This is a genomic window from Burkholderia sp. ABCPW 11 (genome assembly GCF_001523445.1).
Classification (GTDB): Bacteria; Pseudomonadota; Gammaproteobacteria; order Burkholderiales; family Burkholderiaceae; genus Burkholderia.
The window spans coordinates 57,672-115,342 of sequence record NZ_LOVM01000031.1; the positions used below are offsets into that span (position 1 = coordinate 57,672).

The 57,671-nt window shown below is 68.6% G+C and carries 46 protein-coding genes and 1 pseudogene (2 of these 47 cut by a window edge); 24 read left to right on the plus strand and 23 right to left on the minus strand.

Annotation, left to right across the window (positions count from 1 at the left end):
- A protein-coding gene (locus tag WS61_RS12160) for a dehydrogenase (protein WP_034206207.1) crosses the window boundary here: on the minus strand, positions 1-306 show its 5' end (the start). It extends 741 nt beyond the left edge of the window; the window shows 306 of its 1,047 coding nt (coding positions 1-306); the start codon lies at positions 304-306; the stop codon falls past the left edge of the window.
- A gap of 450 nt (positions 307-756) precedes the next feature.
- Here WS61_RS12160 and WS61_RS12165 point away from each other — a divergent pair, with 450 nt between their 5' ends.
- The gene (locus WS61_RS12165) at positions 757-1,932 is read left to right on the plus strand and encodes a polysaccharide biosynthesis/export family protein (protein WP_059500699.1); all 1,176 of its coding nucleotides are present in this window, start codon (positions 757-759) and stop codon (positions 1,930-1,932) included.
- A gap of 481 nt (positions 1,933-2,413) precedes the next feature.
- On the plus strand, positions 2,414-4,615 hold the full coding sequence (locus WS61_RS12170; RefSeq protein WP_059500872.1) for a glycoside hydrolase family 3 C-terminal domain-containing protein: 2,202 nt from the start codon (positions 2,414-2,416) through the stop codon (positions 4,613-4,615).
- Positions 4,616-4,696: 81 nt separating this feature from the next.
- Here WS61_RS12170 and WS61_RS35625 read toward each other — a convergent pair whose 3' ends face one another.
- Together WS61_RS35625 and WS61_RS12175 are read right to left on the minus strand one after the other, a co-directional pair.
- Positions 4,697-4,822: a hypothetical protein gene (locus tag WS61_RS35625; RefSeq protein ID WP_257127250.1), complete on the minus strand. Its 126-nt coding sequence runs from the start codon at positions 4,820-4,822 to the stop codon at positions 4,697-4,699.
- Positions 4,819-5,397 carry a DUF4865 family protein gene (locus tag WS61_RS12175; RefSeq protein ID WP_179949680.1) on the minus strand — a complete coding sequence of 193 codons (579 nt, stop codon included), beginning with the start codon at positions 5,395-5,397 and terminating at the stop codon, positions 4,819-4,821. Before WS61_RS12175 ends, WS61_RS35625 begins: the two co-directional genes overlap by 4 nt.
- A gap of 130 nt (positions 5,398-5,527) precedes the next feature.
- On the opposite strand from WS61_RS12175, the gene WS61_RS12180 reads away from it, so the two are divergent.
- Together WS61_RS12180 and WS61_RS12185 are read left to right on the plus strand one after the other, a co-directional pair.
- Entirely contained in the window at positions 5,528-6,385 is an 858-nt protein-coding gene (locus tag WS61_RS12180; RefSeq protein WP_059500701.1) for a LysR family transcriptional regulator, read from the plus strand.
- 545 nt (positions 6,386-6,930) lie between these two features.
- The gene (locus WS61_RS12185) at positions 6,931-7,518 is read left to right on the plus strand and encodes a YigZ family protein (RefSeq protein WP_059500702.1); all 588 of its coding nucleotides are present in this window, start codon (positions 6,931-6,933) and stop codon (positions 7,516-7,518) included.
- Between the two features lie 272 nt (positions 7,519-7,790).
- Here WS61_RS12185 and ppk2 read toward each other — a convergent pair whose 3' ends face one another.
- Positions 7,791-8,741: a polyphosphate kinase 2 gene (gene ppk2 / locus WS61_RS12190; RefSeq protein ID WP_059500703.1), complete on the minus strand. Its 951-nt coding sequence runs from the start codon at positions 8,739-8,741 to the stop codon at positions 7,791-7,793.
- Positions 8,742-9,063: 322 nt separating this feature from the next.
- Between ppk2 and WS61_RS33230 the strand changes: the two are divergent.
- Positions 9,064-9,256 (plus strand): annotated as a pseudogene (locus tag WS61_RS33230) (alpha/beta hydrolase); the annotation flags it as partial.
- Positions 9,257-9,344: 88 nt separating this feature from the next.
- Here the strand turns inward: WS61_RS33230 and ggt are convergent.
- Positions 9,345-11,066 (minus strand): gamma-glutamyltransferase, encoded by a 1,722-nt coding sequence (gene ggt, locus WS61_RS12195; protein WP_011547886.1) that lies wholly within the window; start codon positions 11,064-11,066, stop codon positions 9,345-9,347.
- Between the two features lie 402 nt (positions 11,067-11,468).
- On the opposite strand from ggt, the gene WS61_RS12200 reads away from it, so the two are divergent.
- From WS61_RS12200 to WS61_RS12210, 3 genes are all read left to right on the plus strand, one after another.
- Positions 11,469-11,993, plus strand: coding sequence for a metal-dependent hydrolase (locus WS61_RS12200; RefSeq protein WP_059500704.1), 525 nt, complete (start codon positions 11,469-11,471; stop codon positions 11,991-11,993).
- Positions 11,994-12,194: 201 nt separating this feature from the next.
- On the plus strand, positions 12,195-16,697 hold the full coding sequence (locus tag WS61_RS12205; RefSeq protein WP_059500705.1) for a DEAD/DEAH box helicase: 4,503 nt from the start codon (positions 12,195-12,197) through the stop codon (positions 16,695-16,697).
- Positions 16,698-16,835: 138 nt separating this feature from the next.
- The gene (locus WS61_RS12210) at positions 16,836-18,110 is read left to right on the plus strand and encodes an APC family permease (RefSeq protein WP_059500706.1); all 1,275 of its coding nucleotides are present in this window, start codon (positions 16,836-16,838) and stop codon (positions 18,108-18,110) included.
- A gap of 95 nt (positions 18,111-18,205) precedes the next feature.
- Here the strand turns inward: WS61_RS12210 and WS61_RS12215 are convergent, their stop codons facing one another.
- The 4 genes from WS61_RS12215 to WS61_RS12230 form a co-directional block, all read right to left on the minus strand.
- Positions 18,206-18,502, minus strand: a complete 297-nt coding sequence (locus WS61_RS12215; protein ID WP_012338300.1) for an XRE family transcriptional regulator — start codon at positions 18,500-18,502, stop codon at positions 18,206-18,208.
- 74 nt (positions 18,503-18,576) lie between these two features.
- Positions 18,577-18,936: a type II toxin-antitoxin system RelE/ParE family toxin gene (locus tag WS61_RS12220; protein ID WP_059500873.1), complete on the minus strand. Its 360-nt coding sequence runs from the start codon at positions 18,934-18,936 to the stop codon at positions 18,577-18,579.
- A gap of 130 nt (positions 18,937-19,066) precedes the next feature.
- Positions 19,067-20,053, minus strand: coding sequence for a pca operon transcription factor PcaQ (gene pcaQ, locus WS61_RS12225; RefSeq protein ID WP_059500707.1), 987 nt, complete (start codon positions 20,051-20,053; stop codon positions 19,067-19,069).
- Between the two features lie 77 nt (positions 20,054-20,130).
- On the minus strand, positions 20,131-20,868 hold the full coding sequence (locus tag WS61_RS12230; protein WP_059500708.1) for a helix-turn-helix domain-containing protein: 738 nt from the start codon (positions 20,866-20,868) through the stop codon (positions 20,131-20,133).
- Positions 20,869-20,988: 120 nt separating this feature from the next.
- Between WS61_RS12230 and WS61_RS12235 the strand changes: the two genes are divergently transcribed.
- From WS61_RS12235 to pcaG, 3 genes are all read left to right on the plus strand, one after another.
- Positions 20,989-21,555: a YiiX/YebB-like N1pC/P60 family cysteine hydrolase gene (locus tag WS61_RS12235; RefSeq protein WP_059500709.1), complete on the plus strand. Its 567-nt coding sequence runs from the start codon at positions 20,989-20,991 to the stop codon at positions 21,553-21,555.
- Positions 21,556-21,833: 278 nt separating this feature from the next.
- Positions 21,834-22,541, plus strand: coding sequence for a protocatechuate 3,4-dioxygenase subunit beta (gene pcaH / locus WS61_RS12240; protein ID WP_059500710.1), 708 nt, complete (start codon positions 21,834-21,836; stop codon positions 22,539-22,541).
- Between the two features lie 3 nt (positions 22,542-22,544).
- A complete protein-coding gene (pcaG, locus tag WS61_RS12245) occupies positions 22,545-23,138 on the plus strand; it encodes a protocatechuate 3,4-dioxygenase subunit alpha (RefSeq protein ID WP_059500711.1) in 594 nt (197 codons plus the stop codon).
- A 463-nt stretch (positions 23,139-23,601) separates the two neighbouring features.
- On the opposite strand, the gene WS61_RS12250 is transcribed toward pcaG, so the two are convergent.
- The 9 genes from WS61_RS12250 to WS61_RS12290 all read right to left on the minus strand — a co-directional run bounded on the left by WS61_RS12250 (position 23,602) and on the right by WS61_RS12290 (position 33,808).
- Positions 23,602-24,381, minus strand: a complete 780-nt coding sequence (locus tag WS61_RS12250; RefSeq protein WP_059500712.1) for a helix-turn-helix domain-containing protein — start codon at positions 24,379-24,381, stop codon at positions 23,602-23,604.
- Positions 24,382-24,478: 97 nt separating this feature from the next.
- Positions 24,479-25,306: a M55 family metallopeptidase gene (locus WS61_RS12255; RefSeq protein WP_059500713.1), complete on the minus strand. Its 828-nt coding sequence runs from the start codon at positions 25,304-25,306 to the stop codon at positions 24,479-24,481.
- The gene (locus WS61_RS12260) at positions 25,303-26,385 is read right to left on the minus strand and encodes a P1 family peptidase (protein ID WP_059500714.1); all 1,083 of its coding nucleotides are present in this window, start codon (positions 26,383-26,385) and stop codon (positions 25,303-25,305) included. The genes WS61_RS12255 and WS61_RS12260 overlap by 4 nt, the downstream gene beginning before the upstream one ends.
- Positions 26,385-27,278, minus strand: a complete 894-nt coding sequence (gene gsiD, locus WS61_RS12265) for a glutathione ABC transporter permease GsiD (protein ID WP_059500715.1) — start codon at positions 27,276-27,278, stop codon at positions 26,385-26,387. Before gsiD ends, WS61_RS12260 begins: the two co-directional genes overlap by 1 nt.
- Positions 27,279-27,285: 7 nt before the next feature.
- Entirely contained in the window at positions 27,286-28,206 is a 921-nt protein-coding gene (gene gsiC / locus WS61_RS12270; protein ID WP_059500716.1) for a glutathione ABC transporter permease GsiC, read from the minus strand.
- A gap of 67 nt (positions 28,207-28,273) precedes the next feature.
- Positions 28,274-29,836, minus strand: a complete 1,563-nt coding sequence (gene gsiB, locus WS61_RS12275) for a glutathione ABC transporter substrate-binding protein GsiB (RefSeq protein ID WP_059500717.1) — start codon at positions 29,834-29,836, stop codon at positions 28,274-28,276.
- 102 nt (positions 29,837-29,938) lie between these two features.
- Entirely contained in the window at positions 29,939-31,837 is a 1,899-nt protein-coding gene (locus tag WS61_RS12280; RefSeq protein ID WP_059500718.1) for a dipeptide ABC transporter ATP-binding protein, read from the minus strand.
- Positions 31,838-31,862: 25 nt separating this feature from the next.
- Entirely contained in the window at positions 31,863-32,867 is a 1,005-nt protein-coding gene (locus WS61_RS12285) for an isoaspartyl peptidase/L-asparaginase family protein (RefSeq protein ID WP_059500719.1), read from the minus strand.
- Positions 32,864-33,808 (minus strand): MurR/RpiR family transcriptional regulator, encoded by a 945-nt coding sequence (locus WS61_RS12290; RefSeq protein ID WP_059500720.1) that lies wholly within the window; start codon positions 33,806-33,808, stop codon positions 32,864-32,866. Before WS61_RS12290 ends, WS61_RS12285 begins: the two co-directional genes overlap by 4 nt.
- A gap of 469 nt (positions 33,809-34,277) precedes the next feature.
- Between WS61_RS12290 and WS61_RS12295 the strand changes: the two genes are divergently transcribed.
- From WS61_RS12295 to WS61_RS12315, 5 genes are all read left to right on the plus strand, one after another.
- Positions 34,278-35,549, plus strand: coding sequence for an MFS transporter (locus WS61_RS12295; RefSeq protein WP_059500721.1), 1,272 nt, complete (start codon positions 34,278-34,280; stop codon positions 35,547-35,549).
- Positions 35,550-35,576: 27 nt separating this feature from the next.
- Complete coding sequence (locus WS61_RS12300; protein WP_059500722.1) at positions 35,577-37,997, plus strand: glycoside hydrolase family 31 protein; 2,421 nt, start codon at positions 35,577-35,579, stop codon at positions 37,995-37,997.
- A gap of 126 nt (positions 37,998-38,123) precedes the next feature.
- Positions 38,124-39,311, plus strand: coding sequence for a porin (locus WS61_RS12305; RefSeq protein ID WP_059500723.1), 1,188 nt, complete (start codon positions 38,124-38,126; stop codon positions 39,309-39,311).
- 308 nt (positions 39,312-39,619) lie between these two features.
- Positions 39,620-41,641, plus strand: a complete 2,022-nt coding sequence (locus WS61_RS12310) for a BCCT family transporter (RefSeq protein WP_059500724.1) — start codon at positions 39,620-39,622, stop codon at positions 41,639-41,641.
- Entirely contained in the window at positions 41,638-41,949 is a 312-nt protein-coding gene (locus tag WS61_RS12315; protein WP_059500725.1) for a hypothetical protein, read from the plus strand. Before WS61_RS12310 ends, WS61_RS12315 begins: the two co-directional genes overlap by 4 nt.
- A 101-nt stretch (positions 41,950-42,050) precedes the next feature.
- Here WS61_RS12315 and WS61_RS12320 read toward each other — a convergent pair whose 3' ends face one another.
- A complete protein-coding gene (locus WS61_RS12320) occupies positions 42,051-42,899 on the minus strand; it encodes a class I SAM-dependent methyltransferase (protein ID WP_059500726.1) in 849 nt (282 codons plus the stop codon).
- 161 nt (positions 42,900-43,060) lie between these two features.
- Here WS61_RS12320 and WS61_RS12325 point away from each other — a divergent pair, with 161 nt between their 5' ends.
- The 3 genes from WS61_RS12325 (at position 43,061) to WS61_RS12335 (ending at position 46,281) form a co-directional block, all read left to right on the plus strand.
- Positions 43,061-44,524: a metallophosphoesterase gene (locus tag WS61_RS12325; protein ID WP_059500727.1), complete on the plus strand. Its 1,464-nt coding sequence runs from the start codon at positions 43,061-43,063 to the stop codon at positions 44,522-44,524.
- Positions 44,525-44,577: 53 nt separating this feature from the next.
- Positions 44,578-45,906, plus strand: coding sequence for a cytochrome-c peroxidase (locus WS61_RS12330; protein ID WP_059500874.1), 1,329 nt, complete (start codon positions 44,578-44,580; stop codon positions 45,904-45,906).
- A gap of 96 nt (positions 45,907-46,002) precedes the next feature.
- Complete coding sequence (locus tag WS61_RS12335) at positions 46,003-46,281, plus strand: hypothetical protein (protein ID WP_059500728.1); 279 nt, start codon at positions 46,003-46,005, stop codon at positions 46,279-46,281.
- Positions 46,282-46,351: 70 nt separating this feature from the next.
- On the opposite strand, the gene WS61_RS12340 is transcribed toward WS61_RS12335, so the two are convergent.
- The 4 genes from WS61_RS12340 to WS61_RS12355 form a co-directional block, all read right to left on the minus strand.
- Positions 46,352-47,620 carry an FAD/NAD(P)-binding oxidoreductase gene (locus WS61_RS12340; RefSeq protein ID WP_059500729.1) on the minus strand — a complete coding sequence of 423 codons (1,269 nt, stop codon included), beginning with the start codon at positions 47,618-47,620 and terminating at the stop codon, positions 46,352-46,354.
- The gene (locus tag WS61_RS12345; protein ID WP_059500875.1) at positions 47,617-47,850 is read right to left on the minus strand and encodes a 2Fe-2S iron-sulfur cluster-binding protein; all 234 of its coding nucleotides are present in this window, start codon (positions 47,848-47,850) and stop codon (positions 47,617-47,619) included. The genes WS61_RS12340 and WS61_RS12345 overlap by 4 nt, the downstream gene beginning before the upstream one ends.
- A 74-nt stretch (positions 47,851-47,924) precedes the next feature.
- Positions 47,925-49,052, minus strand: a complete 1,128-nt coding sequence (locus WS61_RS12350; protein ID WP_059500730.1) for an FAD-binding oxidoreductase — start codon at positions 49,050-49,052, stop codon at positions 47,925-47,927.
- Complete coding sequence (locus tag WS61_RS12355; RefSeq protein WP_059500731.1) at positions 49,049-49,981, minus strand: 4-hydroxyproline epimerase; 933 nt, start codon at positions 49,979-49,981, stop codon at positions 49,049-49,051. The genes WS61_RS12350 and WS61_RS12355 overlap by 4 nt, the downstream gene beginning before the upstream one ends.
- 251 nt (positions 49,982-50,232) lie before the next feature.
- On the opposite strand from WS61_RS12355, the gene WS61_RS12360 reads away from it, so the two are divergent.
- The 5 genes from WS61_RS12360 to ilvD all read left to right on the plus strand — a co-directional run.
- Positions 50,233-51,153, plus strand: coding sequence for a dihydrodipicolinate synthase family protein (locus tag WS61_RS12360; protein WP_059500732.1), 921 nt, complete (start codon positions 50,233-50,235; stop codon positions 51,151-51,153).
- Positions 51,154-51,379: 226 nt separating this feature from the next.
- Positions 51,380-53,005 (plus strand): APC family permease, encoded by a 1,626-nt coding sequence (locus tag WS61_RS12365; RefSeq protein ID WP_059500733.1) that lies wholly within the window; start codon positions 51,380-51,382, stop codon positions 53,003-53,005.
- A 72-nt stretch (positions 53,006-53,077) separates the two neighbouring features.
- Complete coding sequence (locus WS61_RS12370) at positions 53,078-54,670, plus strand: aldehyde dehydrogenase (NADP(+)) (RefSeq protein ID WP_059500734.1); 1,593 nt, start codon at positions 53,078-53,080, stop codon at positions 54,668-54,670.
- Positions 54,663-55,685 (plus strand): Ldh family oxidoreductase, encoded by a 1,023-nt coding sequence (locus tag WS61_RS12375; RefSeq protein WP_059500735.1) that lies wholly within the window; start codon positions 54,663-54,665, stop codon positions 55,683-55,685. Before WS61_RS12370 ends, WS61_RS12375 begins: the two co-directional genes overlap by 8 nt.
- A gap of 340 nt (positions 55,686-56,025) precedes the next feature.
- Positions 56,026-57,671, plus strand: partial view of a dihydroxy-acid dehydratase gene (gene ilvD, locus WS61_RS12380; protein WP_059500736.1) — the 5' portion only. It continues 214 nt past the right edge of the window; only the first 1,646 of its 1,860 coding nucleotides appear in the window; the start codon lies at positions 56,026-56,028; the stop codon falls past the right edge of the window.

The window sequence follows — 57,671 nt, forward strand, 5'->3', positions numbered from 1 at the left end:
GACGGCCAACGGATGACCGCCGTGGAAATCCCGCACGATCCGGTTGTAGACGCCCACATGCAGCCCGAGCCCCTTCTGCACGTCGAGCACCGGCGATACCGGGCCGATCCAGCGCGTATCCGTATCCGCCGCCACCAGTTCGACCTTCGCGTCGTCGCGCGGCGCGATCGACGCATACGCGAACTTCTCGATCGTGACATTGAGCGCCAGACCGCCGAACCGGTCCGAATAAGGCGGCACGTCGGTTCCGCCGCCGCCCAGACCCAACCGCAAAGGCGCCCTCGAACGGGCAATGAAGCGTGTCATGAAATCTCTCGCAGACAGTGAGTCGGACGCCGGCACGATGCCGTTCGCGCCTCCGCACATTCGGTCGGGAATGCACGACCATGTTCGTTGGCGCCACTATGCGATAGATGTCCGGCGCGCTGCGTGCGATGGCTTACATTAAGCCGCCACCGCTCGATCCAGGCGTTCAACCTGCGTTACGCTCTGTTCGCGAGCGGCACGGCGACGTGCGAACCTGCGTCGGAATCGCCGTCACGTCCCCGCCACGCATGACGACTTCCTGCCGTCATTGGCAATGTTTGACAATCGATGCCGGGAGCCGCCTCGCCGTGAACGACGCGCGGATCGCCGTGCGCCCGAATGCCGCTCGCGAGTGTCGTCACGATGTGCAGAACGAAGCGAAGGCGCGACAGGCACCCTCGATTCGATCCGGATAACGTAACAATCGATTCAACGATGCTGGACACAAAAATGAAAATCGCTCAACCGCTGGACTCCGTGGCGCCGGGCCACCCTCGCACCGTCATGCGCCGCATGTGCATGGCGTTCTCGTTCGCGACCATCGCGACGCTGTCCGCCTGCACGGTGCCGGGGCAGCACATGAATTCGACCGCGTTGCCGGTCACGACCGCCGACAACGGCGACGTCACCAGCGACATGCAGGTGCCGGTCAAGCAGATCGACCTGACGCAGATCGAGCAGATTCGCGCCGCACAGAAACGTGCGCCGGGCGCGACCATTGCGCCGAACCTGTTCGCGAAGGCGGACATGTACCGGATCGGCGCCGGCGACGTGCTGCAGATCACGGTGTGGGATCACCCCGAATTCGCGACGGCCGCCGGCCAGCCGGTGCAGAACACGAAGGCCGCGGACGCCGCGCCCGGCTTCGTCGTCGACGGCAACGGCAACGTGCAGTTTCCGTATATCCCGCGGCCGATCCACGCGGCCGGGAAAACCGTCGCGCAGCTCCAGCACGAGGTCAGGACCGAACTCGCCAAGGTGTTCGTGAAGCCGCAGGTCACGGTTCGCGTCGCGTCGTTCCGCGCCACGCAGGTCTACGTCGACGGCGAAGTGCGTAATCCCGGTGCACAGCCGATCAACGACATTCCGATGACGCTGATCGAAGCCGTCAGCCGCGCGGGCGGCTTTGCGCCGACCGCGGATCAGAGCCGCGTCACGCTCACCCGCAACGGCACGATCTATCCGCTGAACGTCGCGCAGATGATGAAGACGGGAAAAAACCCGGCGGACATCATGCTGAAGCCCGGCGACATGCTGCATGTGAGCGCGCGCGACGACAATCCCGTGTACGTGATGGGCGAAGTGGTCAGGCCGCAAGCCGTCGCGCCGCTGCGCGACGGTTCGCTCACGCTGAGCGAAGCGCTCACGCAGGCCGGTCAGCTCAACCAGCAAACGTCGAATGCCAAGCAGGTGTTCGTGCTGCGCAAGGCCGCCGACAGCGCACCCGTCATCTATCACCTCGACATGCAGTCGCCGGTGTCGATGCTGCTCGCGAACCAGTTCCCGCTCGCGTCGAAGGATGTCGTGTATGTCGACAACACCGGGCTCGTCCGCGCAAGCCGCGTGCTGAACCTGCTGCTGCCGGCGATCAGCGCGGGGTTGACCGGCGCACTCGTCACGAAGTAGCCAGGCCGGCCGCACGCGGGGAGCGGGTTCGCATGACACCTCCCCGCGTTCGATGCGCACGCAACGAATCGGCCGCCATCCCGACGCACTCCTCCGCAAAACCGCTTGCCTCCAAGTACTTCTTACTCGCCCCGCCTCCGCCGTCGGGAACGATGACCGCCTTTCCACCCCGCCGCGCGCCCCTACGAAATAAAGATCGCACGTATCGGTAGAAACACCGATGCTGTAGTCAAACTACATTCATACCATTTGTCGTTGCAGAGAATCGCTACATCCGATTCGACAGTGTCGGGCGGCCTACGCGTCGCCGCCCGCATTGACCGGTCGAGCCCAACCGGCCGTAACGATTCCCCGCCTGGCCTGGCATGCCGACGCGCAACCACCCTGCATCGCCAGCCGAATGCGTCCGGTGCGAATCCACCAGGCGCGCGCAGCTCCAGACATCATCCGAACAACCGGCAATACGATCATGGAGAGCAACATGCGGGACACCCTCTGGCCGGCCGTCGTGCTGGCAGCGACCCTCTGCACCACCGCCTACGCCGGCGACGCCGATTTCAATGCGCAGGGCGACGCCACCGACGCGTTCGCATCGGCCGCCGCGCAACGGCGCGCCGACCTGCTCGTGCGCAAGATGACGCTCGACGAGAAACTTCAATTCATTCATTCGCAATACGAAATGTCGAAGGTGCCGGGCGGCGGCGCCGGCTACATCCAGGGCGTGCCGCGACTCGGCATTCCCGATCTGAACATGGTCGATTCGGCGACCGGCTCCGGCAGCACGTCGCAGGCCAGCACGACGTTCCCGGCGACGATCGCGATCGCGGCGAGCTGGGATCGCCGGCTGTCGTACGACTTCGGCAAGCAGGTCGCGATCCAGTTGCGCGCGCAAGGATTCGGCATGGGCCTCGGCGGCGGCACCAACCTCGCGCGCGAGCCGCGCGGCGGCCGTCTGTTCGAGTATCTCGGCGAGGATCCGTTACTGGCCGGCGACCTGCTCGCCGAACGCACGCTCGCCACGCAGCGACAGAAGGTCATCGCCACGATCAAGCACTACGCGGGCAACGAGCAGGAGCACGGCCGGATGGGCGGCAATACGCAGATCGACGAACGCACGCTGCGCGAGCTGTATCTGTTGCCGTTCGAGATCGCCGCGAAGCGCGGCCGGCCCGGCAGCGTGATGTGCAGCTACAACCGCCTGAACGGCACCTATGCGTGCGAGAACTCTCATCTGCTGAACGACGTGCTGAAGAACGAATGGGGCTTCCAGGGCCAGGTGCAGTCCGACTGGGGCGCGACGCACAGCACCGCCGCCGCGATCAACGCCGGGCTCGACGAGGAAGAGGACGTCGGGCCGAGCGTCTACCTGACGCCCGCGGCCGTCAAGCAGGCGATCGCGAACGGCTCGGTGTCGACCGCACGCCTCGACGACATGGTGCGCCGCAAGCTCGCCGTGATGATCCGCGTCGGCGTGATGGACGATCCAGCCAAAGGCGGCGGCACGATCGATTTCGCGGCCGGCAACCGGTTCGCGCAGGCAGCCGCCGAGCAGTCGATCGTTCTGCTGAAGAACGACGGCAACCAGTTGCCGCTCGTCGCGTCGGCGCTGTCGCGCATCGCCGTGATCGGCGGCCATGCCGATGCGGCCGTGCTGTCCGGCGGCGGTTCGGGCAACACGCGCGATCCCGTATCGGGTTCGTTCGCAGGCTGCGGCGGCCTGACGTTCGGGTCGTCGACCGGCTGCAGCTGGTGGCGCAATCCGTGGCTCAAGGTCGACGTGCCGATCGTTGCCGCAATCCGCGCGTTGGCGCCGGCCGCGCAGGTCACGTATGCGGGCAACAGCGACCAGCAGTCGCCGTTCCGCGCGTACACGCAGCAGGAGATCGACCAGGCCGCGGCGCTCGCGGGCCGCTCTGACGTCGCGATCGTCGTGGTCGCGCAGCCGGCCGGCGAGGATTTCGGCGATCTGCAGAGCCTGAGCCTCGCGAATCCGTCGAACCAGGATGCGCTCGTCGAAGCCGTCGCGCGCGCGAATCCGCATACGATCGTCGTCGTCCAGAGCGGCAACCCGGTGCTGATGCCGTGGAAGGACAACGTGTCGGCCATCGTCGAGGCGTGGTATCCGGGCGAAGCCGGCGGCAAGGCGATCGCGAACGTGCTGTTCGGTGCGGTCAACCCGTCCGGCAAGCTGCCCGTGACTTTCCCGGCGCGCGATCAGGATTCGCCGACGTGGGGGCAAAACGGCACGTTCGAGACCGACCCGGTGTACGCGGAAAAGCTGAACATGGGCTACCGCTGGTATGACGCGCGCAACATCAAGCCGATGTTCGAGTTCGGCTACGGCCTGTCGTATACGCACTTCGCGTATTCGGGTCTGTCGGTGTCGAAGCAATGGGACGGCTCGCTGAGCGTTGCGTTTACCGTGCGCAACGACGGGCGCGTTGCCGGCGCGGAAACGCCGCAGGTCTATCTCGGCGTGCCGTACAAGGACGAGCCGCCGAAGCGGCTGGTCGGCTGGGAAAAGATCCGGCTGAATCCGGGCGAAGCGCGGCGTGTGCATGTGACCGTGTCGCCGCGGATGCAGAGCGTCTGGGATACGTCGCGCAACGGCTGGCGGGTTGTCCCGGGCGGGACCGTGTACGTCGGCGCGTCGTCGCGCGACATCCGCTTGCAGGGCCACTGACCGAGCGACGATGAAGCGACCGGGGGCGCCATGCATCGCAGGCGCGGCGCTCCCGCGTCGACCATCGCTGCGCCGAAGCGCTTACCTGAGCAACAGCGCCAGCAGCGTCGAAAGCGCCGCAATCGCGGCGATCCCCGCCACCACCCCCGCCAGATGCGCGGCAATCACCACGCCGGCCGGCAATCGCGACGCGATGCCGGCCATCACGCGCCGCCCGCTTCCAGCGTGTCGAGCAGCGGCTTCGCCAGATGCAGGACCTGGTACACCGTGCCCGCGCCGCCGTCATCCGGTTCGTGTTCCGTCACGAGCGCACGCGTCAGCCGCCAGCGCAGCGGATCGACACTGACGGCTGCCGCAACCACGCCCTGCCGAGCCGCCGCGTCGCGATTGCGTGCGATCTCCCGCGCCAGTGTCGCGTCGAGATCGGCGTCCGCCGGGATCTCGATCGTTTCCAGACGAGCGAAACGTCCCGTCGACGCACTGCCCTTGCGTGCGTCGAGCGCAACCTGCGTGTCGATCGACGCGCGGCCGAAGCTGTCCGTCACGACCCGAAAGCGGCCGTCCGTCACGAACCGCGCGAACGCCTGTTCGTTGCGCCACAGGTAAAACGACGCATAGCCGTTTTCCGTCGCGCCGTGACGGCCGGCCTCGCGCAGCAGGAAGCCCTTGAACAGCAGGTCCGGCGTGTCGTCCCACAGCCGGCCGCGCTCGCGCACGCGATTGCGGATGATGTCGAGGTCGTAGTCCGCCGGCAGGCGGTGCACGTAGTACGCGGTCAGCATGATCGACTCCTGACGAAAGAAATCCACGGAATTCCGGACGACATGAAGGCAGCGTAGAAGACCTTGAATCATTTGAAAAGACGATGGCAGAATATTTCAATGATTCGATTCTGAAATGAATGAGGGTGCGATGAAAACGCTCGACGTCGAGGCCGTGCAGGCATTCGTGCTGACCGCCGATCTCAAGAGCTTCACGCGGGCCGCGGAAGCGCTGGACACGACGCAGTCCGCGGTGAGCCTGAAGATCAAGCGGCTGGAAGACGGGCTCGGCCGCCGCCTGCTGGAACGCACGCCGCGCCAGGTTCGCCTGTCGGCCGACGGCACAGCGTTCCTGGAACCGGCGCGCGAACTGGTGGCCGCTCACCACGGCGCAATCAGCGCATTCGGCACGAGCCAGCGACGGTTGGTCATCGGCGTCAGCCACCATGTCGTCGGCGCCGATCTCCCGATGCTGCTGCGGCGGATGAGCGAAGCGGAGCCGGCGCTCGTGCTGGAGATCCGCGTCGCCACGTCGCGCGACGTGCTCGAGGCGTTCGATCGCGGCCAGCTCGATGCGGCCGTCGCGCTGCAGCACGACAGCCGGCGGCTCGACGGCGAAACCATCCTGTCGGAGTCGTTCGGCTGGATGGCGGCGGCCGATTTCGAGCACCATCCGCCGCAACCGCTGCGGCTCGCCACGCAGGCCGAACCATGCAGCGTGCGCCGCATGGCGGTCGACGCGCTGGACCAAGCCGGTGTCGCATGGACGGAAGTCTTTGTCGGCGGCGGCGTGGCGACGATCGGCGCGGCGGTGTCCGCGGGGCTTGCCGTCGCGGCGCTCGGGCATCGCGTCGCGCCCGCCGGCACCGTCGACGTAGGTGCGCGGTACGGGCTGCCGCCGCTTCCCACGCGCGATGTGGTGCTCCACTCGAATCTGACCGATGCACGAGCCAGGCAGGCGCTGCGCACGCTGGGCGCGGCGCTACGGTCGTCGGTTGGCGTGCGTTGATGCCGCGCGCGGGTTCGACGAACCGACTTGAACGCCTCACAGGAAAGCGACATGCATGCGCCGGACGAACCGGTGAACGAACGTGGCTCCGCGCTTGCGCCCCTGATCGAGCGGGCGACGGCAGCGAGTCGCCGTTGCGAGATATTGCAGGTCGGTTGGTCCTCTTCGCGCACCCCGGAATACGCATCCGACGCCATCCCGGTCGGCCGTGTATCCGACTGACGAATAACCGCCCATTGCCCCGCATCCCGGTTGACGAGCCAGATCCGCTCGATGCCGTGAAATTCGGTTGCAACGCGCTTGACCGTACTCCGCGACAGGTCGAGCCGTCCCCATCGATCCCCGGTGCGCTTCGTCGATTCGTATCCGGCACGTCGCCTGAACCGTGTTGTGCCGGCATCGAAATGCCTCGACGTGCGCCACGGTAAAATCGCGTCTTCGCCCCGCGCATGGGCCGACGATATCCATCCGCCCCCGGGCCAACGTCAAAAGCATCCACCAGCCATCATCGCCTTGATTTCCCAACGCTTTCCGCGTCGCGACGCATGAGTTACTCGCTCGCCACCGCCTACACCCGCGAACTCGAAATCCGCAAGAGCCGTTTCATCGCGTATGCCGTTCCCGTCGAGGATCGCGATGCCGCGATGCAGGTACTGCAACGCCTGCGCGACGAGCATCCGGCGGCCACCCACGTGTGCTGGGCGCTGCTGGCGGGCGGCCAGTCGGGCATGTCGGACGACGGCGAGCCGTCGGGCACCGCGGGCCGGCCGATCCTCGAAGTGCTGCGCCATCACGACCTCGACGGCGTGCTCGGTGCGGTCGTGCGTTACTACGGCGGCGTGAAGCTCGGCGCGGGCGGGCTGGTGCGGGCGTACACGGACGCGATCGCATCGGCGCTGCTCGATGCCGAGCGCGTCGAGCGCATCCGGCACACGCTGCTCGCGATCGAGATCGGCTACCCGGAGGAGGCGCGCGTGCGTCGCTGGATCGAACAGGCCGGCTACGCGCTGGTGGACAGCGCGTACGGGATGACGGTGAAGCTCGTGATCAAGCTGCCCGAAACCGCCGAAGCCGCGGCAAGAGGCGAACTGTTCGATCTGACGCAGGGGCGCTCGGGGTTTCCGGAGATTTGAGCCGTTGCGGCGACAGGCCCGAGCGCGGCGCAAGCCTGGAGCGCTCGGCGCGCGTCGTTTTCCCCAATGCGTCGGAATCGCGCCGTTTCGACGGCGTCGACGCATATCGACGCGCACCTAGAAGCACGCTGTCGAGGCTGTCCGTCAGACATTCCGAAAGACGGTAAGACCTGGTCGGGCCGAATCGCCCGCCGTCAAGCGGCCACCCCGAAAAAAACGCGCCGCATCGAGCGGCGCGCTTCATCGCATCGCGATCGACCGGCGCGAACCGATCAATAAATCTCCGGCACGATCATGCTGTCGGGCACCGGCCGACGAATGTAATCCTCGTGATGCTCGCGCTGCGGCAGATCGATGGTCGGGCGCGGCACCTCGTGATACGGCACCTGGCCGAGCAGATGGTGAATGCAGTTCAGCCGCGCGCGCTTCTTGTCGACGGCCTGCACGACCCACCACGGCGCCTCGGGAATATGCGTGCGCTGCAGCATCTCTTCCTTCGCGGCCGTATAAGCCTCCCAGCGGCGGCGGCTTTCGAGGTCCATCGGGCTCAGCTTCCACTGCTTCAGCGGATCCGCGATCCGGCTCTGAAAGCGCATCTCCTGCTCGTGATCGGTGATCGAGAACCAGTACTTGACGATCTGGATCCCGCTGCGCACGAGCATCTTCTCGAACTCGGGCACCGACCGGAAAAATTCCTCGTACTCGTCGTCGGTACAGAAATTCATCACGCGCTCGACGCCCGCGCGGTTGTACCAGCTTCGGTCGAACAGCACGATCTCGCCGCCTGCCGGCAGATGCGCGACATAGCGCTGGAAGTACCATTGCGTGCGCTCGCGGTTGTTCGGCGCGGGCAGCGCGGCGACCCGGCACACGCGCGGGTTCAGGCGCTGCGTGATGCGCTTGATCGCCCCGCCCTTGCCGGCCGCGTCACGCCCCTCGAAAATGACGACGAGCCGGTGCCCGGTGCTCACCACCCAGTCCTGCAGCTTCACGAGCTCGCCCTGCAAGCGGAACAACTCGCGGAAATATTCCTTGCGCGCCTGGCGACGCTCTGGCGAGAGCAGCAGGTTCCCGCTGTCGTCGAAGCGGCGGTCGTCGAGCTCCATTTCGAGCTCTTCGTCGTATGCGTCGACGAGATCCTCCTCGAAACGGCGCTGGCGCGCTTCCATCGAGTTCGTATCGGTACGGTCGTCGGTCTCGGTGCGGGTATCGTTGTCGCCCATGGGGCCTCCTTCCATCATTGACGCAGCCAAACTCGGCCATTATCCCAGCGTCGCGCGTCAAATTCATGAAAACAGGCGGCCACGCCCATCGAAAGCGGCATGCGGGCAACCCGCCGCCCGCGCGCGCGACTCCCGCCGGCTCGCCGCGCGTGGGTCGGGCGGCGGCGGCACGACCGTGTCATCCGGCCCCGGCACGCGCCCGCCCTGCGAACGCAACGCCGGTTTCCTGACCGACAGCCCGGTTTTCCGGCCGACGCGCAACACGTGTGCCTCATCCGGTTCGAAGAAGAAATCGTCGCCCCACTGTCGCAGCGACGAGCAACGGAAACAGCCTGCGCGCGCGATCTGGGGAGACGCCGACCGAACATTTGGCGCCGAACACTTCCTGCCGCTCTTTACTGCACTGTTTCCATCCGCGCCGATCGAGCGGCTGGCTGTCGGGCACAACTGCTTCGAGGATGCGCGCGATGCCATTGCCGCGCGGATCGCGGGGCATCATCCGAACGACCGGCTGAAAAAATTCGGCAGCCGGATCGAAACACCGGCTGCCGAACGGCGCGCGCGGCCGCTGTCGCCGACGCGCACGCACGATTCACGTCAACGTCAACGAATGATCCGCGTCACGCCCCGCCCGCGCGGATCGGCCATCGCCTCCGGCGTCTTGCCGTCGATCTTGATGACCTGGATGTCGCCGCTGAAATCCTGTCCCTTCAGCGTATAGCCGCGCGCCTCGATCTGCTTCGCGAGTTCGCCTTCGATCGGGTGGTACGGCTCCCAGAAGATCGTGTTCGGCGGCAGCAGCTGGTGATGGAAACGCATCGCGCCGACGGCTTCCTTCAACGGCATCTTGAAGTCGTAGATGTTGTTGATCACCTGGAAGATCGACGTGAAGATGCGCGAGCCGCCCGGCGTGCCGATCACGAGCGACACCTTGCCGTCCTTCGTCATGATCGTCGGCGACATCGACGACAGCGGGCGCTTCTTCGGTTCGATCGCATTCGCGTCGCTGCCGACCACGCCGAACATGTTCGCGACGCCCGGCTTCGCGGAGAAGTCGTCCATCTCGTCGTTCAGCACGATCCCGGTGCCGTCGGCGATCACGCCCGAGCCGAAGTAGCCGTTGATCGTGTACGTGTTCGACACTGCGTTGCCCCACTTGTCGACCACCGAGAAGTGCGTCGTTTCGGCCTTCTCCGGCATCGTCGTGCCGAGGCCGGGCTGCACGCTCTTCGTGTCCGACGGCTCCTTCGGGTTGACCTCGGCCGCGCGCTTCGCGATGTACGCATCGTCGGTCAGCTGCGCGATCGGCACCTTGTAGAAGTCGGGATCGCCGAGATACTGCGCCCGATCGGCGAACACGCGTTTCTCGATTTCCGCGACGAGGTGGATGTACTGCGGCGAGTTGAGCTTCACGCCCTCGAAGTCCTGCTTCAGGTCGGCCTTCATCTTCAGCAGCTGCACGAGGCCGATGCCGCCGGAGCTCGGCGGCGGCGCGGTGATCACGTCGTAGCCGTTCCACTTCGCCTGCACCGGCTGGCGCCACACCGCGCGGTACTGCGCGAGATCTTCGGTCGTGATCAGCCCGTTGCCGTCGCCGGTCTTCATCGACGCGGCGATCAGCTCGGCCGTCTTGCCCTTGTAGAAACCTTCCGCACCGCCGTCCGCGATGCGCGTCAGCACGTCGGCGAGATCCGGCTGCTTGAAGTTCGCGCCGGCCTTCAGCCCGGAGAAGTACTTGTCGAAGTTGGTCTTGCCGCCGAACTCCTTCGATGCGTCGACGCCGCGCTGCGCGAGCTGCTCGTCGACGACGAAGCCGTCGCGCGCATAGTGGATCGCCGGCGCGAGCACCTGCTTCCATTTCAGCTTGCCGAAGCGCTTCTGCGCTTCCCACATGCCCGCCACGGTGCCCGGCACGCCGACCGCGCGCGGGCCGTACAGGCTCATGCCCTTGACGACGTTGCCGTCCTTGTCGAGGTACATGTCCTTCGTCGCGGCGAGCGGCGCACGCTCGCGGTAGTCGATGAAGTACGGCTTGCCGTCCTTGTAGATCGTCATGAAGCCGCCGCCGCCGATGTTGCCGGCTTCCGGGTACGTGACGGCGAGCGTGAACGCGATCGCGACGGCCGCGTCGATCGCGTTGCCGCCTTCCTTGAAGATCCGCTCCGCCGCATCCGCGCTGTACTTGTCGGCCACCGCCACCGCGGAACTCGTCAGGACCGCGGGCTGCGGCCCTTTCGCATAGGCGGGCGCGTTCGGCAGGAAGCCGATGCCGGCCACCGTCGCCAGCACGGCGGCGGATGATTTGAAGCGATTCAGCGTAGTCATTGCATGTCCCCCATGTGGATCTCCTTCAGGCGCGACGAGCACCTGATCCGTGGATGGCCGCTGGCGCGCCGACGGCCATATGCCGGCTTCGTAGTATAGGGGGACAAAAAGGGTCGAACACACGGCGGCGACGAAAGCGTGCCGGTTGTGTACGCGTGCTCACGTTGCGGCGCCGCGACGCGACGCGCATGGGGATCGTTCGCCATCGCCCGCGGCGCACGCCATCGCGCAATGCACAAAACCGAAAGTTGCGAACCGTGCGACGGCCCTCGCCGCCGATGCAAAAAAATCTGCGAACGACCCGCCCGCGGCACAGGCCGATCTGCGAAGATAGCGCCCCGCTTGCGCGCCGCATCATCGTTTCGTGCACGCGCCGCTTCACGTTTCCCCGTCTCGCTTCCTATGGCATCACACAATGCGCATCATGCGTCCGGCGTCGCGGCCGGCGTCGCCGCCGCCGTCCTCGTCGCGCAAACCGGCGCAACCGGCCCGTGGCACTCGGGCATGCTCGCCGCGTTCGCGGCGGGCGTCGCGGGCGGCACCGCGCCCGACTGGCTCGAAGTCGCATGGTGGAGCCGCAAGCGCCGCCTGTGGATCACGCATCGCACCCTCACGCACTGGGGCATCGGCTGGATCGCGCTGCTCGCGCTCGGATGGCACGGGCTCATCCATCATCCGCATCCGCCATGGGCCGCGCCGCTGTTCGGCTTCGCCTGCGGCGGCGTGATGCATCTGCTCGCCGACTGGCCCAATCCGCTCGGCGTACCGTGGATCTGGCGGCGCCACTCGCTCAACCTGTGGAACAGCGGGCATTGCGACCTGATCGTCGTGGCCGCCGCCTGGGCCGGCACGCTGTGGCTCGCGCAATCGCTGTGGTCGCGTGCGCCGCTGATCGAACACTGGCTCGGCTGGCTGCATCGCGTCTAGTTGCAATTCGACACAAATCGGCACGCGATCGGCATGTCGACGTGCACGCAACTTTCCGTCCATTGAAAGCGCGCTGCAGGCCCCCATCTGACGGTGAATCGTCGGCACGCATGGCCGGCACGCACCGGTGGCGTCTGGCACACTGACGATTCGACTCGCGTGCGATCAATCCGCACGCTCGCACCCCATTTCAACGCTCCGATGGACGTCACAGCTACCCGCCCTGCCGCCCGCGCGCTCGACGTGTTCCACCCGGCCGTCGCCGCGTGGTTCCGGCGCACGTTCGCCGCGCCGACCGGCGCGCAGGCGCTCGCGTGGCCGCACATCAAGGCCGGCCGCTCCACGCTCGTCGCCGCGCCGACCGGCTCCGGCAAGACGCTCACCGCCTTCCTGTGCGCGCTCGACGATCTGGTGCGCGATGCGCTCGCGCACGACGGCACGCTGCCCGACGCGACGCTGGTCGTCTACGTATCGCCGCTGAAGGCGCTGTCGAACGACATCCACGTGAACCTCGACGCGCCGCTCGCCGGCATCGCCGAATCGCTCGCGCAACTCGGCCTGCCGGTCCCGGCGATCCGCACCGCGGTGCGCACCGGCGACACGACGCAGGCCGAGCGCGCGGCGCTGCGCAAGCGCGCGCCGCACATCCTCGTCACGACGCCCGAATCGCTGTACGTGTTGCTGTCGTCCACGTCGGGGCGGCAGATGCTGTCGAGCGTGCGCTCGGTCATCGTCGACGAAATCCATGCGCTGGCGTCGTCCAAGCGCGGCAGCCATCTCGCGCTGTCGCTCGAACGCCTCGACGCGCTGGCCGGGCACGCGCTGCCGCGCATCGGGCTGTCGGCCACGCAAAAGCCGATCGACGCGGTCGCGCGCTTCCTCGTCGGCGGGCCGGCCGACGCGCCGCGCGACTGCGCGATCGTCGACACCGGCCACACCCGCGAGCGCGACCTCGCGCTCGAACTGCCGAACGTGCCGCTCGAACCGGTGATGGCGACCGACGTGTGGGAACAGGTGTACGACCGCATCGCCGGGCTCGCGGCCGCGCATCGCACGACGCTGGTGTTCGTCAACACGCGGCGCACCGCCGAGCGCATGGCGCGCCATCTCGCCGACCGGCTCGGCAAGGACGCGATCGCCGCGCATCACGGCAGTCTGGCTAAGGAGCACCGCTTCGACGCGGAGCAGCGGCTGAAACGCGGCGAATTGAAGCTGCTCGTCGCGACCGCGTCGCTCGAACTCGGCATCGACATCGGCGACGTCGATCTCGTCTGCCAGGTCGGCTCGCCGCGCGGCATCGCGCCGTTCCTGCAGCGCGTCGGCCGCTCGGGGCACCATGTCGGCGGCGTGCCGAAGGGGCGGCTGTTTCCGCTGTCGCGCGACGAGCTGGTCGAATGCGCGGCGCTGCTCGACTGCGTGCAACGCGGCGAACTCGATGCGCTGCGGATTCCCGAAGCGCCGCTCGACGTGCTCGCGCAGCAGATCGTCGCCGAAGTCGCGTGCACGGAATGGCACGAAGACGCGCTGTATGCGAGCTTCACGCGCGCCGCGCCGTACGCGCGGCTGACGCGCGAACGCTTCGACGAAGTAATGAAGATGCTCGCCGAGGGATTCACGAGCCGCCGCGGCGTGCGCGGCGCGTACCTGCACCGCGACGTGGTCGGCGGCACCGTGCGCGGCCGCCGCAACGCGATGATGACCGCGACCACCTCCGGCGGCACGATTCCCGACATGGCCGACTACGCGGTGCTGCTCGAACCGCAGGGCATCCAGGTCGGCACCGTCAACGAGGATTTCGCGATCGAAAGTCTGGCCGGCGACGTGTTCCAGCTCGGCAACCAATCGTACCGGATCATTCGCGTGGAAACGGGCCGCGTGCGCGTCGAGGACGCGCAAGGTCAATCGCCGAGCATTCCGTTCTGGCTCGGCGAGGGGCTCGGACGCAGCGACGAGCTGTCGGCGGCGGTCGGGCGGCTGCGCGCACGGATCGACGGCCTGCTCGCGGAAGGCGACCGGCAGGCGAACGCCGGCGGACGCAAGCGCGCGGTCGGCAACGCGGCGGGCAAGACGGAGACGCACGGTAACGCCCAACCAGCGGCCCTGGCCGGCATCGTCACCGACTCGCGAACCGATGCCGCCGCCACCGCGCTCGCGCCCGCCGAAAGCCGCCTCGCGCCCGCGTTGCGCTGGCTCGTCGACGATCTCCGCCTGTCGCCCGACGCCGCACGCCAGATCGCCGACTACCTCGCGCGCACCCGCTCGGCGCTCGGCGCATTGCCGACGCAGGACACGCTCGTGATGGAGCGTTTCTTCGACGAATCGGGCGGCACGCAGCTCGTGATCCATTCGCCGTTCGGCAGCCGGATCAACCGTGCATGGGGGCTCGCGCTGCGCAAGCGCTTCTGTCGCAACTTCAACTTCGAACTGCAGGCCGCCGCGACCGACGACGCGATCATCCTGTCGCTGTCGCTCGCGCACAGCTTCGCACTCGACGAAGTGTGGCGCTACCTGCGTTCGGCCAGCGCCGAGCACGTGCTGATCCAGGCGCTGCTCGACGCGCCGATGTTCGGCGTGCGCTGGCGCTGGAACGCGACCACCGCGCTTGCGCTGCCGCGTTTCACCGGCGGCCGGCGCACGGCGCCGCAACTGCAGCGGATGAAGAGCGACGATCTGCTCGCGACGGTGTTCCCCGATCAGGCCGCATGTCTCGAGAACATCGTCGGCGAACGCGAGATTCCGCATCATCCGCTCGTCGACCAGACGCTCGACGATTGCCTGCACGACGCGATGGACACCGACGGCTGGCTTGCGCTGCTGCGCCGGATCGAGAGCGGCGCGATCGAACTCGTCGAGCGCGACTTGCCCGCGCCGTCGCCGCTCGCGGCCGAGATCCTGAACGCGAAGCCCTACGCATTCCTCGACGATGCGCCGCTCGAGGAACGCCGCACGCAGGCCGTGCAGTCGCGCCGCTGGAGCGATCCCGAATCGGCCGACGATCTCGGCGCGCTCGACGCCGACGCGATCGCCGCCGTGCGCGACGAAGCGTGGCCGCTCGCGCGCGACGCCGACGAAATGCACGATGCGCTGCTTACGCTCGCATGCGTCGCCGACAGCGAGGCGCACGCGCACGCAGGCTGGCCCGAGCGACTCGCGGAACTCGCGGAACGCCGCCGCGCGACGAAACTCGCGACGCCGGGCGGCGCCGTGCTGTGGGTGCCGGTCGAGCGGCTCGTGTGCGTGCGCGCGCTGCATCCCGACGCCCGCACGACACCGGCGCTCAAGGTACCGGCCGCGTGCGCGCAGCCGTGGGAAGCCGATGCGGCGCTCGTCGATGTGATCCGCGCGCGACTCACCGGCTTCGGGCCGCTCACGCTCGATGCGATCGCCGCGCCGCTCGGCCTGCCGCCCGCGTCGATCGCGACGGCGCTCGTGGCGCTGGAGCGCGAAGGCTACGTGATGCGCGGCCGCTTCACGCCGGGCGTGACGACCGACGAATGGTGCGAACGTCACCTGCTCGCGCGCATTCATCGCTATACGGTGAAGCGGCTGCGTCGCGAGATCGAGCCGGTCGAACGCGCCGATTTCATGCGCTTCCTGTTCCATTGGCAGCACCTGACGCCCGACACGCGCGGCACCGGTCGCGACGCGCTGGCAGCCGTGGTCGAACAGCTCGAAGGCTACGAGGCCGCGGCGAGCGCCTGGGAAGACGCGCTGCTGCCCGCGCGGCTCACCGACTACACGGCGGGCGGCCTCGACGAGCTGTGCCGCTCCGGCAAGCTGGTGTGGACCCGCATCGGCGCGCCGGCGCGCGCGGCCGGCACGCCCGTGAAGACGACGCCGATCGTGCTGTTGCCGCGCCGCCATCTTTCCGCATGGCAGGCGCTGCGCGATCCCGATGCGCAGCCGGCGCTATCCGCACGCGCCACACAGGTGCGCGACGCGCTTGCCGCGCACGGCGCGATGTTCTTCGACGCATTGCTCGACGACCTGCACATGCTGCCCGTCGAACTCGAACAGGCGCTCGGCGAACTCGTGTCGGCCGGCCTCGTGAACGCGGACAGTTACGCGGGCCTGCGCGCGCTGCTGAAGCCGGCCGTCAAGCGCAGCGCGACCTATGCACCGCGTACACGACGCGGCGGCGCGCTGATCGGCGGGATGGACGACGCCGGCCGCTGGGCGCTCGTGCAGCGTCGGGCACCACCGGACGACGGCGCGCCCGCACCGAAACGCGGCCCCGCCACGACCGATCCCGACGCACTCGAACACATCGTGTGGACGCTGCTGCGCCGCTACGGCGTCGTGTTCTGGCGGCTGCTCGAACGCGAAGCCGACTGGCTGCCGAGCTGGCGCGAACTCGTGCGCGTGCTGCAGCGCCTCGAAGCACGCGGCGAGATTCGCGGCGGTCGGTTCGTCGCCGGGCTCGCGGGCGAGCAGTTCGCGCTGCCCGAGGCCATCCCGATCCTGCGCGAACTGCGCCGGCAACCGGGCGATGGGCAGTATGTATGCGTGACGGGCGCCGACCCGCTGAATCTCGCCGGCACGCTGCTGCCCGGCGACAAGGTGCCGGCGCTGGCCGGCAATCGCGTGCTGTTCCGCGATGGCGTGCCCGTCGCATCGCTGGTATCGGGTACGTTCCACTACGCGCCCGAGCTGTCGCCCGCCGCGCGCGAGGACGCGCGCCTGCGGCTCGCGCGTTCCTGCTGACATCGGCTGACACGCACGCGGCACAAGACTACTGATCGCCGGGCCGCGCGGTCGCCATCGTTCCGGTAGCATCGAACGATCGACCGCGCGCTTGCACGCCTCGCCCACACAAGACAAGACTTCCGGAGACTGCCGCTCATGCCTTCGCATGCCGATTCGCCCGCTGCCCATCACGCGGGTTCGCTGACCATTTTCCAGGGCGCCGCGCTCTATATCGGCGCGGTGCTCGGCACCGGCGTGATCGCGCTGCCCGCGCTCGCCGCCGAAGTCGCCGGACCGGCCTCGCTACTCGCATGGGCCGCGCTCGTCGTACTGTCCGGGCCGCTCGCGGCCACCTTCGCCGCACTCGGCGCCCGCTATCCCGATGCCGGCGGCGTGTCGACCTACGCGCGGCGCGCATTCGGCCCGAAGGCAGCGGCGATCGTCGGCTGGTGCTTCTACTTCGCGGTGCCGGCCGGCGCGCCGGCCGCCGCGATGTTCGGCGGCGCATACGTCGCGGCCGTCACGGGCGGCGGACACACGACGGTCGTCGTCACGGCCGCCGCGCTGATCGCGACCGTGTCGGCCGCGAACGCATTCGGCGTCACCGTGTCGGGCCGCATGCAACTGGTGTTGTCGGCGCTGCTCGTCGCGCTGCTGCTTGCCGCGGTGCTTGCGTCCGCGCCGCATGCCCGCGCCGCAAACCTGCATCCGTTCGCCCCGCACGGCTGGCTCGCGGTTGGCCAGGCTGCCGCGCTGCTCGTGTGGAGCTTCGCCGGCTGGGAAGCGATCACGCATCTCGCGGCCGAATTCCGCCGGCCCGCGCACGACATGCCGCGCTCGGCCGGCATCGCGGTCGTGGTCGTCGGGTTCCTGTATCTGTCGGTGGCCGCCGCGAGCGTGACGGTGCTCGGGCCTTCCGCGGGTGCATCGGGCGCGCCGCTCGCCGAACTGATCGCGGGCGGCATCGGCGGCCATGCGCAGGTGCTGGCGGCCGCCGCTGCACTGCTGCTCACGCTCGGCACGATGAACGCATATTTCGCCGGCGCGGCAAAACTCGGCGCGGCGCTCGGGCGCGACGGCGCACTGCCCGCATGGCTCGCGCAAGGCAGCCAGGTCGGCGGCGTGCCGCGCCGCAGCCTCGGCGTGATCGCGGTGCTCGCGGCCATCGCGTTGGCCGCCACGGCGCTGTCGGACGTCGGACCGAAGCCGCTCGTGCTCGTGACGTCGGGGTGTTTCGTGATGGTGTACGGGCTCGGCGCGGCGGCTGCGCTGAAGCTGCTGCCGCGTGGCGGCATCGCATATCGTTGCGCGTGGATTTCGCTGATTGCGGTCGCCGGGCTGTTCGTGACGACCGGATGGTATTTCCTGTGCCCGCTGCTGCTCGCGGGCGGCGCACTGCTTTATCTGCAGGTTACCGGCCCGCGTCAATGATCCGATATGCGCCGCGGGCCGACGCCCACCGGCTCGCCGCACCGATCGCACGAACGATCACGCCGATCCGGCCGTGCGCCGTTCGTTCGCGCCCGTCAGGCCGGCACCAGCTCGAAGCTGAGCCGTTTGCCGAGCGCGGCGGCCGCGCTCGCGAGCGTCGCCAGCGTGAGGCTCGTGTCGGTTTCGTCGAGCAGACGGTTGAGCGCGGCGCGGCTGGTCTTCATCCGCGCGGCCATCGCGGTTTTCGTGATGTGCTGCGCCTTCATTTCCTGCCCGATCTGCCACGCGATCACGCGCTTGATCGCGGTGGCGGTGGCCGCTTCGAGATTGCCGTCCGCTTCGAGGAAGGCGTCGAAATCGCTGCCGATATGCGGATTGTTCGTGGTCGTCATGTCGTACTCCAGGTGCATGGCGTTGCCGGCAGCCCGACCGTCGGAGACGGTGCGTTCCGGCGCAACCGGGGAATTCAGATGGCGTGCGTCAGCGCTTTCAAGCGCGCGACGGTGACGTCGAGATCGTCCGACGGCGTAGCTCGCGACTGCTTGAAGAAGCCGTGCAGCAGCACCATCGTGTCGCCGACGACCGTGAACAGCACGCGCGCGCTTCGCCCCGGCACCGTCACGCGGATCTCCCACAGATCCTTCGCCATCTTCCGGACCAGCGGCATGCCGAGCGGCCAGCCGAGTTGAACGGTCTTGATCTCTTCGCCGATCGCCCTTCGCTCCGCCTGCCCGAGCGCATCGAGCCATTCGCGCACCGGCTCGTGGCCGCGGGCCGTCCGGAAGAACCGCACGCCGAGCGTGACCTGAATCTGCTGTCTCGCCATCGTCTTGTCATCCATCGTATCAAAAACGGTACGATATGCCAAGCACCCCGATGATGGCTACTGACCGGATGGCCACTCAATCCTTCGGCAAGCAGCAGATCGGACCCGGCGCATCCGCCAGGCCGGTGGATCACCGCTTGCCGCGAGCGCGCTTGCGCGCCGCGCGTGGCGCCTGGTGCGGGCGCGCATTGCCGAACCGCGATCGCGCGATGTCGCGCACCGCATCGATCAGCGTCCGCGCGACCGGCGACGGCTGCGCATCGGTACGCAGCACGAGCCCGACCGGCTCGTCGGTGCCCGCCGACGGCAGCGGCAGGCGCGCCAGCGCGCCGGCCGACAGATCGTATTCGGCTGCATAGAGCGGCACGAACCAGACCGCATCGTTCTCGAGCGCCAGTGCGCGCGCGACCGATACCGACAGCACCTCGATGAACGAATCCAGCGGCGGCGCGCCGCATGCGCCGAGCAGTTGCTCGGCGGACTGGCGGATCAACGTGCCGAACGGCGGCAGCACGACCGGGTAGCGCGCCAGCTCGGCGGCCGGCGCCGCGCTCGCGAGCAGCGGATGCCCGGCACGCACGACCGCGACGAGCGGCTCGTTGTACAACTGCTCGAACGCGAGCCCGATCATCCGCTCCGGCTCCGACAGCCGCCCGATCGCACATTCGATCGCCCCGGATTTCAGACGCTCGAGCAACTCGGCGTTCGCGGCCGTCGCGATCCGCACGACGATGCGCGGCCAGCGCGCGGTCAGCGCCTTCATCAAGGCCGGTGCGAGCGAAGCCGCGACGGTCGGCAGCATGCCGATTTCCAGCGTCGCGGCAGCGGCCCCGCCCTCGCGCGCCAGCAGCCCGACGCCCTGCCGCAGCGCCAATACGCACGCATTCGCGTGCGGCATGAACAGTTGCGCTTCGCGGGTGGGCTGTGCGCCGTGCCGGCCGCGCTCGAACAGCTTCACGCCGAGGATCGCCTCCAGCTCGGCGATCGTCTTCGACACGGCCGGTTGCGTGATCGACAGGCTTTCGGCCGCCTTCTGCACGCCGCCCAGTTGCGCGACCGCGAGAAAACACTGCAGGTGCCGGAATTTGACGCGACCGTCGGCGATACGGTTATTCATAACGAGTGGTTATGCGAATGACGATGAATCGCCATTTTGCATAACTTTCCGGAAAGGCCCAAGCGTTCGGCACGGCGTCATGCATGGCGCCGCAGCGCGTGGAATCCCGTTGGCTCCCAGATCCGTTTCGCGATCAGCAGGGCCGTGCCGTGCTTCTGTCCGAGCGGCGCGGACGATGACTCCGCATGCAGCGCCGCCGCCTTGCTGCTCAGCCGCCGCAACTCTTGTTCGAGCTCCGCGGCGGCCGCGTCCGTCAGCATTCCTTGCAGGAACGTCATCGTCTCGCCCGGGCCGTCGAAGCGGCTGCCGAGAAAGTCGTCGAGCACGTGCGCATGGAAGTAGCGGCGGATCGGCCCGCCCGGCAGCCAGTCGAAATCGCGCGCGACGCGTACGCGAATCCGGTCGCCGGGCAGCAGCGCGATCACGTTCATCCGGTCGAGCATCAGTAGATACTTCACGCACTCGGCCTGCGTGACGCGATAGGCCGACACGATGTCCTGCACGGTCCAGTAATTGATCGCGCACACGGCGACCAGCAGCAGCTTCTCGTCCGACACGAGCAACGCCTCCTGCTGCTCGGTCAGCACGCGCAAGCGCGGCGCGGACGCGGATGCTTCCTGCACGAGCTCGGCGAGCGTATAGCCGAGCAGTTGCGCGATCTCCGCGATGCGCTCCAGCGTGAAGCGGCCGCTCGCGAACAGCCGCTTCACGCTCGTCTCGGAGATGTCGAGCGCACGCGCGACGTCCCGATAAGTCATTCCCTGTGCCTTCAACTGGCGCTTCAGCGTTTCGATGAGTTGGGCGGTCTCGGTCATGTTGGTATCGAAAAATGATGCTCGTGGTCGGATATTAGGCTACTCACACATCCACATCAGCAATTCAGGTTACTTGTCTGCATAATCCGCTCCGTCCTGTCACGCAACGACGGAGCCGAAATGACCGCCCGAATCGACACAGCCGCCTGCAAATCGCACCACGCCGCCCCGCGCGATGCACGCGACACCGATCGCACGATGCCGCTCGCCACCGTGCGCACGCTGGCCGCTGGCGCGCACGTCGGCGATCTCGTGTTCATCCGCGAGCCGGCCGGTGCGCCGGATGCCGCGACCGGCTCGGCGGGCGTCTGGGCCAACCGCTTCGGCATCGTCGTCGATACGTCGGGCGACGAACCGATGATCGCCGAAGCCACGGCGTTCGCGTGGACGAAGCTCACGCCGCTGTCGCGCTTCGTCGCCCGTGCCGACGGCGGACGCATCGCGCTGGCGCGCCGCGTCGCGGCGGCCTCGGTCGACGCGCAGCGCCACATCCATGCGCTGGCCGAACGGCGAATCGATGCGCTGCTCGGCAATCGCTTCAATCTGCGCGCGCGGCGCGGCTTCTGCGCGCAGTACGTGAACGACGTGCTCGGCGCCGGCCACGCGTCGACACCGTCGGCCCTGCTGCGCAGCGGCACGCTGGCGCTCGAATTCGACGGGATCGTGTTCGATCCCCGCCATCCGTGACGACGGGCACGCCTGGGGAGACCGGATAACAACGAGAACGAAAGACAAAAAAGCAGCGACGGGCTGGCTGGAGGGCCGTGCACGGGGTCGTCACCGACGACGCGAAGCCCGATCGCTTTTTCCGCCGGACAGGGTTCCTGTCCGGCGGAATTTTCATGGGCGGGACAAACATAACAAACGGTTATGCAATTCACGAAAAAAGGTCATTTTTCATAACTTTCCGGATTGGCTAAAGTCATGGCGTCCACTTCGCGAAATACCTATCAGGAGACGCCCCGATGGATTCCCCCACGATCCTCACGCCGCGCGACTGGCCGTCGCATCCGGCCTATGTTCACCCCGAGTACCGTTCGTCCGTGAAGCGCGGCCCGACCCGTCCGCTGATCCCGCTGAAGGAGAAGCTGCGCGACCAGTACGCGCCCGTCTACGGCGCGGAAGATCTCGGCGCGCTGGACCACGATCTGACGAAGAACGCCGTGAAGAACGGCGAGCCGCTCGGCGAGCGGATGGTCGTCACCGGCCGCGTGCTCGACGAAGGCGGCAAGCCCGTGCGCAACACGCTCGTCGAAGTGTGGCAGGCCAACGCGGCCGGCCGCTACGTGCACAAGGTCGACCAGCACGACGCGCCGCTCGATCCGAACTTCCTCGGCGCGGGCCGCTGCCTGACCGACGACGAAGGCCGCTACCGCTTCCTGACGATCAAGCCCGGCGCGTATCCGTGGGGCAACCACCCGAACGCGTGGCGCCCGAATCACATCCACTTCTCGCTGTTCGGCGAATACTTCGGCTCTCGCCTGGTCACGCAAATGTACTTCCCCGGCGATCCGCTGCTCGCGTACGACCCGATCTTCCAGGGCACGCCCGAAGCCGCGCGCGAGCGCCTGATCTCGCGCTTCTCGATGGACATCACCGAAGAAGGCTATGCGCTCGGCTACGAATTCGACATCGTGCTGCGCGGCCGCGACGCCACCCCGATGGAGCGCTGAACCATGACGACGCTGAAGCAAACCCCTTCGCAGACGGTCGGCCCGTACTTCGCGTACGGCCTGTGCCCGCAGCAATACGACTACGACCTGAAAAGCCTGTTCACGCCGACGATCGCCGCCGCGCACACCGAAGGCGAGCATGTGCTGCTGGTCGGGCAGGTGTTCGATGGCGACGGCAACGTCGTTGGCGACGCGGTGCTTGAATTCACGCAGGTGGACGGCGCGGGCCGCTATCCCGCGTCGCGCGACGACATCGCGAAATCCGGCTTCACGGGCTTCGCGCGGGTCGGCACGGGCACCGACCCGCAGCAGCGCTTCGTCGTCGAGACGGTGAAGCCGGGCCGCGTCGCAGCCGACGAGGCGCCGCACATCAACGTGACCGTGATGATGCGCGGCATCCTCACCCACGCGTTCACGCGCGTGTACTTCGACGACGAAGCCGCGGCGAACGCGGTCGACCCCGTGCTGAACGCGGTGCCGGCCGAGCGACGCGCGACGCTCGTCGCGAAACGCGACGCGCAACCGGGCCGCCCGGTCGTCTACCGCTTCGACATCCGCATGCAGGGGCCGGAAGAAACCGTGTTCTTCGACGTTTGACGCATGCGCCGGCGCTCGCCGGCTTCGTATGCAACCGCACCGTCGTGTGGCGCGATACCGGCAGGCATCGCGCCACACGGCGTTTTGAGGCCCGCGTCGCCATCATTCGATGGTGCGCCGCATCGTGCCCGGTAACGGCTGCGGATCCCTGCCATCATCGACTTCCCATCCCGATATCGAACGCGCCATTGAAACGCATGCTGCGAGAGCACATCAATCGTCGGGTCGCCCCGATATCGTTTGCGCGTTATGCGGCGTATTCTTCGTTATCTGCAACGAGTCGGCAGAATTGAATCGTATGAAGCAACAATGACAAGCGTCATGCGCGACGCTGCCCGACAGGCGGTCCGCGCATTTGTCAGACAGAGTGCCTTTAAGCGCGTCTGGCCGAAGTTGGCGGGCGCGTATTTTTTTGGGCGTCGCGGCCCGTGCACCGGCGCGACCCGCGCGCACCCGCCGGCGCCTAGCGACGAATCTCCAGATACCGGCTCGGCGTGTCGCCCAGAATGCGGCGAAATGCCGACGTGAATGCGCTCGCACTCGCGTAACCGAGATCGAGCGCGACGCGCGTCACCGGTTGCCCGTCGGTCAGGCGCGAAATCGCCGCGAGCATGCATACCTGCTGGCGCCAGGCGGCAAAACTCACGCCCGTCTGCGCACGAAACTGTCGCGTGAAGGTGCGCCGACTCACGCCCGCGTCGGCCGCGACCCGATCGAGATCGGCCGCGATCGACGGCGCCGCGAACAGGTGCCGGCATACTTTCGCCAGTCGTGCATCAGCCGGCAACGGCGCATGCAGCGACAGGCGCGGCATCGTCGCGATTTCGGCGATCAGCAGATCCATCAGCTTGCCCGCGCGGCCGTCGACGTCGTACATGGCCGGCAAGTCGATCGCATCGTCGATCAGTTGCCGCAGCAGCGGCGACACGCCATACACGCCGCACTGGGTGGGCAGCCCGGCCGCCTGCGCGGCGTCGGCGGACACGAACGCGGTGAGCATCGTGACCGGCCCGGTCATCGTCAATTCGTGCCGCACGCCGGCCGGCACCCAGCATGCGCGCTGCGGCGGCACCAGCCAGCGGCCGTGCGGCGTGGACACACTGATCGTGCCGCGCGACGCGAATGCGAATTGCCCGCGCACGTGCGCATGATCCGGAAACGTCGTGCCCGCCGCAAATTCGTTGGCGAGCACGACCACGCTCCGGGGAATGTGTTCGTAGGGATCTAGCAGCGTATTTCTCACGGCCCGAATTCCATCATCAATGACCCGCTATCGAAGGCGGTCCGCTCCGCCGCGATCGGCCGGCCGGCCATGCGCCGACGGCGTCGCGCGGCACGCGTCACCGCAACATGAACGACATCGCCGACAGGCTGTTCAGCGTGCGCACCGCGTGCTCGACCGACGGCCCGTCGAAACGCAGCGTCACCGCATCGACACGCTCGAGCGACGGCAGCACGCAGAACAGGTCGGCCAGCGCGGCCGTCTGCACGCGCAGCGTGCAAGCGGCCGGCGCGGGCCGATGAGCGCCCGCGCGCCGGCCGGACGACAGCGCTTGCGCGACCGTCTCCCGTGCGGCGGCCGCGATGCGCGCGCACGACGCGGACGGCGTGAGCGTCTCGCCGCTCGATGCGCCGCCGGCCGTCTTGAGCGTCTCGAAACGCGCGTCCGGAAACAGCGGTTGCGTTTCCTCGGCGAATACGTCGTCGCCCGTCGCGAGCGCGACGTGCGCGCCGTATTCGCGCGCCAGCGCGCCGTACAGCCCGGCTTCGCCGAGCTCGACGCCGTTCAGCCACACCTGCGTGAACGCGAAGCTGTTGATCGTGTGCGCGAGCACGCCATGCGTCTGCGATTTCGCGTGATAGCCGATCATGAATACGAGATCGGGCTGCTGTTCGAGGCCGGCCATCATCCCGAGCGTACGCGGCTTGCCGAGCACGACGCGCGCCCGCGCATCGAGCCCGTCGGGCAGCAGGTTGCGATAGCCGCCGTGCGAATCGTTGACCCAGACGGCCTGCGCGCCGCCGGCAAACGCGCCTTCGATCGCCGCGTTCGCCTCGGCGGTCATCCAGCGGCGCGCCCGCTCGTATTCCGGATTGCCGGCGCGCGTCTGCTCGACGGCGAATACGCCCGCGACACCCTCGATATCGGTCGAGATCAGGATCTTCATGGCAGGGTCGAACGTCCTTCGTCGTTTTCGTTGAACAACCGGTCGAGATCGGGCACCGCGTCGCGCAGCGATTGCCGCACGTGACCGTCGCGCCCGGCGACCGTCACCGCCTGCAGCAACGCGTCGGCGATCGCATGCTCGACGCTTTCGGCCGCGGCCATGAACAGCGGATCGAGCGCCGCATCGGCCACGAGGGCCGGCAGCGCGATCGTCGATGCGTCGTGCGCGATCGTATAGGCAGTCGAGAAGGCGAGCGCGATATCGCCGCTGCCATGCCCGTAGACGGAGCCCGTGCGTGCCAGCCCCGCCGCCGCTCGGCGCGCGAGCCGCGACAACTGCCGCGCGTCGAGCGGCGCATCGGTGGCCAGCAACAGGATGATCGAGCCCTGCTCGGGCGGCGCCGTGTGGGCAGCTTCGGCCGCGCGCCGTTGCGCGACGATGCGCCCGAGCGGCACGCCGCCGAGCGTCAGCATCGGCAGCCGGCCGAAATTCGCGAGCACGAGCGCGCCGACCGTATAGGGCCGGCCGGCCGCGACGGCCACGCGCGACGCGGAGCCGATCCCGCCTTTCAGGTCGAAGCACGACATCCCGCGTCCGGCGCCCACCGCGCCGCGTGCGACGTCGCGCGATGCCGCGCGGCACGCGTCGTCGTAATGCGCGGCCGTGACCGCGCATGCCTGGATATCGTTCAGGTAACCGTCGTTGCACTCGAACACGAGCGGATTGACGGTCGGCCAGTCGCGGCCGACCTGTGGATTCGCCGCGATCGCCGCACGGATCTGCGCGTGGGCAACCGCGCCGACGCCGAACGTATTGGTCAGCGCGATCGGCGTATCGAGCGTGCCGAGCTCGTCGACCTGCACGAGCCCGACGCTCTTGCCGAAACCGTTGATCACGGCCGCCCCGGCCGGCACCTTGCTGCGGTACACGTCGCCCGGATGCGGCTTCACGACGGTCACGCCCGTCTGCACGTTGCCGGCATCGAGCGTGCAATGGCCGACCGTCACGCCCGGCACGTCGGCGATCGTGCCGCGCGGCCCGGGCGGCAGCATCGCCGTCCACATCGGTGCGGCGCGCATCAACGGCGCTCCAGCTTCGGGTCGAGCGCGTCGCGCAGCCCGTCGCCGAGCAGGTTGAACGCGAGCACGGTCAGGAAGATCGCGAGGCTCGGGAACACCGCGATGTGCGGCGCCGTCACCATGTCCGCGCGCGCCTCGTTGAGCATCGCGCCCCACTCCGGCGTCGGCGGCTGCGCGCCGAGCCCGAGGAACGACAAGCTCGCGGCGGTAATGATCGACGTGCCGATGCGCATCGTGAAGTAAACGACGACGGACGACACGGTGCCCGGCAGGATGTGCCGCATGATGATCGTCCAGTCGGACGCGCCGATGCTGCGCGCGGCCTCGACGTAGGTCATGTGCTTGAGCATCAGCGTGTTGCCGCGCACGAGCCGCGCGAACGCCGGGATGCTGAAGATCGCGACCGCGCAGATCACGTTGACCATCCCGTTGCCGAGGATCGCGACCACGCCGATCGCGAGCAGGATGCCCGGGAACGCGAACAGCACGTCGGCGATGCGCATCGTGATGCGGTCCCACCAGCCTTCGTAATAGCCGGCGAGCAGCCCGAACAACGTGCCGATCGCCGCGCCGAGCGCGACCGAGAAGAAGCCGGCCGCGAGCGAAATGCGCGTGCCCGCGACGATCCGGCTGAAGATGTCGCGGCCGAGCGAATCGACGCCGAACCAGTGCGCGGCCGACGGCCCCGCGTTCAGCGCGTCGTAGTCGAAATAGTTCTCCGGATCGAACGGCACGATGTGCGGGCCGACGAAGGCGAGCACCACGAGCGCCAGCACGAAGCCGCCGGCGACGAGCGCGACGGTCTGCTTGCGGAACTTGCGCCAGAATTCGCGCCACGGCGTGCGGATCGCGGTCGGTGCGGCCGGCGCCGCGGGCTGGGCAGTCGCGTTCATTCGCGCCTCACTTGAACCGGATGGTCGGGTTGATGACCGCGTACAGCACGTCGACGGTCAGGTTGATCAGGATGAATTCCAGCGAGAACAGCAGCACGATCGCCTGGATCACCGGGTAGTCGCGCATCGTCACCGCGTCGACGAGCAGGCGCCCGAGCCCCGGCCAGTTGAACACGACCTCGACGACGATCGAGCCGCCGAGCAGGAAACCGAACTGCAGCCCCATCATCGTGACGACCGGGATCATCGCGTTGCGCAGGCAGTGCTTGAGCACGATCATCGGCTCGTGCACGCCCTTCGCACGCGCGGTGCGCACGAAGTCCTCGTTCAGCACCTCGACGAACGACGCGCGCGTGAAGCGCGCCATCACGGCCGCGACCGCGGCGCCGAGCGTCAGCGACGGCAGCACGTAGCTCTTCCACGAGCCGTCCGGCACGACCGGCAGCCAGCCGAGCTTCACCGAGAAGACTTCCATCAGCAGCATGCCGAGCGCGAACGCGGGAAACGAGATGCCCGACACCGCGAGCGTCATCCCGATACGGTCGGGCCAGCGATTGCGCCAGACCGCCGACGCAATTCCGATCGCCATCCCGAACAGCGTCGACCACACCATGCTGACGAGCGTCAGCATCAGCGTCGGCATGAAGCGTTCGCCGATCTCGGTCGAGACCGGCCGCTTGCTGCGCGTCGACACGCCGAAATCGCCGTGCGCGATCTTCACGAAGAAGTTCGCGAACTGCGTGGGCAGCGGCCGGTCGAGCCCGAGGTCGGCGCGCACGAGCGCGATCGTCGCGTCGTCGGCTTCGGGGCCGGCCGCGAGTCGTGCGGGGTCGCCCGGCAGCAGGTGCACGAACAGGAACACCAGCACCGCGACGATCGCGAGCGTGGGCAGCAGGCCGAACAGGCGTTTGACGAGGAAATTCAGCATGGGACACCGATCGAATCAGCGCACCGGCGGCTCGCGCCGCCGGCACTGCGTGGCGGACGAACCGCCGTCATTTCAGCGAGATCTCGTCGAAGTTGAACGAGCCGTCCGGCATCACGTACGCGCCCTGCAGCCGCTTGCTGCGTGCATACACGATCTTCTCCTGCACGAGGAAGATCCACGGCGCATCGGCCCAGATCTGCTTCTGCGCATCGGCGTAGAACTCGGCCTTCTTCGCGCGATCGGTCGTCTCGAGCGCCTTCGTCAGATCGCCGTCGACCGCGTCGTTCTTGTAGTACGCGGTATTGACGAGCTTCGGCGGCGCGGACGCGCCGGCCAGCAGCGGCGTGATCGCCCAGTTCGCTTCGCCCGTCGACGACGACCAGCCGATGTAGTACATCCGCACCGGCGCCTTCGCCGGATCCGGCGCGCTCTCGACCTTCGCGACGCGCTCGCCGGCTTCCAGCGCCTGCACCTGCACCTTCACGCCGACCTGCGCGAGCTGCTGCTGCACGAACTGGATCGCCTTCTGCGACGTCGAGTTGTTATACGCGGACCACAGCGTCGTCTCGAAGCCGTTCGGATAGCCGGCTTCCTTCAGCAGCGCACGCGCCTTCGCCGGGTCGTACGGCCACGGGCCCAGCTTCGTCGCGTAATCGACGCCCTGCGGCACCACGCCGGTCGACGGCGTCGCGAAACCGGAGAACGCAACCTTCGCGAGCGCTTCCTTGTTCACCGCGTAGTTCAGCGCCTGGCGCACCTTCGGGTTGTCGAACGGCTTCTGCAGCATGTTCAGCGACACGTAGCGCTGCACGATCGACGGCCGCTCGACGACGTCGACCTTCGGGTTGCCTTTCAGCTCGGTCGCCTGCTCGAACGGAATGCGGAACGCGAAATCGGCTTCACCCGTCTTCATCAGCGCCGCGCGCGTGTTGTTGTCGACCACCGGCTTCCAGTCGATCGCGTCGATCTTCGGATAGCCCTTCTTCCAGTAGCCCGCGAACTTCTTCACCTTCAGGTCGTCGGTCTGTTTCCACTCGACGAACTCGAACGGTCCGGTGCCGACCGGATGCAGCGCGATGTCGCGGCCCCACTTCTTCAGCGCGGCCGGCGAGATCATCACGGCCGACGGGTGCGCGAGCGTGTTGATGAACGCCGAGAACGGCTCGCGCAGCGTGACCTTCACCGTGGTCGGATCGACGACCTCGGTCTTCTCGATCACGCGGAACATGTTGTAGCGCTTCAGGTGGTTCGCGGGATCGGTCACGCGGTCGAAGTTCGCCTTCACGGCCGCCGCGTTGAAATCGGTGCCGTCATGGAACTTCACGCCCGAGCGCAGCTTGATCGTGTACGTCTTCGCATCGGGGCTGGCTTCATAGCCCGTCGCGAGCACGTCGACGAGCTTCATGTCCTTGTCGAAGCCGAACAGGCCCTGGTAGAACGACTTGACGACGGCCTGCGACACCGTGTCGTTCGCGTCGTACGGGTCCATCGTCGTGAAGGTCGAATCCACCGCCATCACCGCGGTCTGCTGCGCGTACGCGGGCAGCGCGGCCGACAGCGCAAACGCGCCGGCAAGCGCGACGAAGCATGCGCGCGGACGAAACATCGGAAACGGATGCTGCTGGGTCATTTTGCTGGGCTCCTATCGGTGAATCGGTGACGCCTCACGGGCGTTTCGGTTTCGACTGCCTGCGGGTGCGTGCGCCGTCGTCGCCGCGCACGACTCCACCACTCAATACGCGCCGCCGACGCGATGCGTCGCGACGTAATGATCGGGGCCGACCGCGACGAGCGGCGCGACGAGCGGCTCGTCGCCGACCGCGCGGATCGGGCTCGGAATCTCGTCCGCCGCGAGCTGGCGCGGCGCATGCCGGCGCGCGGGATCGGCCACCGGCACCGCGCTCATCAGCTTCTTCGTGTACGGATGCTGCGGTGCCTCGAACACCGCGCGGCGCGGGCCGATCTCGACGATCTGGCCGAGATACATCACCGCGACGCGATGGCTGACGCGCTCGACCACCGCCATGTCGTGCGAGATGAACAGGTACGCGACGCCAAGCTCGCGCTGCAGGTCGAGCATCAGGTTGACGATCTGCGCCTGCACCGACACGTCGAGCGCCGACACCGACTCGTCGGCGATCACGACCTTCGGGTTCAGCGCGAGCGCACGTGCGATCGCGATCCGCTGACGCTGGCCGCCCGAGAATTCGTGCGGATAGCGGCGGGCGGCTTCCGGCGGCAGGCCGACCTTGTCGAGCAGCCAGTCGACCCGCGCCTGCGCTTCGCTGCCGCTCGCGACGCCGTGCACCAGCAGCGGCTCCATGATCGAGAAGCCGACGGTCAGGCGCGGGTTCAGCGACGCGAACGGGTCCTGGAAGATGAACTGGATGTTGCGGCGCAACGCCTGCAGGTCCGGGCCCTTCAGCGCGCTGATGTCGCGGCCGTCGAATTCGATCGAGCCGCTTTGCGATTCGACGAGGCGCAACAATGAACGGCCGGTGGTCGACTTGCCGCAGCCCGATTCGCCGACGAGCGCGAGCGTCTCGCCCGCGCGCAGCTCGAAGCTCACGCGCTCGACCGCATGCACGTATTGCGACACGCGGCCGAACACGCCGCTCTTCACCGGAAAGCGCGTGACGAGATCGCGCACGCGCAGGATCGGCGGCGCGGCGCGATCGACGGGCGGCTGCGCGTCGTTCGCGGCGGACGCCGTGGCCGGCGCCGGCGCGCTCGCGCCGTCCACCTTGAGCAGCGGGAATTTCTCGGGTGCGTCGGTACCCTGCATCGAGCCGAGCCGCGGCACGGCCGCGAGCAGCGCCCGCGTGTAGCGATGCGCGGGCGTCGCGAAGATGCGGTCCGACTCGCCCTCCTCGACCTTCTCGCCGCGGTACATCACGAGCACGCGGTCGGCGACCTCGGCCACCACGCCCATGTCGTGCGTGATGAAGATCACGCCCATGTTCATTTCGTCCTGCAGCCCGCGGATCAGTTGCAGGATCTGCGCCTGGATCGTCACGTCGAGCGCGGTCGTCGGCTCGTCGGCGATCAGCAGCGCGGGCCGGCACGACAGCGCCATCGCGATCATCACACGCTGCCGCATCCCGCCCGACAACTGGTGCGGATGGCGGGCGAACACGCGGCGTGCTTCGGGAATGCGCACCAGATCGAGCAACCGCAGCGCTTCCGCGCGTGCTTCGGCGGCGCTCTTCGACTGGTGCAGCGCGATCGCCTCGCTGATCTGGTCGCCGACCGTAAACACCGGGTTCAGCGACGTCATCGGCTCCTGGAAGATCATCGCGATGTCCGCGCCGCGGATGCCGCGCATCGTCGCGGCACTCGCCTGCGCGAGATCGACCAGCGCGCCGCCACGGCGCCGGAACGCGATGCGGCCGCTCGTGATTTCGCCGCCGCCGTGCTCGACGAGTCGCATCAGCGCGAGCGAGGTGACCGACTTGCCCGAGCCCGATTCGCCGACGATCGCGAGCGTCTCGCCGCGATCGACGTGAAACGACACGTTGCGCACCGCGTCGAACGTCGCGCCTTCGCGACGGAACGTGACCGACAGGTCATCGACGGCCACCACGCGCTGCTCGGGCAGCGCCGGGACCGACGGGTTACGGCTCGATGTCATGCGTCTCTCCTCGTGCGATCCGGGATCAGGCCGCGTCGTCGCGGTAGATGCCGACGACCGGCGCTTCACCGACGCGTGCGTAGCCGCGGTACATCCCTTCGGTGTTGAACGGCATCGCGACGTTGCCCCGTGCGTCGACCGCGATGATCCCGCCGCGGCCCGCGAGGCGCGGCAGCTTGTTCATCACGACGTCGTGCGCGGCATCGGCGAGCGACGCGCCGCGATACGCGATCTGCGCGGCGACGTCGTAGGCCGTCGCGAGCCGCATGAACATCTCGCCGGTGCCCGTCGACGATACCGCGCAGGTCGCGTCGTCCGCGTAGCAGCCGGCGCCGATGATCGGCGAATCGCCGACGCGCCCCGGCTGCTTGTTCGTGATGCCGCCCGTCGACGTCGCCGCCGCGATGTGGCCGTTCAGGTCGCACGCGACCGCGCCGACCGTGCCGTGCTTGCGGTCCGGATCGAGCGGCTCGGCCGGCTGCGGCTGTGGCTGGGGCTGCGACTGGCCGAACACGAACGTCGCCGCATCGTGGTCGAGCATCGCGCCGGCCGCCGCGCGCGCCTTCACCCACTGCGCATGCCGCGACTCGGTGTCGAAGTAGCCGGACTCGGCGAGTTCGAGCCCCTGCGCGGCCGCGAACGCATCGGCGCCCGCGCCGGCGAACAGCACGTGCTCGCTCGCCTCCATCACGCGCCGCGCGGCGAGCACCGGATTGCGCACGCGGGTCGCGCAGCAGATCGCGCCGGCGCCGAGCGTCGCGCCGTCCATGACCGCCGCGTCGAGTTCGTGCTTGCCTTCCGCCGTATAGACGGCGCCGCGCCCGGCGTTGAACAGCGGACAATCCTCGAGCATCCGCACCGCGACGGTGACGGCGTCGAGCGCGCTGCCGCCCTCGGCCAGCACCTGTTGCGCGGCCTGCAGGATCGCGGTGAGTTCGTCGCGGTATCGACGTTCGGTGTCGGTATCCATCGCTTCGCGCAGGATCGTGCCTGCGCCGCCGTGAATCGCGACGATCGCGGGTGAAGTCATGATTTTTTCGGACGGGGGAAAGAAGGGTTGGCGGCCGGCAACGCCGCTTGCGGCTGCACGAGCCACGGCAGCAGGAATTCGGTCATCTCGGCGGCGGATTTCGCGGACCGGTGCGTGCGCAGCGCGACCGCGTCGATCAGCGCCTCGATCATCGTCAGCACGGCGGCTTCCGACGTGGCCGCGAAACGCCGCTCGGCCTTGACGTACAGGTTCAGCGACGCGAACGACGCGAGCGGCGATTGCGGGCCGTCGGAGATGCCGAGCACGCGCGCGCCGCGCGCCGCCGCACGACGGGCCAGCTCGATCGTGTCCTTCACGTAGCGCGGAAACGCGAGCGCGATCACGAGATCGCGCGAATCGGCCGTGTACAGGCGTCGCGCCGCATGCGACGGCCCGCCGAGCAGCGCGAGCGATTGCACGCTGTCATGGCAGACGGACAGTCCGTGCTCCATCAATCCGGCCAGAAACGCGCTCGACCCGGCGCCGAGAATCAGCACGCGCCGCGCGCCGACGATCGCCTCGACCGCCGCCTCGACATCGGCTGCGTCCAGTTGCGCGCGCGTGTTCTCGATGTTGGCGGCAGCCTGGTCGAACACCGCGTCGATCCAGACCGCGCCGCGCACGCCGGACTCCTGCTCCTGCGCGGAACGCAGCCGTTCGACCGGCCCGAGCGTGGCCTCGAAGCCGCGCACGAGCGCCGCGCGCATCGCCGGATAGCCGTCGAATCCGAGCGCCTTCGCGAAACGGTTCGCGGTCGCGATCGACGCATTCACCGCCTGCGCGAGCTCGTCGATCCGCATCGTCGCGGCGCGAAACGGGTTCGCGAGCACGAATTCGCCCATGCGCCGGTGAATCGGCGTCATCGACGGCATCGCCGACGCGATCCGCTCGGCGATCGCGGGTTCGTCGTGACTGACATCGGGCGGAACGAGAGGCGTCATGCGAAGGGTTGTTGCAAGGTTCGATGAAAATCAATTTACACAATCCGTCTCCCGAAAAGAAATAAATTTTCATCAGGGTTGTCACGCTCCCTGCGGCGTACGTCGACCGTCCGGACGATCGTCCGGGCCGCCGCACGGGCCTTCGACGGGCAACCGCCTGCGCTGCCGCTCGCCCGGTCGCCACCGTTCATCGGGAAAACCCCGAGTACGTTCGTTCGAATGCAGATTCACGTTGACCTGATTCGCAATCGAACATAGGATGTTCGAAAATGATCAGTCGTCAGATAACATTGCGGCTTAAAGACGACGGAATGTTCGCTCGAACACCGTGATTTCGATATAAACCGGTAAAACCGGCGCACATCAAGATCGGACATCGTACGAACAAAACGAAACAAGCCATCCGGACGGATGGCCCTCATGGACCAGGTGGGCGCCGCGCGCCCGCCCTCCCTGACAGGAGACAGCAGTGAAGACAGTCAAGGCGTTGCGCTGGTGGATCATCGTGCTCGTATGTCTCGGCACGATCCTCAACTACCTCGCACGGAATTCCCTCGCGGTGCTCGCGCCCGAGCTCAAGCAGGTGTTCGCGATCTCGACGCAGCAGTACTCGTACATCGTCGGCGCCTTCCAGATCGGTTACACGATCATGCAACCGGTATGCGGGTTCATCGTCGACCTGATCGGGCTGCGGCTCGGTTTCGCGCTGTTCGCGATGCTGTGGTCGGTGGTCGGCGTCGCGCACGGCTTCGCGTCCGGCTGGCTCTCGCTCGGCATCCTGCGCGGCTTTCTGGGCCTGTTCGAGGCCGCCGCGATTCCGTCCGGGATGAAGGCCGTGGCCGAATGGTTTCCCGATCGCGAGAAATCCGTCGCGGTCGGCTACTTCAACGCGGGCACGTCGCTCGGCGCCGCGATCGCGCCGCCGCTCGTCGTGTTCCTGTCGATGCGGTTCGGCTGGCAGGCCGCGTTCATGGTCACCGGCGCGCTCGGGTTCGTGTGGGCCGCGCTCTGGTACACGCAGTACCGGTCGCCGGCCGATCATCCGCGCATCACGCCGCGGGAGCGCACGCTGATCCGCGACGGCCAGGCCACGATGCCGCCCGTGTCGAAGCGCCGCATCCGCGACGTCGTCACCGCGCGCCGCTTCTGGGCGATCGCGCTGCCGCGCTTCTTCGCGGAACCCGCGTGGCAGACCTTCAGCTTCTGGATTCCGCTGTACCTCGCGACCGAGCGCCACATGCCGCTCACGCAGATCGCGGTATTCGCGTGGATGCCGTTTCTCGCGGCCGACGCAGGCGGCATCGCGGGCGGCTATCTGTCGCCGTATCTCGCCAATCGCTTCAAGCTGCCGCTCGTGTGGTCGCGCGTCGCCGGCGTCGCGCTCGGCGCGGTGCTGATGCTCGGGCCTGCGATGATCGGCCTCGTGTCGTCGCCGTACACGGCGATTGCGCTGTTCTGCGTCGGCGGCTTCGCGCACCAGATGATCTCCGCGCTCGTCAACACGCTGTCGGCCGACGTGTTCGATCCCGAGGAAGTCGGCACCGCGAGCGGCTTCGCCGGGATGGCCGCGTGGATCGGCGGCCTCGGCTTCTCGCTGCTGGTCGGCGCGCTCGCGGACAAGATCGGCTATGCGCCGCTGTTCGCGTGCCTCGGCCTGTTCGACATCGTCGGCGTCACGCTGCTCGCGGTGCTGATCCGCGGGCAGTCGAAGCAGGAACGCCTGCTCGCGCAGCACGCGTGACATCCGTTTTCACCAGGAATCGCATTCATGACTTCGCTCCTTCATCCGCCCGTGTTCCGCGTCGCCAGTCACCACGCGAACCGCGTGCTGCTCGCCTCCGATACGGGCGCCACCCTCGAAATCTTCGTGCTCGAGGACGACATCGTGCGCGTGCGCGTGCTGCCCGACGCGACGGCGCGCAACCCGCGCACGTGGACGATCGCGCCCGGTCTCGACGACGTGCCGCTCGACGGGCGCGACCGCCTCGATCTGAGCGGCTTCGCGCTGCCCCACTACGACTTCGTGGAAGACGACGACGGCGTGCGCATCGAAACCGCGCAGATCCGCCTCGCGGTGCGCCGGCAAGGCGGCCATTGCGCGTGGTCGATGCGCGGCGCGGATGGCGCATGGCGCGTCGCACTCGCCGACCGCCCGACGCAGGCGTACAACTTCGGCTGGTGGGACGAACGCGCGTATCACTACGTCGCCCGCGAGCGCGGCGACAAGGTATTCGGCCTCGGCGAACGCGCAGGCGAACTCGACCGCACGGGCGCACGCTTCGAGATGCGCAACATCGACGCGATGGGCTACAGCGCGAAGCACACCGACCCGCTGTACAAACACATCCCGTTCTACATCACGTGGTCGCCCGATGCGTGCCAGGGGTTCGGGCTGTTCTACGACACGCTCTCCGACTGCTCGTTCGACATGGGCCGCGAGCTCGACAACTATCACGGGCCCTATCGCTATTTCGTCGCCGAGCACGGCGATCTCGACTACTACTTCATCGCGTCGCCCGATACGCCGCTCGCGGCCGCGCGGCGCTTCACGTGGCTGACCGGGCGCCCCGCGCGCACGCCGAAATGGGGGCTCGGCTATTCGGGCTCGACGATGAGCTACACCGACGCGCCGGACGCCCAGCAGCAGATGAACCAGTTCGTCGAGCAGTGCGACGCGCACGACATCCTGTGCGATTCGTTCCACCTGTCGTCGGGCTATACGTCGATCGGCGCGAAGCGCTACGTGTTCAACTGGAACCGCGACAAGTTTCCCGACGCGAAGGGCTTCGTGCAGCACTATCGCGACCACGGCATCCGCCTGTGCGCGAACATCAAGCCGTGCCTGCTGCGCGACCATCCTGCCTTCGAAGAAGCCGCGCAGCGCGCTCTGCTGATCCGCTCGGCATCCGGCGAACCCGCATGGGTACAGTTCTGGGACGAAGTCGGCGCGTATCTCGACTTCACGCAGCCCGACACCTACCGATGGTGGCAGGAGCAGGTCACGTCGGCGCTGCTGGAATACGGAATCGAATCGACCTGGAACGACAACAACGAATACGAGATCTGGTCGCCCGACGCGATCGCGCACGGCTTCGGCCAGCCGTTTCCTGCACGCGAAGCCAAGGTGCTCCAGACGATGCTGATGATGCGCGCGTCGCGCGACGCACAGCGCGCGCATGCGCCGGCGCGCCGGCCGTTCCTCGTGTCGCGCTCCGGCGGCGCGGGCATGCAGCGCTACGTGCAGACGTGGTCCGGCGACAACTACACGTCGTGGGAAACGCTGCGCTACAACCTGAAGATGGGCCTCGGGCTCGCGCTGTCGGGCGTGTCGAACATCGGCCACGACATCGGCGGCTTCTCCGGCCCCGCGCCATCGCCCGAACTGCTGCTGCGCTGGGTGCAGTTCGGCATCTTCATGCCGCGCTTCAGCATCCATTCGTGGAATGACGACGGCACCGTCAACGAACCGTGGATGTACCCGGAGATCACCGCGCAGATCGCGTCGCTGATCAAGCAGCGCTACCGGCTGCTGCCGTACCTCTATCACCTGCTGTGGCTGTCGACCACGCGCTACGAGCCCGTGCTGCGGCCGACCTTCGCCGATTTCCCCGGCGATGCGCGCTGCTACGACGCATGTGACGACATGATGCTCGGCGACGCGCTGCTGGTCGCGCCCGTCGTTGATCCCGGCCTGATCGAACGCACGGTTTACCTGCCGGCGGGCGCACGCTGGACGTGCTGCGCGAGCGCGCAGTCGTTCGACGGCGGCGCAAGCGTGACGCTGCCCGCGCCGCTCGACACGCCGGTGATGCTGCTGCGCGAAGGCCGCGTGCTGCCGCTGAACGTCGCGCAACAGCATTTCGGTGCGCGCGCCGATACGCGCGGCTTCCTCGTCGCACCGCGGATCGAGGACGGCGTCGCGTACGGCGAATGCGTCGAGGACGACGGCGAGACGGAAGCATGGCGCGACGGCGAATACGGCCTGTGGCGCATCGAGACCGGCCGCGAGGCGTCGGGCGTGCTCGGCGTGTCGGTCCGCTGGGACGGCCGCCCGGCGCGCCCGGCCGATCGTGTCGAGATCCTGCTGCCCGCGTCGCTGCAAGGCCCGGTTGCCGTGCGCGGTACGCGAGTCGAGCAGGATGCGCGGGACGGTGCGTGGCGCCGCCTCGTCGTCGCGTTCGACCACTGAACCGCCGAACCGCCCAAGCCGAAGCAAACCCGATCGGGCGGGCCGTTCGCGCGGCCCGCCCCCTGCCACAGAGGAGGCATTCAACCTCCCGCCCCTTGAAAAGATGAAGAGACCCGGAGATCGACAATGAAAGCATCCGCCAACCGTTATGCAATCCTGATTTTATCGGCCGCGTCGCTCGGCACGACCGCTGCCCACGCGCAGAGCAGCGTCACGCTGTACGGTGTCGTCGACGATTCGCTCGCGTACGTCAACAACCAGCAGGGACACTCGAACGTCTACATGCGCGACGGCAACCTGTATGCGTCGAAGTTCGGACTGCGCGGCGACGAGGATCTCGGCGGCGGCACGCACGCGATCTTCGACCTGCAGGCCGGCTTCAACCTGAATACGGGCGCGCAGGCCGCCGCCGGCACGATATTCAACCGCCAGGCCTTCGTCGGCCTGCGCAACGTTCGCTACGGCACGGTCACGGCCGGCCGCCAGTACACGCCCTACTTCCTGTTCGTCGGCCCGTACGCGTCGAGCAGCTGGCTGACGGGCGCCACCGGCGCGCATCCGGGCGACATCGACGGCCTCGACACGACGATTCGCGTGAACAACTCGGTCACCTATACGTCGCCGACCTTCGCCGGGCTGAGCGCGAGCGCGATGTACGCATTCGGCGGCATTGCCGGCGCGACCGGCAAGGGCAACACGTTCAGCGCCGCGCTGCGCTACGCGAACGGGCCGATCGGGATCGCGGCCGGCTACCTGCGGATCAACAGCTCGGGCTCGTCCGCGGGCTTCCTGAATCCGGCCACCGCATCGTCGGGCAGCTTCGCGGTATCCGTGCTGAATCAGGGCTACCTGACCGCGAAAGCCGTCGAGCAGGTCGCAGCGGCCGGCAACTACACGCTCGGCGACCTGACGCTGGGGCTCAACTATTCGAACGTGAAGTATCTGCCCGGCAACGGCTCGACCTTCACCGACACGGCCGTGTTCAACACCTACGGCGCGCTTGCCGCGTATCGCTTCACGCCGACGTTCTCGGTGGCCGGCGCATTCGCGTATACGCTCGCGTCGAAGGCGAACGGCGTCGCGAATGCGGCCCGCTATCAGCAGTATTCGCTGAAGGAGTCGTACAGCCTGTCGAAACGCACGACGCTCTATGCGCTGCAGGCGTACACGCATTCGAGCGGGCGGACGCTCGGCGCGCAAGGCGCCGGCCACATCGTCGACGCGGCGCCGATCGTCGGCGATTCGCAGCAGCTCACGCCGTCGACGACGCACGGCCAGTTCGTCGGCATGGCCGGGATCGCCGTCACGTTCTGAACCTGGCCGACGGCGCCTTCCGCGCGCCGTCTCCGGCCCGGACGATGCGCTTGCCGCGCGCGCCGTCCGGGCGCCCGATACGCGTTCGCCGCGGCGTTTTCCCCGCCTCGCCGGCCCGCCGCGCGCATCGCGCGGGTTTTCTCGATCGCCGCGATACCTTACAATCCGTCAGGTTCATCCCTTCTGCATACCCCTTCTTGCAGTCCTGACACCGCGGTACACTCGACGCACGCCGTATCAGGGTCCGACGCGCGACGTGCGCGCCGGGCGGCGTCGCGCTTCGTTGCGCCCACAACTGGATGCCCGCCATGCCGGATTCCCGTCCCTCGCCCCGCACGACATTCAAGCCGCAGGTCGTCCTGCCCGCGCTCGCCGTCATCGGCGCGCTACTCGTCGTGTGCGCACTGCACCCGAGCGAAGCCGGCGCGCTGTTCTCCGCCGGCCAGCAATGGGTCATCGCACGGTTCGACTGGTTCTACGTGCTCGCCGTCACCGGCTTCCTCGTGTTTCTCGTGCTGATCGCCGCCAGCGACTTCGGCAATATCCGGCTCGGCCCCGACGACGCCGAACCCGAATTCAGCTTCGTGTCGTGGACGGCAATGCTGTTCGCGGCCGGCATGGGCATCGGCCTGATGTACTTCGGCGTCGGCGAGCCGATGCAGCATTTCCTGAAGCCGCCGACCGTCGATTCCGGCACGCCCGCCGCCGCACGCGAGGCGATGCTGATGACGTTCTTCCACTGGGGCTTCCATGCGTGGGCGATCTACGGGCTGATGGGGCTCGTGCTCGCGTACTTCGGCTTCCGCTACAACCTGCCGCTCACGCTGCGCTCGGGGCTGTATCCGGTGCTGCGCGAGCGCATTAACGGCTGGATCGGTCACACGGTCGACGCGTTCGCGCTCGTCGGCACGGTCGCCGGGATCGCGACGACCCTCGGCTACGGCGTGATGCAGCTGAGCGCGGGCCTGCATACGGCCGCCGGGTGGGACACGGGCAGCAACCTGTTCCGCATCGGGCTCGTCGCGGTGGTCGTGATCCTCGCGGGCGTGTCGGCCGCGACCGGCCTCGACAAGGGCGTGCGCCGGCTGTCCGAGCTGAACCTGCTGCTCGCGTTCCTGTTGCTCGCCTTCGTGGTGGTCGCGGGCCCGACGGCATTCCTGCTGCGCGCGCTCGGCGACAACATCGGGCAGTACCTGTCGAGCCTCGTCGACCTGTCGTTCCGCACGTACGCCTACGCGCCGCCGCGCGAGGAAGGCTGGTTCGGCGGCTGGACGATTCTCTACTGGGCGTGGTGGGTATCGTGGTCGCCGTTCGTCGGCATGTTCATCGCGCGCATCTCGCGCGGCCGCACGATCCGCCAGTTCGTGATCGGCGTGCTGCTCGTGCCGACCGCGTTCAACCTCGTGTGGATGACCGTGTTCGGCAACAGCGCGATCTGGCTCGACACGCACGGCGCGGCCGGCGCGCTCGCTCAGACGGCGACCAACGTCGATGCGCTGCTGTTCCGCTTCTTCGATTTCCTGCCGTTTCCGCAACTGCTGTCGATCGTCGCGATCGTGCTGATCGCGGTGTTCTTCGTCACGTCCGCCGATTCGGGCGCGTTCGTGATCGACCAGATCGCGACGCGCGGCAACGCGCATTCGCCGGTCTGGCAGCGGCTGTTCTGGGCCGCGCTGCTCGGCGTGACGGCCGCGGTGCTGCTCGTCGCGGGCGGGCTCGGCGCGCTGCAGGCGATGACGCTGATCGCGGCGCTGCCGGTCGCCCTCATCATGCTCGCGCTGTGCTACGGGCTGTGGCGCGGGCTCGCGGCCGACCGTGCGCACTATTCGCAGGACATCGCGCCCGCGGCGAGCTTCTGGACCGGCCAGCACTGGCGCCATCGCCTGACGCACATCCTGCGGCAGACGACCGAGGCCGAGGCGCGCCAGTTCGTCGCCGAGACGGTCGAGCCCGCGCTGCGCAAGGTCGCCGACGAGCTGCGCGCGAGCGGCGTCGATGCGCACGTGCAGCGCGACGGCGACGATGCGGTGCGGCTCACCGTGCCGACCGCCGAACACCGCGATTTCGTGTATGGCGTGCGCGTCACCGCGAAATCCGCGGCCGCGTTCCTGATGCGCGAGGCGGCCGAGCCGGAAGCCGCGCGGGCGCACGTGTACGGGATCGTCACGTTCTTCGAGGATGGCCGGCTCGGCTACGACGTCGAATACCTGCGCGGCGACGAAGTGATCGCCGACGTGCTGCGCCAGTACGAACGCTACGTGTCGCTCGCCGCGGACACACGCACGCACCTGCTGAGCCGCGCGCCGGGGCACGCGACGGAGGCCGAGTGAGCGGGTTGCTGCAAAGCCGCGCTGTCGACGTCATCGCACTCGGCACGCTCGCCGTGCTGTACCTCGGCGGCGCCGGCATCGCGCTGTGGCGGATCCGCGCCGCGGCGCCGCTCGGCAAGGTCTACTGGATCGTCTGCGCGGCGCTGCTCGCCGGCGGCGCCGTCGCGATGGGCGGCAACCTGTCGCCGGTACCGAACAGCGGCGAAATGCCGCCGGGTTTCGCGCTCGGCGCCGAGGCCGTCCTGCTCGGACTCGCGTTGGTTGCCGGTGGCTGCGCGTGGCTGATGCTGCGCGCGCGGAAACGCTGACGGCCGCCCGTCGCGCCGCCCGCTTCGTCACGCGGGCACGGTCACGCGCGGGGCCGACCGGCAGCCAACTCCGCCCTGATCCGCTGCCGTCACGCTACCCATCATGCGCTCGGCGCGCGCGCCGTCACGAGCCAGCACGCTGCATCGAAACGCACGTCGGCGCCATGCACGTACGGCTCGAACGCCGCGCGCATCGTGTCGATCACGCACCGCCGCGTCGCGTCGTCCGTCTCCAGCAATGCAAGGCCTACCGGGCCCAGCCGGGCAATGTAGTCGTCCAGCGCGGACTCCGGCAGCACGCACGCCCGGTTAACCGGCTCGATCGCAACGTCGGCCCAGCCGCTATCCGACAGCACCGACGCGATCCGCTGCCGGTCGCCGAACGCGAACTGGCCCGGCGCGCCGGGCTTCCGCACGGGCAGGTTCGGCAGCAGCGGCGCGGCCGCCCGCTCGGCCGTCGTCATGAACGGATTGTCGGCCGCGCCACGCCACGCGACGAACCGCATCTGCGCACCCGGGCGCGCCGCCCGCCGCAGGTTCGCGAACGCCCGCACCGGATCGTCGAAGAACATCACGCCGAGGCGCGACACGATCAGGTCGACGCTCGCCGGCTCGAACGCATGCGTCTGCCCGTCCGCGCACACGAAGCGGGCGTGCAGGCCGCAGCGTTCGGCGCGCGCCCGGGCGGCGTCGATCATCCGCGCCGAAATATCGATGCCCGTGCACTGCGCGTTCGCACCGAGCCGCCGCGCGATCGCGAGCGTGACCGCCCCCGTGCCGCAGCCGACATCGAGTACGCTGCTTGCAGACGCCGCCGCAGCAGCATCCGCCAGCAGCGTTTCGAACGGCGCGAACATCCGGTCCAGCGACGCCTGCGCATCGACCCATGCGCGCCCCGACGGACCGTTCCATAGCGCCGATTGCGCTTCGTTGGGCCGGTTGGCTTCCATCGTCGATCCCCTCCGATTCATTGATGACGGACCGGACTGTGCCACTTCAAGCCGGCTTGAAGTCAAGGCCGCCAGCGTGCGCCCGTCACGCCCCGTTTTTCACATTTCTTACATTCGCGCTGCGTATCGTTGACGACTTTCCTACGGTGCCGCCCCCTCCCATGCGACGATTCATCACGCGCGCGCTGCTCGTGCGCTGCGCTCCTCTTGTTGCCCTCGCCGCGTTGTCCGCGTGCTCGAATCACATCGATACGCCGGACGATCCGGCCAGCGCGTCGGTCAACGTCCAGGCCGCATGGGTGGAGATCGGCGATGCCAACCAGGCGATCGCGCGCGTCATCACGAACTACACGCCCGCGTCGGCCGGCGATTCGCCGTGCCCGCAACTGACCGTCGACGGCAAGCTGTCGCGCATGACGCTGCGCGCGGGCGCCGCGACCGTCGCCCAGCGGCCGACCGCCAGCGACCCGGCCGATTCGAAACCGTCGAGTTTCCCGGTGTCCGTCTGCGAGGCGACGTTGCCCGCCGGCGCGCAGGCGGCCAGCGTCGCGGGCCGCACGCTGCCGCTGCCGAAAGCGCAGCCGCAGCGCATCGCGATCATCGCCGACACGGGCTGCCGGATGAAGAAGGCCGACAACGCATGGCAGGCGTGCAACGACGCCGCGGTCTGGCCGCTCGACACGATCGCGGCCAGCGTCGCGAAGCTGTCGCCCGATCTCGTGCTGCACGTCGGCGACTACCACTATCGCGAGAACGCATGCCCGCCGGACATCGCCGGCTGCAAGGACAGTCCGTGGGGCTATGGCTGGGATACGTGGCAGGCCGACCTGTTCCGCCCGGCCGCGCCGTTGCTCGCGAAGGCGCCGTGGGTCGTCGTGCGCGGCAATCACGAGGAATGCGCGCGCGCGGGCCAGGGCTGGTTCCGCTTCCTCGACCCGCGCCCGTATTCGGCCGCACGTTCGTGCGACGATCCGGCCAACGACAACAACGCGAACTATTCGGAACCCTACGCGGTTTCGCTCGGCGGCGGCTCGCAGGTGATCGTGTTCGACACCGCGAAGGTCGGCCGCACCCCGCTGAAGACGACGGACGCGCAGTTCGGCATCTACCAGAAGCAGTTCCAGACGGTCGCATCGCTCGCGTCGAAGCCCGGCATGACGACGACGATCTTCACGAACCATCACCCGATCCTCGCGTTCGCGCCGATCGCCGGCAGCACGCCGGCGCCGGGCAATCTCGCGCTGCAGTCGGTGATGTCGAGCCTCAACGCGCAGGCGTACTACCCGCCGGGCGTGCACGTCGCGCTGCACGGCCACGTGCACGATTTCCAGGCGATCAACTTCTCGTCCGGGCACCCGGCGACGATCGTGTCCGGCAACGGCGGCGACAACCTCGACGTCGCGCTGCCTGACCCGTTCCCGGCCGGCTTGACGCCCGCGCCGGGTGCCGTGATCGAGCGGCTGTCGCACAATAACAGCTTCGGTTTCCTGATCATGGAGCGCAAACCGGCACCGGCGACGGGCTGGGTGTTCCATGCGTATTCGGCGGCCGGCAAGCGGCTCGCGTCGTGCGACCAGTCGGGCACGACGCTCGCCTGCGACAAGACGGGGTTCATCGCGCCGTGACGGAAGCAGTTCGATGCGACGGCCACGGCGGGCGCGGCCGGCAGACGCTGCACATGCTTGCCGCGACCGTGCTCGCAGGCCTGACGCTCGCGGCCCACGCCGCGCCGGCCGAAACGGTCCTGCTTCCCGGCGCGCCGCCTTCGCGCGTCGTCGACACGATCGGCAACGGCACGCCGCAGGTGACGAGCAAGATCGACGCGGCCACCGCCCGCTTCGCGCCCGACCCGACGCTCGTCGCGCTCGGCCGCCGGATCTTCTTCGATCCGCGGCTATCCGAGCCGCGCGGCATGTCGTGCGCGGGCTGCCACGATCCGGGCCGCGCGTTCGCGCCAACGCTGTCGGCCGCATCGCTCGCGGGGCCCGGCGTGCCGGAAGGCAGCCGGCCCGGGCGCTTCAGCCGACGCAATGCGCCGTCGCTGCTGTACGTGCGCTACGTGCCGCGCCGCCACTTCTACCAGGACGACGATGCGCCGGCTCCGTCGCCGTTCGGCGGCCTGTTCAGCGACGGCCGCGCAGATACGCTCGCCGAGCAGATCCGCGGGCCGCTGTTCGATCCGAACGAGATGAACAACCGGTCGCCGGCCGCGCTGCTGCGCAAGGTCGATGCGACCGAACTCGCGACCGATCTCGCCGCGCGCTTCGGCGCGCCGGTGCGGCGCGATCCCGAGCAACTGGTGCGCGCGCTGGGCGCAGCCGTCGAAGCCTATCTGCAGAGCGACGAGATGGCGCCGTTCACGTCGCGCTTCGACGCATTCCTGCGCACGCGCACGCCGCTCGCGCCGGCCGAGATGCGCGGCCTCGCGCTGTTCCGGAATCCGGACAAGGGCAATTGCATGACCTGCCATACGCTGTCGGACACGTCGAGCCGCCCGGAACGCTCGCTCTTCACCGATTTCGGCTACGACGCGATCGCAGTGCCGCGCAACCGCGCGCTGCCGGCGAACCGCGATCCGCGCCATTTCGACAACGGGCTGTGCGACACCGCGCGACGGCTGCGCTGGCCCGAACCGACGCAATGGTGCGGCTACCTGCGCACGCCCGGGCTGCGCAACGTCGCGGTCAAGCAGACGTTCATGCACAACGGCGTGTTCACGACGCTGCGCGACGCGGTCGCCTTCTACAACACGCGCTCGACCGATCCCGGCTTCTGGTATCACGGCGCCAGGACGTTCGACGACGTGCCGGCCGCTTATCGCGGCAACATCAACGTCAACTCGACGCCGATGAACCGCCGGCCCGGCACGCCGCCCGCGCTGACCGACGCGGAAATCGACGACATCGTCGCGTTCCTCGGCACGCTGACCGACGCGCGCTATACCGATCGCACCACCTCGGCCGCGCCCGACGCGCGGATCACGCGCACCGCCGCACCGGCGCGCTGACCCTGGCCGAACGGCCCGTCGGCGCGCCACCGCTTGCAGTTACCGCAACTACTGGTTATATTTACAGTACTGTATTTATGAACAGTGAGGTGCGCGATGGAACATCTGGTCCGTATCGTCAACGACACCGATCGCCAAGTGCTGGCGTGGCTTCGTGCCAAGGTCGGCGATGCCCGCGTCGAGCGCGCGGCGCGTCAGCTCGGGCATACGCGCAAGCCCTTTCCGTCCGCCGTGTGCCGGTATCTGGGCATGAGTGCGCCGGCCACGCTGCGGCCGGCCCCGGCCCGGCCGCGCGCGGCCCGCGATTTCTCGGTCGGCGATCGTTACCTGTCGCTGATCCGCCAGCACCTCGCCACACACGCGGTCGGCCGATGAAATGGCGGCGGCTTGCCGCTTCGGTACCGCGTCCGGCCGGCGCACTCGTGTATTCGCCAGTCCGCACGCGTCATGGGCCGCCGCAGGACCCCGTACCGTCGAGCATCAGCGTGCCGACCCGCGCGGGCACGAGCGGTGTGCGCGGCGCCGGCGGCGCCCAGCCGAACAGCGCCTGCGCGGCCGCGCCGCAAACGCGGCCCTGGCACGCGCCCATCCCGCAACGCGACTGCAGTTTAGCGGCCGTCCAGCCCGGCTCCCGTGCGACCGCGTCGAAGCGCACGTCCTCGCAACGACACAGCAGCGTGTCGGGCCGCGCGAGCCGGCGGATCGGCTCCCGGATCGCGAAGCGCTCGCGAACGGCATCCGCGAAAGCCTGCCAGTGCGCGCGCCGTGCGACGAGCTCGGCCAGTTGTGCGGTCTGCCCGGTCGCCGCGTAGCCCGCGATTTCGCCTTCGACCATTGCCAGTTCGCTGCCGCCGACGCCCGTGCATTCGCCCGCCGCGAAATACCCGTCGCGGCTCGTACGCTGATGCGCGTCGACCGCCACCGCGCCGTTCTCGACCCGGCAGCCGAGATGGCGCGGCAGCACGGTGTTCGGCACGAGGCCGAAGCCGCACGCGAGCCGGTCGCAGTCGACGTCGAATTCACGATCGCCCTGGCGAATCCGCACGCGTTCGAGCCGCACGTCGCCGAAGGCCTCGACGACGTGCGCAGCGGGCCGATACGCCGACGTGACGAGCTTCGCGGCCTGCGCGAGCTTCGACGGCCAACGCCACAGCCCCGCGCCGAAGCCGGCCACGTCGCTCCATGCGGCCTGTTCGAGCACGTGCGACACGCGTGCGCCGGCCTGCCGGGCCGTGGCCGCGCTCGCCAGCAGCAGCGGCCCGCTGCCCGCGATCACCGTGCGCTGCCCGCGCACGTCGAGCCCGTACTTGATCAGCGCCTGCAAGCCGCCCGCACCGGTCACGCCGGGCAGGGTCCAGCCCGGGAACGGCAGCAGCAGCTCGCGGGCGCCGCAGCAGAGAATCAGCGTCCGGAAATCGAGCAGCAACCCGCGCTCGTCGTCCTCGAGCAGCAGCGTACCCGGCTGCGTTTCGGCGACGATGCGCGTCGCCGCGAGATGCGTGACGTTCGGCTGCCGCAGGATGGCGAGGCGTTCGGCCGCGGCCGGCGTCGGTGCGGCCGCAGCCGGCTGCCGCCAGATCTGCCCGCCCGCGCGCGGGTTGTCGTCGACGATCGCGACGGTCGCGCCGCTGCGCGCGGCGGCCCGCGCGGCCGACAGCCCGGCCGGCCCCGCGCCGACGATCGCGACGTCGACGCTCAATCGTTCCTGTGTCATCGCGTGCGCTCCACCTGCATGCCGTCGCGGCACAGCGTCTGGCACGCCAGCCGGCGCCGGCCGTCGATCGTCATCCGGCATTCCTGACAGATACCCATCCCGCAAAACGGCGCTCGCGCCGCGCCCGTGCACGACACGCGCGTTGTGTCGTCGCCGCTCGCCGCGACGGCGGCCGCGACGGTCGCACCGTCGGGCACCGTCAGCGCGCGGCCGTCCAGATGAATGATCAGCCTCCGCCGGGCCGTCCCAAGGAGGCTGACCGCCCCCTTGGGGGGCAGCGAACGAAGTGAGTGTGGGGATCGTTTCATGTCAGCGCTCCGGCTACGGGGGACGCAGTCAGGAAGCGTCCCGGCAAATACGGTTCGATATCGATGGGCGGCCGCTCGCCGGCCATCAGCGCGGCGACGAGCCGCGCACTGCCCGGCGCGGTCGTCACGCCGAGCCCTTCGTGCCCGACCGCGAGCCATACGCCCGGCCGCGCCGGGTGCTCGCCGAGCAGCGGCAGGCCATCGGGGCTCGCGCAGCGAAAACCCGTCCATGCACGGATGCCGTTCAGGTCGGCCAGATCCGGCAGGTAGCCGGCCGCGCGGCGCAGCATGCGCGCGAGCACGGGCGGCTCGACCTGCGCATCCTCGGTGTCGAACTGGCGCGACGAGCCGATCAGCAACTGGCCGGTCGGCCGCGGCTGCACGTTGAATGCGACCGACGTGCCGTCGCTCGCATGCGCGCTCGCCGCATAGCCCAGCTCGACGAGTTGGTGCGACACCTGGCCCGGATAGCGGTCGGTAATCAGCAGATGGCCCTTTTTCGGGCGCAGCGGCAATTCGGGCAGCAGCGTGCGCGCCGCCACGCCGTTCGCGACGACCACACGCTCCGCGCGCAGCACGTCGCCGCTCGCGAGCGTCACGTTCGGGCCATCGACCGCGACGGCCCGCTCGCGGCGCAGCGTGACGCGCGGCGCGCGCTGCAGCAGCCAGTTCGCGGTGACGGGCGCATAGAGGATCGCGTCGCCCGGAATCTTCAGCGCGCCGCCGAGGCCCGCGCGCAGCATCGGCTCCAGTTGCGCGAGCGCCGCCGCGTCGATCAGCGCGCCGGCCACGCCGTGCGCGGCGAGCGTCGCCTGCTTCGCGCGCGCGAGGTCCATCTCGTGCGCATCGGCCGCGAGCCACAGTGTGCCGCAGTTGCGGTATGCGCAGCCGTCGGGCATCTCGCCGCTCAACGCGCGCCACAGTTCGATCGAGTAATGGCTCAGCGCGAGCTCGGCCGCATTGTCGTCCATCGCGACGAGGTGCCCCATGCCCGCGCCGGTCGCGCCGCCGCTCGCGTCGTCGACGACGAGCACGCGCAACCCGCGCTGCGCGAGTTCGTGCGCGCACGCCGCACCGACGATGCCGGCGCCGATCACGACGACGTCGGTCTTCGTTTCGTTCACGACCCGATGCCCCAGCCGAACGGATCGTCTTCGTCGATCAGCAGCGTCGCTTCCGCGCTCAGGTGCGCGCTGCCGCGAATCGTCGGCACGATGCCGCCGTCGGCCAGCTCGTAGCTCGCGTGGAACACGCTGCCGATCACGCTCGCCTGCCGCCACACGGCGCCCGGCGCGAGTTTGCCGTCGGCCGCGAGGCACGCGAGCTTCGCGCTCGTGCCGGTGCCACACGGCGAACGGTCGTAGGCGAGGCCCGGGCACAGCACGAAGCTGCGGCTGTCGTGCCGGGGATCGTCGGCGAACAGCTCGATATGATCGATCTCGCCGCCGTTCGCGCCGGTGATGCCCGCGCGTTCGAGCCCTTCGCGCACGGCCGACGCATACGCGGTGAGCGCCGCGACGTTGTCGCCGGCGACGCGCTGCCCGTGGTCGCTGATCAGGAAGAACCAGTTGCCGCCCCACGCGACGTCGCCCTTCACGGGGCCGTATCCCGGCACGTCAACTTCGACGTCCTTCGCATGGCGATACGCGGGCACGTTGCGCACGCTGACCGACAGGTCGTCGTGCAGCGTCGCCTCGACGGTGCCGACCGGCGTCTCGATCCGGTGCACGCCGGGCGCGATGCGTCCCATGTGATGCAGCGTGCGCACGACGCCGATCGTGCCGTGCCCGCACATCCCGAGATAGCCGCTATTGTTGAAGAAGATCACGCCGGCCGCCGCGTCGGCCGCTACCGGGTCGCACAGCAGCGCGCCGACCAGCACGTCGCTGCCGCGCGGCTCGAGGATGCACGCGGTGCGGTAACGGTCGTGCTCGCGCGCGAGCACGTCGCGTCGGTCCGCCATGGTGCCGTTGCCGAGCGACGGAAAACCGGACACGACGAGCCGAGTGGGTTCGCCGCCCGTGTGCGAATCGATGATCTGAATGCGCTTCATCATGAGCTGTCCGAAGTGGGGAAAGGAGCATAGCTTCCTCCGTCGCGCGTCCGTCCGCTTGTGGCTTTTCGATGAGGACGACGACGAAATCGGCATAGTGCGATACGCCCTTCGCGCCCTCGCCGGCCGCTATGCCGATTTCGTCATTTTGCTCCGCGATACGACTCAAGCGTGATGGGCGTTTGCGCGGCGATACTGGTTGCCACACCGACACCCCCGTCGGCCGACCGATACGAACGTAGGAGATTTCAGTGAGCCGCAAAGCCATTCAGTGGACCGGAGTGTTCCCGGCCGTCAGCACCCAGTTCAAGCCGGACTTTTCCCTCGACATCGACGCCACGCACCGCGTGGTCAAGAACCTGTTGAACGACGGCGTGTCGGGCCTCGTGGTCTGCGGCACGGTCGGCGAGAACACGTCGCTGTCGACGAGCGAGAAGCTCCAGGTGATCGAGGCCGCACGCGACGCGGCCGGCGGCAAGATTCCGGTGATCGCCGGCATCGCCGAATTCACGACCGAATTCGCGCGCAACACGGTGCGGGAGGCGCAGCGCGTCGGCGTCGACGGCGTGATGGTGATGCCCGCGCTCGTGTACTCGGCGAAGCCGCACGAAACCGCCGCGCACTTCCGGGCGGTCGCGACGAGCACCGACCTGCCGGTGATGGTCTACAACAACCCGCCGATCTACAAGAACGACGTCACGCCCGACGTGCTGATCGCGCTGCAGGATTGCGAGAACATCGTCTGCTTCAAGGACTCGTCGGGCGATACGCGCCGCTTCATCGACCTGCGCAATGCGGTCGGCGATCGCTTCGTGCTGTTCGCGGGCCTCGACGACGTCGTGGTCGAGAGCATCGCGGTCGGCGCCGAAGGCTGGGTGTCGGGCATGTCGAACGCGTTCCCGAAGGAAGGCGAGACGCTGTTCCGCCTCGCGAAGCAAAAGCGCTTCGACGAAGCGCTCGCGCTGTATCGCTGGTTCATGCCGCTGCTGCACCTCGACGCACGCCCGGACCTCGTGCAGTGCATCAAGCTGTGCGAAGAACTGGTCGGCCGCGGCAGCGCGGTCACGCGTCCGCCGCGCCTCGCGCTGCAAGGCGACACACTCGCGGAAGTGAAGGCCATCGTCGCGAAGGCGCTCGAAACGCGCCCTGCGCTGCCCGACGTCGGTCTCTGATCGACGCCCCTGCGGCGGCGCGCGGGTTTGCCCGGTGCGTCGCCGTCCGCGGTCCGGCATGGCCCGCGGGTCCGCACGCCCCGGCGCCAGCCCACGCCGCGCGTGAACGGGCCGCGGCCCGCCCCGGTCGTTCGAACCGGGCGACACCGGCCGGCAGGCGTGTGCGCTGCTCCGTCGGAGCACGCGCCACGCGCGCCTGCACCGACATTCCCCAGGAGACACGCCCATGCCAGGCCAAGGCAATGCTCACCCGTCCGTCCCGCTTTCCCGTTCCGCGCACCCCGGCGCGGGTCACGGCAAGTTCAAGAAACAGTTGTCGCTGACCGATCTCACGTTCATCGGTCTCGGCGCCATTTTCGGCTCGGGGTGGCTGTTCGCCGCGAGTCACGTGTCGACGATCGCGGGCCCGGCCGGCATCTTCTCGTGGCTGCTCGGCGGCTTCGCGGTACTGCTGCTCGGCATCGTCTACTGCGAACTCGGCGCCGCGCTGCCGCGCGCCGGCGGCGTGGTGCGCTACCCGGTGTTCTCGCACGGCCCGCTGCTCGGCTACCTGATGGGCTTCATCACGCTGATCGCCTTCTCGAGCCTGATCGCGATCGAAGTCGTCGCCGCGCGCCAGTACGCGGCCGCGTGGTTTCCGGGCCTGACGGTCGTCGGGTCGAGCGACCCGACCACGCTCGGCTGGCTCGTGCAGGCCGCGCTGCTGTGCTTCTTCTTTTATCTGAACTATTCGAGCGTGAAGACGTTCGCGAAGGCGAACAACATCATCAGCCTCTTCAAGTTCATCGTGCCGCTGTCGGTGATCGCGGTGCTGTTCGTGTTCTTCAAGCCCGCGAACCTGACCGTGCACGGCTTCGCGCCGTTCGGCATGCCGGGCATCGAGATGGCCGTGTCGGCCGGCGGCATCATCTTCGCGTATCTCGGGCTCACGCCGATCGTGTCGGTCGCGAGCGAGGTACGCAATCCGCAGCGCACGATCCCGATCGCGCTGATCCTGTCGATCCTGCTGTCGACGCTGATCTACGTGCTGCTGCAACTCGCGTTCATCGGCAGCATCCCGACGGCGATGCTCGCCGCCGGCTGGCACGACGTGAGCAAGGCATTCTCGCTGCCGTACCGCGACATCGCCCTCGCGCTCGGCGTCGGCTGGCTCGCGGTGATGGTCGTCGCCGACGCGATGATCTCGCCGAGCGGCTGCGGCAACATCTACATGAACGCGACGCCGCGCGTCGTCTACGGCTGGGCGAAGACGGGCACGTTCTTCAAGGTCTTCACGCGCGTCGACGAAGCGTCGGGCATCCCGCGCGCGGGCCTGTGGCTCACCTTCGGCCTCGCGATCTTCTGGACGCTGCCGTTCCCGTCGTGGGAAGCGCTGATCAACATCGTGTCGGCCGCGCTGGTGCTCAGCTATGCGGTCGCGCCCGTGTCGGTCGCCGCGCTGCGCCGCACCGCGCCCGACCTGCCGCGGCCGTTCCGCGCCAGCGCGTTCGGCATCACCGGCCCCGCGTCGTTCGTGATCGCCGCGCTGATCGTCTACTGGTCGGGCTGGAGCACGGTGTCCTGGCTGCTCGGCCTGCAGATCGCGATGTTCGCGATCTATCTCGCGTGCCGCCGCTGGGTGCCGACCGCGCACCTGAGCCTTGCCGAGCAAGTGCGTTCGTCCGCGTGGCTGATCGCGTTCTATGCGTCGATGATCGTGCTGTCGTATCTCGGCGGCTTCGGCGGCACGGGCCGGCTCGCGCATCCGTACGACACGGTCGTCGTCGCGGCCGTCGCGCTCGTCATCTACTACTGGGGCGCCCACACCGGCGTGCGCGCCGACAAGCTGCAACTCGACGACGACGAGGACTGACGCGCCCGCGCCCTTTCCCCTTCCATCGGCCGGGCGCAGCACGCCCGGCCCCGTTTTTTCCCGAGGAAAACCATGCAACTTACAGGTCAGCTCCTGATCGGCCAATCGGCCGTCGCCGGACAGAACGGCACCTTCCACGCGCTCGCCGCCGCCACCGGCGAACCGCTCGAACCGGCGTTCGGCGGCGCGAGCCTGCACGACCTGGAAACGGCGTGCGCACTCGCCGACGATGCGTTCGACACGTATCGCGAAACGTCGCTCGACGCCCGCGCCGCGTTCCTCGACGCGATCGGCCGCCACATCATGACGCTCGGCGACGACCTGATCGAGCGCTGCGTCGTCGAAACGGGGCTGCCGCGCGCGCGCATCGAAGGCGAACGCGGCCGCACGGTCGGCCAGCTCGCGCTGTTCGCGTCGCTCGTGCGCGACGGCGGGTTTCTCGACGCGCGTATCGACCCGGCGCGCCCCGAGCGCAAGCCGCTGCCGCGCGTCGACCTGCGCCTGCGCAACGTCGCGGTCGGGCCCGTGGCCGTGTTCGGCGCATCGAACTTCCCGCTCGCATTCTCGGTGGCCGGCGGCGACACGGCGTCGGCGCTGGCGGCCGGCTGCCCGGTGATCGTCAAGGCGCATTCCGCGCATCCGGGCACGTCGGCGCTCGTCGGCCGGGCGATTCAGCAGGCCGCGCGCGAATGCGGGATGCCGGCCGGCGTGTTCTCGCTGCTGTTCGACGCGTCGCGCGAGATCGGCCAGGCGCTGGTCGCCGATCCGCGCATCAAGGCCGTCGGTTTCACCGGCTCGCGCCGCGGCGGCGTGGCGCTGATGCATATCGCGGCCGCGCGAGCCGAGCCGATCCCCGTCTATGCGGAAATGAGCTCGATCAATCCCGTGCTGCTGTGCCCCGCCGCGCTCGAGGCCCGTCACGACACCATCGCACCGCAGTTCGTCGCGTCGCTCACGCTCGGGGCCGGCCAGTTCTGCACGAACCCGGGCCTCGTACTCGCGATCGACGGCCCCGCGCTGCGCGCGTTCGAAGCCGCGGCGGCCGATGCGGTGCACGCGGCGGCCGCACAAACGATGCTGACACCCCATATCCACGCGAGCTATGCGCAAGGCGTCGCGGCGCTGCGCGCCCACGATGCGGTCGAACTGCTGGCCGAAGGCGCGGAAGGCGGCCGTCACCAGGCCCGCGCGGCGCTGTTCGCGACGTCCGCAGACGCATTCGTCGCGCACCGCGAATTGCGCGACGAAGTGTTCGGCCCTGCGTCGCTGATCGTGCGCTGCCCGGACGCCGACACGCTGCATCGCGTGCTGAAATCGCTCGAAGGCCAGCTGACGATCGCCGCGCATCTCGCCGACGGCGACGCGACGCTGTTCGCCGCGCTGCGCCCGACGCTCGAACGCAAGGCCGGTCGCATCCTCGTCAACGGTTTCGGCACGGGTGTCGAGGTCGGCCACGCGATGGTGCACGGCGGCCCGTTCCCGGCGACGTCCGACACGCGCACGACGTCGGTCGGCGCCCGCGCGATCGAGCGCTTCCTGCGCCCCGTGTCGTACCAGGACGTGCCGGACGCGCTGCTGCCGGACGCGATCCGCAGCAGCAATCCGCTGCACGTGCCGCAACGCATCGACGGCGTGCCCGCCCCGCGCGAGGTGAGCCATGTCTGAGCGCACCGCCGAAGTCGTCCTGTCGCTCGACGAAGTCCACGTGCTCGCGCTGCGCGTGCTGACGCACAACGGGATGTCCGACGCGCATGCGCGGGCCATCGCCAACGTGATCGCGCAGGGCCAGCGCGACGAGTGCCACTCGCACGGCGTGTACCGGCTGCTCGTGTGCGTGCGCTCGCTGAAGAAGGGCAAGGTCGATCCGCAGGCCGTGCCGACGCTGCGCCGGCTGTCGTCGTCGATCGTCGCGGTCGACGCGCATCGCGGCTTCTCGCTGCTGAGCTTTGAGACCGGGTTGCCGGTGCTCGTCGAGATGGCGAAGCAGCACGGCATCGCCGCGATGGCGATCAACCACTGTTATCACTTCTCCGCGCTGTGGCCCGAGGTCGAGGCGATCGCCGCCGAAGGGCTGGTCGGCATCGCGATGAACCCGAGCCATAGCTGGGTCGCGCCGGAAGGCGGCCGCGAGCCGGTGTTCGGCACCAACCCGATCGCGTTCGCGTGGCCGCGCCCGGGCGGCGAGCCATTCGTGTTCGATTTCGCGACGAGCGCGATCGCGCGCGGCGACATCGAGCTGCACGCGAAACAGGGCAAGGCGATTCCGTCGCACTGGGCGATCGACGCGGACGGCCAGCCGACCACCGACCCGAAGGCCGCGCTGCAAGGCGCGATGCGCACGTTCGGCGGCCACAAGGGCTCGGCGCTGGCGGCGATGGTCGAACTGCTCGGCGGGGCGCTGATCGGCGACATGACGAGCCGGGAATCGATGGACTTCGACGAAGGCGTCGGCGCGACGCCGTGCCATGGCGAACTCGTGATCGCGTTCGATCCGAAGGTGTTTCTCGGCGACGATCTCGACGCGGGGCTCGCGCGCGGCGAGCGGATGTTCGAATCGATCGTCGCGCAGGGCGCGCGGCTGCCGTCGCAACGGCGCTTCGACGCCCGCGCGCGCAGCATCGCGAACGGCGTGCGGATTCCGAAGGCGCTGTACGACGAGATCCTGACGCTGCTCGACTGATGCGCGATCGAGCGGCACGACGCGGCTTCATTGTCGGCGGGACGGGCGATGAAGCCGCCGCCCGGTTGCGCCGGAAATGGTTTGCATCGGATGTCGTGCCTGGTGGGCTTGGTGGGCTTGGTGGGCTTGGTGGGCTTGGTGGGCTTCGTGCATTCAGCCGCCCCCGGCGCGGCGCGCCGCACCGCCCGCCCGCTCCCGCCGGCGCCGCCGGCCCGGCGGCTGTGGGATAATCGCGAAGTTTGCCCAGGGCGCAGCTCAAGAGGTTGTTCGCACGGGCGCGAGAGGGGCCTTTATTCCCGAGCCCCCACCCTTTTCCCGCGATATTTCTTCAGCCATCACCATGCCCACTTACCGTTCCAAAACCTCTACCGCCGGCCGCAACATGGCAGGTGCGCGCTCGCTGTGGCGCGCCACCGGCATGAAAGACGACGATTTCTCGAAGCCGATCATCGCGGTCGTCAACTCGTTCACCCAGTTCGTGCCCGGGCACGTGCACCTGAAGGATCTCGGCCAGCTCGTCGCGCGCGAGATCGAGGCTGCCGGCGGCGTCGCGAAGGAATTCAACACGATCGCGGTCGACGACGGCATCGCGATGGGCCATGACGGCATGCTGTATTCGCTGCCGAGCCGCGACATCATCGCCGACTCGGTCGAATACATGGTGAACGCGCACTGCGCGGACGCGATGGTGTGCATCTCGAACTGCGACAAGATCACGCCGGGAATGCTGATGGCCGCGATGCGCCTGAACATTCCGGTGATCTTCGTGTCGGGCGGCCCGATGGAAGCCGGCAAGACGCGTCTCGCGAACCCGGTCACCAAGACCGTCGAGTTGAAGAAGCTCGACCTCGTCGACGCGATGGTGATCGCGGCCGACCAGTCGTATTCGGATGCCGACGTCGCCGAAGTCGAACGCTCGGCGTGCCCGACCTGCGGCTCGTGCTCGGGCATGTTCACCGCGAACTCGATGAACTGCCTGACCGAAGCGCTCGGCCTGTCGCTGCCCGGCAACGGCACGGTGGTCGCCACGCACGCCGATCGCGAACAGCTGTTCAAGCGCGCCGGGCGCCGCATCGTCGAGCTGACCCGCCAGCACTATGAGCAGGACGACGAACGCGTGCTGCCGCGCTCGGTCGGCTTCAAGGCGTTTGAGAACGCGATGACGCTCGACATCGCGATGGGCGGTTCGACCAACACGATCCTGCACCTGCTGGCGATCGCGCAGGAAGCCGGCATCGACTTCACGATGAAGGACATCGATCGCCTGTCGCGCACCGTGCCGCAGCTGTGCAAGGTCGCGCCGAACACGAACAAGTACCACATCGAGGACGTGCACCGCGCAGGCGGCATCATGGCGATCCTCGGCGAGCTCGACCGTGCGGGCAAGCTGCACACCGACGTGCCGACCGTGCACGCGCCGACGCTGAAGGATGCGCTCGACCAGTGGGACATCGTCCGCACGCAGGACGAAGCCGTGCGCACGTTCTACCTGGCCGGCCCGGCCGGCATCCCGACGCAGGTCGCGTTCAGCCAGGACACGCGCTGGCCGAGCCTCGACCTCGACCGCGCCGAAGGCTGCATCCGCTCGTACGAGCATGCGTTCTCGAAGGAAGGCGGCCTCGCCGTGCTGACGGGCAACATCGCGCTCGACGGCTGCGTGGTGAAGACGGCCGGCGTCGACGAGAGCATCCTCGTGTTCGAAGGCTCGGCGCACGTGACCGAATCGCAGGACGAAGCGGTCGAGAACATTCTGAACGACAAGGTCAAGGCCGGCGACGTGGTGATCGTGCGCTACGAAGGCCCGAAGGGCGGCCCGGGCATGCAGGAAATGCTCTACCCGACCAGCTACATCAAGTCGAAGGGGCTCGGCAAGGCGTGCGCACTGCTGACGGACGGCCGTTTTTCGGGCGGCACGTCGGGTCTGTCGATCGGCCATTGCTCGCCGGAAGCGGCAGCGGGCGGCGCGATCGGCCTCGTGCGCGACGG

Coding starts and splice junctions, on each gene's coding strand:
- WS61_RS12165 (WP_059500699.1), top strand. CDS start 757: ATGAAAATCGCTCAACCGCTGGACTCCGTGGCGCCGGGCCACCCTCGC.
- WS61_RS12170 (WP_059500872.1), top strand. CDS start 2,414: ATGCGGGACACCCTCTGGCCGGCCGTCGTGCTGGCAGCGACCCTCTGC.
- WS61_RS12175 (WP_179949680.1), bottom strand. CDS start 5,397: ATGCTGACCGCGTACTACGTGCACCGCCTGCCGGCGGACTACGACCTC.
- WS61_RS12180 (WP_059500701.1), top strand. CDS start 5,528: ATGAAAACGCTCGACGTCGAGGCCGTGCAGGCATTCGTGCTGACCGCC.
- WS61_RS12185 (WP_059500702.1), top strand. CDS start 6,931: ATGAGTTACTCGCTCGCCACCGCCTACACCCGCGAACTCGAAATCCGC.
- ppk2 (WP_059500703.1), bottom strand. CDS start 8,741: ATGGGCGACAACGATACCCGCACCGAGACCGACGACCGTACCGATACG.
- ggt (WP_011547886.1), bottom strand. CDS start 11,066: ATGACTACGCTGAATCGCTTCAAATCATCCGCCGCCGTGCTGGCGACG.
- WS61_RS12200 (WP_059500704.1), top strand. CDS start 11,469: ATGGCATCACACAATGCGCATCATGCGTCCGGCGTCGCGGCCGGCGTC.
- WS61_RS12205 (WP_059500705.1), top strand. CDS start 12,195: ATGGACGTCACAGCTACCCGCCCTGCCGCCCGCGCGCTCGACGTGTTC.
- WS61_RS12210 (WP_059500706.1), top strand. CDS start 16,836: ATGCCTTCGCATGCCGATTCGCCCGCTGCCCATCACGCGGGTTCGCTG.
- WS61_RS12215 (WP_012338300.1), bottom strand. CDS start 18,502: ATGACGACCACGAACAATCCGCATATCGGCAGCGATTTCGACGCCTTC.
- WS61_RS12220 (WP_059500873.1), bottom strand. CDS start 18,936: ATGGCGAGACAGCAGATTCAGGTCACGCTCGGCGTGCGGTTCTTCCGG.
- pcaQ (WP_059500707.1), bottom strand. CDS start 20,053: ATGAATAACCGTATCGCCGACGGTCGCGTCAAATTCCGGCACCTGCAG.
- WS61_RS12230 (WP_059500708.1), bottom strand. CDS start 20,868: ATGACCGAGACCGCCCAACTCATCGAAACGCTGAAGCGCCAGTTGAAG.
- WS61_RS12235 (WP_059500709.1), top strand. CDS start 20,989: ATGACCGCCCGAATCGACACAGCCGCCTGCAAATCGCACCACGCCGCC.
- pcaH (WP_059500710.1), top strand. CDS start 21,834: ATGGATTCCCCCACGATCCTCACGCCGCGCGACTGGCCGTCGCATCCG.
- pcaG (WP_059500711.1), top strand. CDS start 22,545: ATGACGACGCTGAAGCAAACCCCTTCGCAGACGGTCGGCCCGTACTTC.
- WS61_RS12255 (WP_059500713.1), bottom strand. CDS start 25,306: ATGAAGATCCTGATCTCGACCGATATCGAGGGTGTCGCGGGCGTATTC.
- WS61_RS12260 (WP_059500714.1), bottom strand. CDS start 26,385: ATGCGCGCCGCACCGATGTGGACGGCGATGCTGCCGCCCGGGCCGCGC.
- gsiD (WP_059500715.1), bottom strand. CDS start 27,278: ATGAACGCGACTGCCCAGCCCGCGGCGCCGGCCGCACCGACCGCGATC.
- gsiC (WP_059500716.1), bottom strand. CDS start 28,206: ATGCTGAATTTCCTCGTCAAACGCCTGTTCGGCCTGCTGCCCACGCTC.
- gsiB (WP_059500717.1), bottom strand. CDS start 29,836: ATGACCCAGCAGCATCCGTTTCCGATGTTTCGTCCGCGCGCATGCTTC.
- WS61_RS12280 (WP_059500718.1), bottom strand. CDS start 31,837: ATGACATCGAGCCGTAACCCGTCGGTCCCGGCGCTGCCCGAGCAGCGC.
- WS61_RS12285 (WP_059500719.1), bottom strand. CDS start 32,867: ATGACTTCACCCGCGATCGTCGCGATTCACGGCGGCGCAGGCACGATC.
- WS61_RS12290 (WP_059500720.1), bottom strand. CDS start 33,808: ATGACGCCTCTCGTTCCGCCCGATGTCAGTCACGACGAACCCGCGATC.
- WS61_RS12300 (WP_059500722.1), top strand. CDS start 35,577: ATGACTTCGCTCCTTCATCCGCCCGTGTTCCGCGTCGCCAGTCACCAC.
- WS61_RS12305 (WP_059500723.1), top strand. CDS start 38,124: ATGAAAGCATCCGCCAACCGTTATGCAATCCTGATTTTATCGGCCGCG.
- WS61_RS12310 (WP_059500724.1), top strand. CDS start 39,620: ATGCCGGATTCCCGTCCCTCGCCCCGCACGACATTCAAGCCGCAGGTC.
- WS61_RS12320 (WP_059500726.1), bottom strand. CDS start 42,899: ATGGAAGCCAACCGGCCCAACGAAGCGCAATCGGCGCTATGGAACGGT.
- WS61_RS12325 (WP_059500727.1), top strand. CDS start 43,061: ATGCGACGATTCATCACGCGCGCGCTGCTCGTGCGCTGCGCTCCTCTT.
- WS61_RS12330 (WP_059500874.1), top strand. CDS start 44,578: ATGCTTGCCGCGACCGTGCTCGCAGGCCTGACGCTCGCGGCCCACGCC.
- WS61_RS12335 (WP_059500728.1), top strand. CDS start 46,003: ATGGAACATCTGGTCCGTATCGTCAACGACACCGATCGCCAAGTGCTG.
- WS61_RS12340 (WP_059500729.1), bottom strand. CDS start 47,620: ATGACACAGGAACGATTGAGCGTCGACGTCGCGATCGTCGGCGCGGGG.
- WS61_RS12355 (WP_059500731.1), bottom strand. CDS start 49,981: ATGAAGCGCATTCAGATCATCGATTCGCACACGGGCGGCGAACCCACT.
- WS61_RS12365 (WP_059500733.1), top strand. CDS start 51,380: ATGCCAGGCCAAGGCAATGCTCACCCGTCCGTCCCGCTTTCCCGTTCC.
- WS61_RS12370 (WP_059500734.1), top strand. CDS start 53,078: ATGCAACTTACAGGTCAGCTCCTGATCGGCCAATCGGCCGTCGCCGGA.
- WS61_RS12375 (WP_059500735.1), top strand. CDS start 54,663: ATGTCTGAGCGCACCGCCGAAGTCGTCCTGTCGCTCGACGAAGTCCAC.